This window comes from Roseateles sp. 22389 (assembly GCF_052044995.1).
Lineage (GTDB): Bacteria > Pseudomonadota > Gammaproteobacteria > Burkholderiales > Burkholderiaceae_C > Roseateles.
This window is the reverse complement of record NZ_JBQEOF010000022.1, coordinates 1-54,228: the sequence shown is the minus strand read 5'-3', so window position 1 is coordinate 54,228 and position 54,228 is coordinate 1. Positions and strand designations below refer to the sequence as shown.

Here is a 54,228-nt window from a genome sequence, read left to right as displayed (position 1 = left end):
GTGAGCCGTCCCGCCGTCATCGCGATCGAGAACAGCATGAAGCCGATGCCGCCCTGCGCCGGCGCGACCAGCTTGGCCTCGGTCAGCAGCAGCGCGCTCCAGTCCAGCACCGCGCCTTCCGCGAGGAAGGTCACCGCGGCGAGCAGCGCCATCAGCCACACGAGGCCGCGCGGCATCACGAACAGCGGCCCGCTGGACGAGCGCGCCGTCTCCAGCACGTAGGGCCAGGCGACGACGACCGCCAGCGCCATCAGCGCGGCGCCCAGCAGCGTCGCGTGCAGCGGCTCGAAGTCCATCGACAGCAGCAGCGTCATGAAGGCCGCGCCGATGAAGCCGCCCACGCTGTAGAGCCCATGGAATCCGGACATCAGCGGCTTGCCCGCCGCGCGCTCGACCTCCAGCGCGTTGATGTTCATCGCCACGTCCAGCGATCCCAGGCATGCGCCGAAGGCCGCCAGCGCCAGGCCCAAAGTCCAGGGCGAGCCCGCGAAGGCCAGCAAGGGCAGCAGCGCCGCCATGCCGAAGCCGCTGCAGACCATCACCAACCGCGTGCCGAAGCGCGTGCTCAGCATGCCGGCCACGACCATCGCCACGACCGAGCCCAGGCCCAGGCACAGCAGCAGCACGCCCAGCGCGCCTTCATCGACGCCCAGCCGCTGCCGCGCGAAAGGCACCAGCGGCGCCCAGCACGCGACGCCGAAGCCCGCCACCAGGAAGGCCAGGCGCACGGCGAGGCGATGCTCGGGTTTCTCGACCACGGGCTCGGCGCCCGTGAGGCTCTGCGGCGCGGCGCTCATGCCGCGGTCTCCACGGCGATCACGTCGACCCCGGCTTCGCGCAGGCCGCGCACCACGCCGGCATCGAGGTCCTGCTCGATCACCGCCGTCTTGAGCATCGCGAAGTCGGCGATGTGATGCGGAGCGGAAGCACGTGCCTTGTCGCTGGTCAGCAGCGCCACGACCTGGCGGCTGTTCTGGATCAGCGTGCGCTTGAACGCCGCCTCGCTGAACTGCGTCGTCATGACGCCCTCCGCCACCGACAGCGAACAGACGCCGACGAAGCACCGGTCGATGCGCATCCGCGACAGCGCATCGACCGCGGCCGCGTCCACGCAGCCGCCCAGGTGGCGGTCGACCTCGCCGCCCAGCATCAGCAGCCGCAGGTCCTGCCGGCGCAGCACGGCCGCGGCCACGTCGACCGCGTTGGTGGCGATGGTCAGCCCGGAGTCCTCGGGCAGGAACTCGACCAGCGCGAGGTTGGTGCTGCCGGTGTCGATGAACACCAGTTCGTCCGGCCGGACCGTGGCCGCCCCCGCCCGCGCGAGCGCCGACTTGCGCCCCGGCGCCTCGCGCAGCCGCGCCGCCAGCGGACGGTCGCTGTCCTGCACCGGCACCGCGCCGCCATAAACGCGGCGGCACAGACCATCGGCCGCGAGCGCGCGCAGGTCGCGGCGGATCGCGTCCTCGGACAGCTTGAACTCGGCGGCGAGATCCGCCGCCACCACGGAGTGGCCGGCCGACAGGCGCTCGGCGATGAGCTGCCGGCGGGCTTGGGGAAGGTCGGGTTGCGTCATGTCGCGCCTCGGTTAAAGCGCCGCAGTATGCATGATCAATCTCGTTTATGCACGTTCATGCACGATTTATCGACCGCTGCTCGCACCGGGGCAGGCCGCCGTTTGACCCCTGCCGCCTCCCCCGCTGTGGGGAAACATCCCTGATCCGAGGGGCCTCGCCTTCCCTCCCATGGGGGTCGGCCTCCCTAGTCCATTGGTTTTTTCCTGAGGCGCCGCCGCCGAAAGTCGCCCCGGGCGGTCGATGTTGGCCGTCAGGAGACAGGTATGACTTCGTTGACTGTGATGCGTCGTCGCATGGCCGCCTGGGCGGCCCTGTGCGGCGCGACCGCCGCGCTGCTGGGCATGACGCCCGCCGCGGCACAAACCCTCAAGCCCGAGACCGACGTGGTCCAGGGCGTGACCCTGCGCACCGGCGAGGCGCTGCGCGTGGGCGGCTACTCGGCGCTGCGCGCGAAGGCGCTGCAATCGCCGCGCAAGCTGCGGGTGATCGCGCGGCTGTCGGCCTACGCGACCGGGGCCGGTCCCGCCGGCGAGCCCTTGCGCGCGATCGGCGAGACGCCCGCGATCCGCGGCGCGCGTGACCAGCTGGTGCTGCGCCTGCGAGCCCGCGGCGCCGACGCGGTGGAAGGCCTGCCCGACACCGCGCTGGTGGTGATGGAGGTCGATGCGGCCCAGCTCGATGCGCTGGTCGCCAACGGCGAGATCGCCGAGCTGACCGAGGACGTGCCGGTGCCCGCAACGCTGGCCGAGTCCGGCCCGCTGGTGCGGGCGCCGCAGGCCCATGCACTGGGCGCGCGCGGCGCCGGCACGACGGTGGCCATCCTCGACACCGGCGTGCAGGCCAACCATCCGTTCCTGAACGGGCGCGTCGTCGAGGAGGCCTGCTTCTCGACGACCTCGGCGGCCAACAACTCGACCTCGGTCTGCCCGGGCGGCGCGTCCAGCAGCACGGCGGTCGGCTCCGGCGCGGCCTGCGCGATCAGCGGCTGCGACCATGGCACCCACGTGGCCGGCATCGCCGCCGGCCGCGCCACCGGCGCCACCACCTTCAACGGCATGGCGCCCGACGCCAACCTCATGGCCGTGCAGGTGTTCTCGCGCTTCACCGACTCACCGGGGAACACGCCCTGCGCGAACTCGAACAAGGCCTCGCCCTGCATCCTGAGCTTCACCTCGGACCAGATCCGCGGCTTGCAACGGGTGCTGGAGCGGCGCGCGGCGCGCAACATCGTCTCGGCCAACATGAGCCTGGGCGGCGGCGTCAATGCCGCGGCCTGCGATGCCGATGCCCGCAAGGACGTCATCGACGACCTACTGGCCGTGCGCGTGGCCACGGTGATCGCGTCGGGCAACAACGGCTCGGCCACCGGCGTCAGCGCGCCAGGCTGCATCTCGACCGCGGTGACGGTGGGCTCGACGACCAAGAGCGACCTCGTCTCCAGCTTCTCCAACAGCGCGGCGCTGGTCGACCTGCTGGCGCCGGGATCGGGCATCACCTCGTCGGTGACCGGCAGCGGCTTCGGCGCGAAGAACGGCACCTCGATGGCGACGCCCCATGTGGCGGGCGCCTTCGCGGCGATCCGCTCGGTCGTGCCGGGCGCCAACGTCGGCGACATCCTCGGCGCGCTGCAGGCCACCGGCGTGGCGATCACCGACACGCGCAACAACCTCACGCGCCGGCGCATCAACCTGGAAGCGGCGGTGAACCAGCTCGCGCCGCAGCCCTTCGCGCTGTCCAGCGGCATGCTGTTCCAGATGCATGCCGACGGCCGCATCTGGGCCCACACCGGCGTGGCCTGCAACGGCGCCGGCTGCCCGGGCTGGGTGCTGCTCGACGCCAACCCGGCGACGCGCGCGATCGCGGCCGGCGGCAACGCGCTGTACCAGCTGCACGCGGACGGGAAGGTCTGGCGCTACACCGGCATCCGCTGCGGCGGCAATGCTTGCCCGGGCTGGCAGATGCTGGACAACAACCCGGCGACGAAGCAGATCGCGGCGGGCGGCACCTCGCTCTACCAGCGGCATGCGGACGGGAAGATCTGGCGCTCGACCGGCGCGGCCTGCTCGGGCAACAGCTGCCCGGGCTGGACGATGCTGGACAACAACCCGGCCACGATCGACATCGTCGCGGACGGCACGCGGCTCTACCAGCTGCACAACACCGGCGCGATCTGGCGCTCGACCGGCGCGGCCTGCTCCGGCAACAGCTGCCCCGGCTGGACCCAGCTGGACAACAACCCGCATGCCAAGGCGCTGGCCGCGGCGGGCGGCCAGCTGTACCAGCGGCATGACACCGGCGCGATCTGGCGCTCGACCGGCGTGGCCTGCACCGGCAACAGCTGCCCCGGCTGGACGATGCTGGACAACAACCCGGCGGCGCGCGAGATCGCGGCCAATGTCGGCGGGCTGTTCCAGCGCCATGCGGACGGCAAGATCTGGCGCTTCACCGGCCAGGTGTGTTCCGGCAACAGCTGCCCGGGCTGGACGATGCTCGACAACAACGGCGCGACCGTGCAGATCGAGGCGGCTACCAGCGGGCTCTACCAGCGCCATGGCAATGGCCGCATCTGGCGCTCGACGGGCGCGGCCTGCTCGGGCAACAGCTGCCCGGGCTGGGTGATGCTGGACAACAATCCGGCGACCAGCACCATCGTGACGGCCCAGCCATGAGGTCCCGGTCACCGCGTCTGTCGCGCCTGCGCATGCCGGCGGGCATCGCCGCCGCCCTGATGGGCACGGCCTGCGCGCTGATGGGCGGCGACGGCGCGGTGGCCGGCTCGCCGGGCGCGCCGCTGTTTTCTTCCACCGTGGAGTGCCCTGCCATGGAGGCCATCGAAGGCGCCGCGGCGCTGCTCGCGTCGCTGGACCGAAGCCCGAACCGCACGGTCCGGGTGCTGCTGCGGCTCAAGCCGGGGCCGGCCGCGATGGCCGGCGCACGGCGCGCGCTCGACGCGGCGAAGGCCGCGGTCGAGCCGATCGGCGGCCGGCCGCTGCTGGTCGCCGAACTCACCGCCGCGCAGCTGCGAGCGGTGCTCGCGAGCTGCGAGGTGATCGGCGTCCAGCCGGACGAGGCCGTGCCCCCGAGCTGACCTTCGGCGAGGCGGAAGCGGCGCTGTCATGATGTCGCCCAGCCGAGGCCCATCCCGGGCCGATTGCCAAGGAGCGCCCATGAGCACCGCATCGATGCTGTCGACCCTGTTCCGCTACCAGGCCTGGGCCCACGACGGGTTCCTGCGGGCGATCGAGGACCTCGATGCCGAGCGGTTCGGGGAGGAGCGCCACCTGGCGCTGCGCGTGCTGAACCACGTGTTCGTCGTCAACCAGATCTTCACCGGCCACCTGACCGGGCAGCCGCACGGCTACGAGGCCAACAACACCGTCGACACGCCCACGCCGCAGGCGCTGCGCGCGGCGCATGCGGCGTCAGACCGTTGGCTGCTGGAGTACGTCGCGGCCATCACGCCCGAGCAACTGGCCGAGCGCATCGCGTTCACCTTCACCGACGGCGGCCGCGGCGCGATGACGCGCGAGGAGATGCTGTTCCATGTGGTCACCCATGACGGGTACCACCGCGGCGAGGTGGGACGGATGCTCAAGCAGATCCAGTCACCGCTGCCGTGGGACACCTTCGCGGTGTTCCTGCATCAGGATCAGCCGGAGCGGCGCGGACAGGGTTGAGGGCGGACCTCAGTCCGCGGGCCTGAGGTAGTAGAGATCGAACTCGCCCTCTTCCACCAACTCGAATCCGTGCCGCTGATAGAAGCGGTTGGAGTCGCTCTGCTTCAGCGCACCGACACGCACCGGCAGGCGGAGTGCTCGCGCTTCGCGGAAGACTTCGGCGAGCACGCCGGCGCCGATGCCGCGTCCCTGCCAGGCCGGATCGATATAGAGATGATCGAGCGCCAGCCAGCCGGGCTGCTGCGTCGTGACGACGAAGCCAAGGCGCTGCCCGTCGACGACGATGTGGCGCGTGCGCTCGGGATCGAAGCTGGAGAGGAAGCGCTCGCGCGCCCGCTGCGGATCGAAGCGGCCGATGCGTTCGAGGCTCTCGCGCATCGCGGCGATGCGCAGCGCGACAAGGGCTTCGGCGTCGTCCAGGACGGCGGCGTCGAACCGGAGAACGGCGGGGCTTGGCACGGTCGGCATGGCGCGCATCGTAAGCGCGGTGCCGATCGATTCGGACCCACAAAAAAGGACGCCCGACCAGCGGAGCTGACCGGGCGTTGCAAGTCCTAGAAAGGACGTCGTTGGGATCGGTGCCGTCCATCGGGGCCGAAGGCCGCGCCGTTGGAAGGCGTGAGGTGGACTCTAGGGCGAACCCTGAGGACGCGGCATCCCCTCAAGGTGGGATACCCGGGGAAATTGGTCAGCAGGTGTAAGGAGCACTCCGCATTACGGAAAACCGCGGCGGATCTCACGCCGCGACCCATGACTTCCGTTCGCCGGCGCACACAAGGCATCCCGGTCGACGTGCCCAGGCGCGGATCCTGTCGCCGGTGTCGTGGACAACGCGGTTGCGCCGGGGGTCGCTTCAGGCGGCGTACACGCGCGCCGGATAATCCCGCCCCATGACCGCGCCCAAGCCTCCCAAGAAGTCCGCGCCCCGGCCGCCTGCAAGCAAGACCTCGGGCTCGCCCGCGAGGGCCGGCACGCCGTCGCACGGGCCGCGTCCGCAGCCTCACCGCCCCGCGATCGACACGCCCAGCGCGCCGCCGGAGCCGTGGAGCGACGACGACCTCGACGAGCTGCAGTCGCTGCTCGACGAAGTCCCGGCGCCGCTGGAGCCACTCGATGCCTCGATGCTCGACGGCTTCCTGGTCGCGGTGATCCTGCAGCCCAAGCCGGTGCCGCTGTCCGACTGGTGGCGCTGGGTGCTCGACGCCGAGGAGGGCCGGCCCGCCCCGGCGCGCTACGACGCCCAGCCGCTGCTGCAGCTGGTCCAGCGCCGCGAGCATCAGCTCAAACAGGCCATCGCCGATCGGCAGTGGTTCGACCCCTGGGTCTTCGAGCTCGACGAGGACGCGTCCCCGTCGGAGACCGTGCTGCCCTGGGTCGCCGGTTTCGCGCTGGCCGCCGACCTGTTCCCGGCGCTGATGAACCTGGACGAGTCCGAACTCAACGAGCCGCTCGCCCAGCTCTACATGCATCTGGATCCCGAGGACCTCGAGGACGCGGACGCGCTGCTCGAGGAGATCGAAAGCCTGGAGCCGCCCGAGGAACTGGACGAGGCCGTCGAGAGCCTGGTGCGCGCCAGCCTGCTGCTGGCGGACATCTCGCGGCCGCGCCCCGCGCCGAAGCCGCAGCGGTCGGGCGGTCCCGGCGGACCGAGGGGTCCGGGCGGCCCCGCCGGTCCGCGCCGCGGCGGACCGCCGCCCCGCCGGCCCCGCTGAGGCTCAGCGCGCGGCGGGCGGCTTGGGCTCGGCGTCCTCCGCGGCGGACGGCGTCGCGCTCGGTGCGATGGACGCAATCGGCGCGCCGGGCCCCACCTGGCGCTTCATCCACTCGCTCATCTCCCACAGCGTGTGCCCCACCGACTCGCGCGCCGAGTAGCCGTGCGACTCGAAGGGCAGCGTGACGTAGCGCACCGAGCCGCCGGTGCCCGCGAGCGCCTGGTACAGCCGCGCGCTCTGCATCGGAAAGGTGCCGGGGTTGTTGTCCAGCTCGCCGTGGATCAGCAGCAGCGGCTCCTTGAGCCGGTCGGCGTAGTTGAACGGCGAGAGCTTCTGGTAGACCTCCTGCGCCTCCCAGTAGGTCCGGCGCTCGCTCTGGAAACCGAAGGGCGTGAGGCTGCGGTTGTAGGCGCCGCTGCGCGCGATGCCCGCCTTGAACAGCCGGGTGTGCGCCAGCAGGTTGGCCGTCATGAAGGCGCCGTAGCTGTGGCCGCCCACCACCATGTGGTCGCGGTCGCTGACGCCCAGGTCCACCGCCTTGTCGATGATGGCCTGCGCGTTGGCGGTGATCTGCGCGATGAAGCTGTCGTTCACCGTCTTGGGATCGCCCACCACCGGCATCGTCGCGTCCATCAGCACGACGTAGCCGTCCAGCAGCAGCATCAGCGGGCTGGTGCCCGGGAAGACGTTGAAGCGGTTGCTGGAGCCGCTGACCTGGCCCGCGGTGGAGGCGTCGGTGTACTCCAGCGGATAGGCCCAGACGACGGTCGGCCGGCGCTCGCCGGGCTGGTAGCCGGGCGGCTTGTACAGCCAGAACGACAGCGCCACGCCGTCCTCGCGCTTGAAGCGCACGAACTCGCGCTGGATCTCGCGCAGCTGCGGCGCCGGGTCCTTGACGTCCGTCAGCGGCGTCAGCTCGGCCAGTGACGGACCGCTGCGCAGCACCACGTTGCCTGGCTCGCTGACGCTCTCGCGCACCGTCAGCACGCGGCGGCCCTCGCCATCGAGCACCGCCAGCGGACGCTCATGGTGCGCGGCGTCGCCGCCGTTGACCGGCGCGCCGGACTGGAACACCCGCGACTTCTTGTTGTCGGCGAGCCCCAGGCGGTCGATGAAGGGCTTGTCGCCCTCGGGGCTGGCGCCGGTGCCGAAGTACCAGAGCGCGCCCTCGTCGACCCGCACGACCGCGCGGCCGGTGGACAACATCCGCTGCAGCGGCGTGCCGGGATCGCGATAGCGGTCGCGCACCGAGCGCTCGATCAGCCGCTGCGCGGCCGCGCCGCCGTCCATCGTGACCAGCTCGGTCGAGGTGCGCATCTTCGCCAGGTCGAAGTCCTGCACCAGCGCCTGGCGACCGCCCTCGAGGAAATCGAGCCGGCTCAGCCGCTGCGCGACGCGGTGCACCTCGCGCGCCTCGCCGGTGTAGGGCGGGTCCAGCCGCATCAGGCGGTCGCGATGCGGCGCGGGCACGCGGGTGTCGCCGCCGTCGAGCGCCTCGACCCAGTAGACGGCGCCGTCCGCGCCCGGCGAGGCGAAGAAGTGGCGCGGCCCGGTGATGACGCCCTCGACCGGCACGCCTTCCTTCAGCCGCGTGCGGCCGACGGGCACGACCTTGCCGTCGACACCGCGCACCTCGGCCTGGGCCGCGAAGTCGTCCCAGCCGACCTGGTAGCTGAACGGCTCCAGCAGCCGCATCGTCAGCAGCTGGCCCGGCGTGCCCAGCGCCTCGAGGTGGCTGAACAGGCCCGGCTCCCCGATCGGCCGCACCGCGCCAGTGTTCAGGTCGACGCGCGCCAGCTGCGAGCTCGCGTGATGCGCGAAGACGGCCGCCTCCTGCGCGTTGCCCAGCAGGTCCTGCTGCGTGCGCTCCGGCGAGTTGCGGCCGATGGATTCCTGGATCGACGGCCCCGACGGCGCGTTGAACACCGGCGCCGGCCCGCGCTTGGCGGGCACCGTCAGCGTGACCAGCTCATGGTCGTTGAGCCACACGACGTCGTTCTCCAGCATCGTGTGCAGCTTGAGCCGGGGCACCGCCTTCAGCTTGCCGGTCGCGACCTCGCCCACCCACAGCTCGACCGCGGTGTCGGTGCGGCGGTTCAGCAGGAAGCGCTTGCCGTCGGGCGAGAAGCGCAGCTGATGGAAGGCGCCGCCGGCCGGCAGCGCGACGGGGCGCTCGGTCCCCTCGGCACCGCCTTGCAGCGGGCGCAGCGACAGCGATTCGATCGCGGTGATCAGCTGCGGGCTGTCGGTCGCCGGGTCGTAGCGCAGGCCGGCGTGGCGCAACACCGGCCGGGCCAGCTCGGCGACGGTGCGGAGCTTGCGCGGCACCACGATGGCCAGCGTGCGCTGGTCGGGGGAGACCAGGTAGCTCGGCAGCGCCTTGGCATCGAGCACCGCGCGGATCGCCGGCGACGGCTGCTGGTAGATCTGCGCGAGCGTCGCGGCCGAGGTCAGCGCCGAGGTGGCGGCCGGCTCGTCCGCCGACGCGGCGCGGGCGGCGCTGGCGACGAGTCCGCCGAACACGGCAGCCAGGGACAGGGTGAGCGGGATCAGCGACGGGACGCGCGCTTGGGGCATGGATGGACACCGTGAAGCGAAGGAAGGCGGCAATCTAGCAGCGCCCTCCGCCGCCGACGGGGCATGTCGCTCGGGGTGATCCCGAGGTTTCAGGCCCGCTCGCTCACGTCCGGATCACGCAGCGAACAGACGCGCGGCGTGCAGCCCGAGCCCGGTGGCGACGGAGGCGAAGCGGTCGCCGCGCACGGGCCGCGCCGCGGGGAAATCGGCGGCGATGCGGTCGGCCAGCACCGTCAGGCCGGTCGAGCCGCCGGTGAAGTACAGCGCGTCGACGTCCGAGGGCTGGAGCCCCGCCCGCTCGACGGTCTCGCGGCCCGCCTGCGCGATGCGCTCGATGTCGTCGCGCAGCGCGCCCATCGCGGCCGTCTCGGACAAGGCGACCGACAGGCCCGATTCGATCAGCCCCAGGTCGATCGTGCAGTCGCCGCCGGCCGCGACGGCGATCTTGGCCTCCTCGGCGCGATGGGCGAGCTCATGGCCCAGGCGCTCCTCCAGCACCGTCATCAGGCGCTGGTGATGGCGCGGGTCGCCGTAGAAGCCCTTCATGTTGCGCAGCTCGATCACCCGCTGCGGGCTGTAGCAGGTGTTGATCAGGTGCCAGGTCGCCAGGTCGAAGTAGACGCCGCTGGGCACCTCGCGCGGCGTCTGGTCCGGCTTGGCGGGACCGAGGGCGCGATAGCCGAATTCGCGCAGGATGCCGGTCAGCTCGATGTGACGGTCGAAGTCGGTGCCGGCGATGTGGACGCCGTGGTTGGCGAGGATGTCGTCGCGGCGGTCCAGGCGCCGGATGCGCTCCGGCCCGACGCGCACCAGCGAGAAGTCGGAGGTGCCGCCGCCGATGTCGGCCACCAGGACCAGCTGCTCGCGATCGGCCTGCTGCTCGAAGTCGAAGGCCGCGGCGATCGGCTCGAACTGGAAGTGCACGTCCTCGAAGCCCGCCGCCCGCGCCGCCGCGGCCAGCGAGGCCTGCGCGGCCGCATCGCGCTCGGGCTCGCCGTCGACGAAGTAGACCGGGCGGCCCAGCACCACGCGGCGCGGCTCGTGCCCGTCGCGCGCGGCCTGCCGGCGCAGGCGCTTCAGGTAGCCGGCGAGCATGTCGGCGTACTTCACGCCCCGTCCGCCGCCGACGTCGGTGACCTGATCGATCAGGCTGGAGCCGAGGATGCTCTTCATCGAGCGCATCAGGCGCCCGTCGACGCCTTCCTCGTAGGCGGCCATCGCCGCGCGGCCGAAGGCGCGCGGCGGGCCGTCGGCATCGTGGCGGCCCTCGGCGTAATAGAAGACCGCGGTCGGCATCGTGACCTTGTCGTCCTCCAGCGGCACCAGGCGCATCGCGCCGGGGCGCGCGGCGTCCGGCACGGCGACGGCCGAGTTGGAGGTGCCGAAGTCGATGGCGCAGAAGTCGCGCGGCAGGTCGGTGGACGGGGAGGACATGGCGCGGCGGTCGGAAATGCGAAAAGGGCGCGGATTCTAGCCGCGCCCTTTTTTCGGCGTCCCGGCGTGCCGATGACGCCGGCAGGGGCTCCACCGGTCGGGCGGGCCGGCGCTCAGGCGGCCTGGAGGCTGCGCACCGCGCGCGCCGGCAGCGCGTCGCCGTAGAAACCGAAGTCCAGGTCCGGACGCTTGCCGCTCATCAGCTCGGCCAGCGCGCGGCCGGAGCCCGCGCCGTGCGTCCAGCCCAGCGTGCCGTGACCGGCGTTGATCCACAGGTTCGAGGCCTTCTGGCTGCGCCCGATGTAGGGCACGTTGGTCGGCGTGCTGGGCCGCAGGCCGGTCCAGTAGTTCGGCTCGGACAGGTCGGCGACGCCGGGGAACAGCTCCTCGTAGCGGCGCACCAGCGACTCGCAGCGCACCTTGGAGGTCGGGCTGTCCAGGCTGGTGTCCAGGCCCACCAGCTCGGCCGTGCCGGCGATGCGGACGAAGTCGCCCAGGCGCGAGATCGCGATCTTGCGCGCGTCGTCCAGCAGGCTGACGGTGCTGGCCTGCTCCGGCCGCTTCAGCCGCAGCGTGGCCGAGTAGCCCTTGGCCGGATAGATGTTGAGGTGCTCGCCCAGCGGCTTGGTCAGGCCGGGCGCGTAGGAGGCCAGCGCCACGACGTAGGCGTCGCCCTTGAGCCATTGCGTCTGGCCGGTCTCGCGGGACTGGACCTGCACGCCGGCGACTTCGTTGCCCTGCGGCTGCAGCGTCACGATGTCGTGGTTCCACAGGAACTGCGCGCCGCGGCGTTCGGCCAGCTTGGCCAGCGCCTGGGTGAAGACGCGCGCGTCGCCGGATTCGTCGCTGGGCGTGTAGGTGCCGCCGAAGACCGCGTGCTGGGCCGAGCGCAGCGCCGGCTCGATCGCCAGGACCTCGTCGCGGCTCAGCACCCGGCGGTCGACGCCGTGACGGCGCATGATCTCGGCGCCCTGCGCGCCGGCCTCGAAGTCGGTCTCGCTGCCGAAGAAGTGCAGGATGCCCTTCTGCAGGCGGTTGTACTGGATGCCGGTCTCGGCGACGAGCGCCTGCAGCGACTCGTGGCTGTAGCGGCCCAGGCGCACCAGCTGCTCGACGTTGCGCTCGAACGCGGCCGTCGTGCACTGGCCCAGGAAGGACAGGCCCCAGCGCCATTGCGCCGGATCCAGCCGCGGGCGGAACAGCAGCGGCGCATCGTCCTTCAGCAGCCACTTGGCGACCTTGAACGGCGCGCCGGCATTGGCCCAGGGCTCGCAGAAGCAGACCGAGATCTGCGCGCCGTTGGCGAAGCTGGTTTCCAGCGCCGCATCGGGCTGGCGGTCGACGACGACGACATCGTGACCCTGGTCCAGCAGGTACCAGGCGGTGTGGATGCCGATGATGCCGGCGCCGAGGACGATGACCTTCATGGGAGAGCTCCAGGTGAACTTGTGGTTCCGCTTCGATGCAGCGTGGGGCGGGCTTCAGGCCAGCGGGCGCAGGATCAGCTGCAGTCCCAGGATGGCCATCACGAGGGCGATCAAGGCATCGATGCTGCGCCAGACCGCCGGGCGGCGCAACGGCACCGCCACCGCCGCCGCGCCGAAGCCCAGCAGCGAGAACCACATCCACGACGCCACCGAGGCGCCGGCCGCGAAGGGCAGCTGCATGCCGGCCGGCTGCTGCGCGCCGACGGTGCCCAGCAGCACCACGGTGTCCAGGTAGACGTGGGGATTCAGGTAGGTCATCGCCAGCGTGCTGCCTAGCACCGCGCCCAGCGAGCCACTGCCCGCCTGCGCCTGCAGGCCGGCCTGGGGCGACATCGCCCGCAGCGCCGCCTTGAGGCCGTAAGCCAGCAGGAAGGCCGCGCCGCCCCAGCGGAAGACCTCCATCAGCAGCGGGCTCGCGGCGATCAGCCGTCCCAGCCCGAACACGCCCAGCCAGATCAGCAGCATGTCCGACAGCGCGCACACCAGCACCACCGGCGCCACGTGCTGGCGCATCAGGCCCTGGCGCAGCACCAGCGCGTTCTGCGCGCCGATGGCGACGATCAGGCCGGCTCCGGTGAGCCAGCCTTGCAACAGGGCTGCGCTGGGGGACGACATCGGGGGTGTTTGGGCGGGCGGGTGGAGCAGCGGATTGTGGTTAGGCGCCGTCATTCCATGAAGCAGGATTAATATCTCAGCGCATACATTAGGGCTGCTAATAGAGCCTTGGAGATCTCGATGAAGGATCTGGACGCCGCGGGGCTGGACTGCCTGGCCGCGCTAGCCGACGAGCGCAGCTTCGAGCGCGCCGCGGAGACGCTGGCGATCACGCAGAGCGCCGTCTCGCAGCGCCTGCGCAACCTGGAAGCGCAGGTGGGCCAGTTGCTGGTCGTGCGATCCCGGCCGCTGCGGCTGACCGAGCCCGGCAAGCGCCTGCTGCGCTATGCCCGCCAACTGGCGGCGCTGCGCTCGGACGTGGTGCGGGAACTGGGCGTGCAGTCGGCCCAGGCAGAGCGCCTGCCGATCGCGGTGAACGCCGACAGCCTCGCGACGTGGGTGCTGCCGGCGCTTGACCCGCTGGTGCAGCGCGGCCTGCGGGAGGGCTTCGGGCTGGAGCTGGTCGTCGACGACCAGGACTTCACCCACGACTGGCTGCGGCAGGGCGAGGTGCTGGGCTGCGTCACCACCGTGCCGCAGGCGCTGCGCGGCTGCATCGCGCAGCCGCTGGGCGTGATGCGCTACATCGCCATCGCCAGCCCGGACTTCGCCGCGCGGATGCTGCCCCATGGGCTGGGCGAGGCCAACTTCGCGCAGGTGCCCTTCCTGGTCTTCAACCGCAAGGACGACGCGCAGCAGCAGTGGGTCCGCCAAGCGATGGGCCTGCGCTCGGCGCGGCTGAACGCGCGCTATGTGCCGTCCAGCGAGGGCTACGTGAACGCGGTGCGGATGGGCTGGGGGGTGGGCGTGGCGCCGGAGCTGCAGGTGCGGCCGCTGCTCGCGAGCGGCGAGCTGGTGGCGCTGCGGCCGGAGGTGCAGGTGGCGGTCGCCCTGTACTGGCACCAGTGGAAGCTGGGCGGCGAGACGGCCGTCGGGGGAGAACCCCGGCGCGCGGCCCCTGAAGGAGGGACACCGCCGGCCTTGCTGGATCAGATTGGCGAGGCCTTGGCGCGGGGCGCGCGGGAGGCGTTGATGCCGGCCTGAGGTCGGCGGGTCGATGCGTTGACGCAGCGCGTCAGCGCTTGACCGCGGCCAGCTGGATCTTGGTCTGGGGCTGGAGCTGGGCGGCCGGGACGGCCGATGCCGGCGCGGCGCCTTGCTGGGCCAGGTGCAGGCGGAAACCGCCACGCTCGTGCTTGTCCTGGACGGAGCTCGCCAGCCACGCCGAGGTCAGCACGACGCTGCTGACGATGGCCCAGGTCATCGACTTGTGGATCAGCGGGGACATGAGGGGGGCCAGGCGGCGGAGGTATTAGGGAAGGCCCGGAGCATAGTCACCCCCGATTGAGGGGGGGATCACACCTAAGTGGGGTGCGTGGTTATTCCGCCTCAGCTGTGGCGGGGTCACCCCAATCTGTGTGTATTTGTGAACACGATTCCGGAGCACCCGCGATCTGGGGATTCTCCCGAAGACGAAGGCGCGCAAACTGGGGCTCACCGCGCGGCGCTCCGCATCGGCACCGGGCGGCGGAACCACCCCGTGCTTTTCGACGAGGTCCATCATGCGCATCACCTCCGCCCTGAGCCTTTTCCGTCGCCCCAGTGCCGCGCGAGAGCCGGAACCGGCCGACATGGGGACCGCGTTCGGCATGGAAGCGAGCTTCGGCGACGACAGCGAGTACGAGGACTTCCGGCGCAGCGACTACGGCCTGGAGTCCGAAGCCGCACCGCCGGCGACGGTCAGCTCGCCGCTGTCCTGGATGGCGGCCCGCCGCGGATGAATCGACAAGGCGCCCCGTCGGGCGCCTTTTTCGTTGGGCCGGGCGGTGTCAGCGGATCAGCAGCACCGGCACGTCGCTGTGGGCCATCACCTTGGTGGCGACCGAGCCCAGCACCAGCTTGCCCAGCGCCGTGTGGCCGTGCGAGCCCATCATCAGCAGGTCGAAGCGGCCCTTTTCCGCCACAGCGGTGATCGCATCCGACGCGTGACCGGTCTTGACGACGTACTGGGCCTTGATGCCGCGCTTGTCCATGAAGGCACGGATCGGCTTGAGCACCTTCTCCGCCTCTTCCTGGTAGTAATCGGCCAGCACGGCCTTGTCGAGCACCGCGGCCGCGCGGGGCGGCACGCCGGCCACCACGTGCACCACCGTGTAGTCGTGGGCTCCGCCCAGCCATTCGTCGTGGGCGGAGAGATAAGCCAGCATGCGCTTGGAATAAGTGCTGCCATCGACGGCGACCAGGATCTTCATGGCGGTGTCCCTCTCTGTCGGCCGACGACCGGCCGCGGGGCAGTGTGGCACAGAGCGCTCTCTGGAAAGCCGCACCCTGGGCGCAGGCCGCGGCTGAATTGACGTTGGACAATGCGGGCTCCCCGGCCGGTCGCGAGCCGCCCGGGCCGCGTTCCCGGACCCTTCCTCCGCCATCCGCCCAACCGCCCCTCCGCCGTGCGCCTGCAACTGATCTCCGACCTCCACCTCGAGCGCCAGACCGACTTCCAGACCGTCGCCGCGCCCGATGTCGATCTGCTGGTGCTGGCAGGCGACGTCGGCTCGTACCAGGCGGGCTCGCGGCTGGTGACCGACGACTTCGGCCTGGGCCGCTTCTCGCCGCGGCGCGCGGACGCGCCATGGCGGCGCGTGCTCTACGTCCCGGGCAACCACGAGTACGACGGCCTCGAGTTCGCCACCGCCCAGGCGCGGCTGCGCCAGACCTGTGCCGACCTCGGCATCGAGTGGCTGGACCGCGAGCAGATCGTCATCGGCGACGTGCGCTTCATCGGCACCACGCTGTGGGCCGACTTCGACGCGCTGGCCGCGCGCGAAGCCACCGTGACGAAACAGCTGGCGGCGCGCGAGAAGGCCTTCCGCGCCGCGAATTTCTACCTGCGCCGCTACTCGACGCTGGTCGACAGTCGGCACCTGCTGGCCGAGGGGCAGCGGGAACTCGCGCTGGACTGCCAGGCCTGGCTGCGTGCGGCGCTGGCCGTCCCGTTCGACGGCAAGACGGTGGCCGTCACCCACTACGCGCCGAGCCTGCGCAGCGCCGATCCGCGCTATGGGCTGACGCCGGGCACCGCGGGTTTCTGCAACTCGCTCGACGAGCTGCTCCCCTTCGCCGACCTGTGGCTGCACGGTCACCTGCACTGCGCCCACGACTATGTCGTCGAGTCGCCCTCCGGCCCGCGCGGCGAGCTGCCGCACCGCTGCCGGGTCGTCGCGAACCCGCTGGGTTACGCGAGCAAGGGCGAGCAGGAAGACTACCGGCCCGAGCTCGTCATCGAGGTCTGACGGGCGGCGGGCCGTCGTAGGTCCAGAGGTAGTCGCGCGGCATCGGACCCTTGTTGCGGCCGCCCTGCTGCGTCTGCTCCCACGCGTGAGCCAGGATGCCGACCGAGCGCGACAGGCAGAACAGGCCGCGCGCCAGCGGCGCCGGGAAGCCGAGTTCGGCGTAGATCACGGCTGTCGCGCCGTCGATGTTCATCGGGATGCGCCGGCCGTCCTTGCGCCATTGCAGCTCGGCCTCGACCGCGCGCCCGATCGACGCGAAACGGCCCGACACCACGCCGAGCTGCGCGGCTTCGTCCACCAGCGCCAGCAGCCGCGGCGCGCGCGGATCCACCGGGTGGAAGCGGTGGCCGAAGCCCGAGACGAACTTGCCCCGCAGCGCGATGGCCTCGTCCAGGCCCGCGGCGACGGCGGCCTCCAGCGTCGCGCCGGCGTCCATCCGCGCCGCGATCGACTGCAGCATCTCCACGCATTGCTCGCCCGCGCCGCCATGCACGTCGCCCAGCACATTCATCGCCGACGCCATCGCGTTGTTCAGGCCCACGCCGCAGGTGGCCGCCATGCGCGCGATCGCGATGCTCGGCGCTTGCGGCCCGTGGTCGACCGCCGCCATCAGCGCCATGTCCAGCAACTGGGCCTGCTCCGCGCCGGGCAGCTCGCCGCGCGTCATCAGCCAGATCATCTGCGCGAAGCTGACCTGCCCGATCAGGTCCTCGATCGCATGGCCGCGGTAACGGATCACGCCGGGCGACATCTCGATGATCGACGTCCGCCACCAGTCCGCCACGCGCGGATCGCGAGCGGGCGCCTGCGCGTCGCCATCCGCCGCCGGAAATTCCTGCCCGCTCATACCGCCTTCTCCTCGATCAATGCCGCCCGCTCGGCGGCGCCGTAGCCGAGTTCCTCCAGGATGGCGCCGGTGTGCTCGCCGAGCCGCGGCGGCGGCCGGTCCACCGACGGCGCCTCGCCATTGAGCTTGAAGCCGGTGCGCAGCACGTGGATGTCGCGGCCGACGCCGGGCACGTCCTCGAAGCGCTCGACCAGGCCGCGCTGCGCGATCTGCGGCTGCTCGAGCGCCGCCTTCACCGACAGCACCGGCCCCGCCGGCACGCCGGCCTCGTTGAGGCGCTGCCACCAGTCGCTGGCCGGCCGGGCGGCCAATGCGGCCTCGAGCCGCTGCTTGAGTTCGGCCCGATGCTGCAGCCGCGCCTGGCGATCGACGAAGCGCGGATCGGTCTTCCACTCGGGATGGCCGGCCACGTCGCAGACGGCCTCGAACTGCTCCTGCTTGTTGGCCGCGATGTTCAGCAGCCCGTCGCCGGTGCGGAAGGCGCCGGACGGACTGGCCGTCACGTTGTCGTTGCCCATCGGGCGCGGCTCCTGGCCCGCGACCAGCAGGTTCGACACCGCCCAGCCCATCGTCGCCATCGCGGCCTCGAGCATGGAGACGTCGATGAAGACGGCCTCATCGCGGTCACGGTCCGCCAGCGCCGCGGCGATCGCCATCGCGGCGGTCAGGCCGCCGATCGTGTCGGCGACCGGATGGCCGACGCGCAGCGGCGCCGTCGCCGCGTCGCCGGTGATGCTCATCATCCCGGACATGCCCTGGATGATCTGGTCGTAGGCCGGCAGGTCGCGCAGCGGGCCGTCCTGGCCGAAACCGGAGATCGCGCAGTAGACGAGCCGCGGCTGGATCAGACGAAGCGCCTCGAAACCGACGCCCAGCCGCTGCATCACGCCGGGCCGGAAGTTCTCGACCAGCACGTCGGCAGTCGCGACCAGCTTGCGGAACACCGCCTGGCCGGCCGGGCGCTTGAGGTCGATGGTGATTGAGCGCTTGCCCGGGTTCTGGGCCAGGAAGGACGCGCCCATCCGCGCCCGGTTGAGCGCCGCGTCGGCACCGAGTTGCCTGGCCAGGTCGCCGGTTTCGCGCGCCTCGACCTTGATGACATCGGCGCCCAGGTGGGCCAGTTGGTGGCAGGCGAATGGGCCCGCGAGGACGTTCGTCAGGTCCAGCACGCGCACGCCGCGCAGCGGGGAAAGGCTCATGGTGGGCTCCGTCGCGCATGCCTGCGTTGTGTCCGCATGCGTTGGTGAAAGTTCTATCTGACAGAACGTTGATTTGTCTGATAGAACTTTAGGACGACTTGATCCGCCCGAACAGGGCCTGGGACAAGGGAATTACGAGGGAATACCCATGGCTGACCGCAAGACCGCCCCCGCCCGCCCCCCGGAACCCGCCGATGGAGGGGGCTCGTCAGCGGACGCCGACTCCAGCGGGGTGGCGGTGCTCGACCGCGCCTTCGCTCTTCTGGGGGCCTTCGGTCAGGACGACGACAGCCTGTCGCTGGCAGAGCTGGCGCGCCGGACCGATCTCTACAAGAGCACGGTGCTGCGGCTGCTCGGTGCGCTGGAACACGGCGGCTTCGTGCGCCGGCTGTCGGATGGCCAGTACGCCATCGGCCCGGCGCCCCTGCGGCTGGCGACGATCTACCAGCGCTCGTTCCAGGTCGGGCCGGCGGTGGAGCCGCTGCTCAAGCAGCTGAGCGCCGACACCGGCGAGACGGCGTCCTTCTACGTCCGGCACGGCGACGCCCGCATCGCGCTCTACCGCTGGGAGCCCGCGCGTTCGGTGCGCGCCGCGGTGGCGGTGGGCCAGCAGTACGCCTTGCGCCAAGGCGCCTCGGGCAAGGTGCTGTGCGCGTTCTCGGAGGACCGGAGCGCCGGCTTTGAGGCGATCCGGGCGCGGGCCTGGGCCGATTCCTACGGCGAGCGCGAGCCGGACACCGCCTCGGTCGCCGCACCGGTGCTGGCGGCCGACGGACGGGCACACGGGGCGATCGCGGTTTCCGGACCGCGGATCCGCCTGTCGCCTCCGACGACGATGCTGGCGGCTTGTGAGGCGGTGCTGGGCGCCGCCCGGGAAGCGACACGCCTGCTTGGAGGCGACGTCGCACGGCTCGAGGCCGCGTCGCGCGCGCTCAGCCTCGACCAGTTCAGCGGCGGCGCCTGAGCGCCGCGCGCGTCAGCGACCGCGGCCCCGCGCGAGGCGATCAGGCCGCGCCGTGGCAGTTCTTGAACTTCTTGCCCGAGCCGCAGTGGCAGGGATCATTGCGACCCAGCTTGGGGGCGTCGCGGCGGACCTGCTCGACGTGATACCGCTGCGACTCGGTCGCTTCCTGCAGGTCGACCACGGTCAGGATCAGGTCCTCGATCGCCTCGTCGATGTTCTTCAGCGGATGCTCGCGATCCAGCAGCTCGACGACCTCCCGCTCCTCCGGCGTCTCGGCCGGCAGGTGGCGGTACAGACGGGCCAGCAGCGCGTTGACGTTGTCGTCGGCCTGCTCGTGCAGCTCAGGGAAGGTCACCGCGGCGTATTCGAAGCCACCGACCCACGGCAGCAGCGCGCGGGTGATCGGATCCTCTGGCAACGTCACCGCGTCGGGATCGATGCCTTCGGCGGCCGCGATCTCCGCGGCGGCCTCGACGGCGTCTTGCGCCTGCTCCTCGGCCTGCTCCTCGGCCTCACCGCTCCTCTCGCCGCCCTCGCCTTCGGTCGCCTCCTCGGCGTCCAGATCCAGCACCAGCGGATAGAACCAGCCCTGCTCCAGCATGCTGTGGTTCAGCGAGGCGAAGCGGCGCTCCACCAGCGAGCGGATGCGGGCGAGCCAGGCGGGGTCGACATCGTCAGGTAGCGGGCGGCCTTCGTAGTCGAAGACCGGTGGCAGCCACTCCTCGATCGGGATCAGGCGCGGCTGCACCAGCACGCCGGCCAGGTAGCCGTCCAGCATCGAGGCATCGAGCGGCTCGAGCGGCGCGGGCGTGGCGGCGAGAAGGTCGTCGAGTTCGTCGAACTCGGCGTCGGAAAGGTCGTGGGCAATGCTCATGGGGCGCGATTGTCGCCGGGCGCGACCGATTCGATCAGCCGTTCGCGCATCCAGCGCTGGGCGCTGCGGTCTTCATTGCGCAGGTGCCAGAGCAGGTCCACGTGCACCGGCGAGAGCTGCATCGGCAGCGGCCGGTAGATCAGCGCGTCCTGGTAACCGGTGGCGGTGATGAAGGATTGGGGGAGCACCGTCAGCAGGTCGGAATGCGCGACCACCCGTCCGGCGGTGAAGAACTGGTTGACCGTCAGCGCGATTCGGCGGCTGCGCTTGAGCGCCGCCAGCGCTTCGTCGACGAAACCGTAAGGCCGGCCGGAGAAGCTCACCAGCAGGTGATGCGCCTGGCAGAAGGCGTCCAGCGTCAGTTCCTGGTCCGCCAGCGGATGACCCCGCCGCATCACGCAGACGTAGTACGAGTCATACAGCCGCTGCTGGCGGATGGCCGCCATGTCGCCCTGCCCCTTGAGCGCGGCGACGGCGGTCGGAAAGTAGCCCAGCGCGAAGTCGGCCTCGCCCTGCTCCAGCAGCGAGCGGGGATCGCGGGTCGTCAGCGGCAGCACATGGACATTGGCCAGCGCGCGCAGCCGCTCCAGCTGCTGCATCAGCGGCGGCAGGATCAGCGCCGCGGTGGCGTCGGCCATGGCCAGCCGGAAGGTGTATTCCTCCGAGCCCGGCTGATAGTCGCCCGGATCGAGCGCCACCCGCAGCCGCGTCAGGGCCGACCGGACCTCGGGCCACAGGCCCTCGGCGCGGGACGTGGGCTTCATCCCGAAGGCCTGGCGCACGAACAGGTCCTCGCCCAGCGCCTCGCGCAGGCGCTTGAGCGCATGGCTGACCGCGGGCTGGGTCATCGACAGCCGCTCCGCGGCCCGGGTCATCGAGCGCTCCGCCATCACGGCGTCGAAGACCTTCAGCAGGTTGAGATCCAGGTTGCGGAAGCTCACGGGGGGCCCCTCCAAAGCAGGCACTTCTTCACGGGAAACGCGCGCACATCGCTGCGGCGATGCCCGCCTACGACGGCACTCCAACGGGTGAGCCCCGGCGCGAATTGCGCATTCCTTCGCGCTTGGCGGTGCACACCGTGATGCCGGTCACGGTCGGAACGCGGGCCGCGCAATGATATGCACGGCGTTTATACATTCGATGCCCATCTTTCATTGGCGTCATGTCTAGGGGAAACCCTATAGTTCGTTCCGTCGGTTCTACAGAGCCGCACAACCAAGCCAATCAAAGGAAATCGCCATGAGCGTCGCTACCCAAACCTTCGGTCTGCCGCTGAGCCGCACGGTGCGTCGCGGCGGCACGTTCGCCACCATCGGTGCCCGCGTCTGGGCCCGCACCATCACTAACGTGAAGGCCCGCATCGAGTCCGCCAAGATGGCCCGCGCCGAGCGCGAGTTGCTGGCCCTCGCCGCCCAGTACGAAGAGAGCATGCCCTCCTTCGCCGCTGAACTGCGCGCCGCCAACGCCCGTCGCAACGGCTGACACGCCGTCCCACCGGGCGCCGTACAGGCCCGGTCGCGAAGCCAGGAACCCTCGTAAGGTGAGCGCAGGCTCTCCTCGAAAGGCGCTCCAGGCCGAGCAAAACAAGAGCCCGCTTCGAATCGCTTCGAGCGGGCTTCGCCTTTTGCGGTGCCGATGAAGGCACCGCCCCTTTTGCGGGGCAGCGGGCCGGGTGGCCCGCCGTCGATCAGGCCTGGGCCAGGCGCTGTTCGATTCTGGCCTTGGTGGCCGGCAACTCGGCCGGCAGGCCCTGGGCCAGCTGGGTGAAGAGCTCGTCGTGCAGCTTGAGCTCGGTCGCCCAGTCCTCGTTCGAGATCTGGGTGACGGTCTTGAACTGTTCCGGGGTGAAGGCCAAGCCCTGCCAGTTCAGGTCCTCGTAGCGCGGGCTGGTGCCGAAGGCGTGTTCGACGCCTTGGCCCTGGCCGTCCACGCGTTCGAGCATCCACTTCAGCACGCGCATGTTCTCGCCGTAGCCGGGCCAGACGAACTTGCCGTCGGCGCCCTTGCGGAACCAGTTGACGCAGAAGATCGCCGGCAGCTTCGCGCCGGACTGGGCGAGCTTGGCGCCCAGCGTCAGCCAGTGCTGGAAGTAGTCGGCCATGTTGTAGCCCATGAAGGGCAGCATCGCGAACGGGTCGCGGCGCACGACGCCCTGCTGGCCGGCGGCCGCGGCGGTGGTTTCCGACCCCATGGTGGCGGCCATGTAGACGCCTTCGGTCCAGTCGCGCGCCTGGGTCACCAGCGGCACGGTGGTCGAGCGGCGCCCGCCGAAGATGAAGGCGTCGATCGGCACGCCGGCGGGGTTGTCCCACTCGGCGTCCAGCGCCGGGTTGTTGGTCGCCGCGACGGTGAAGCGCGCGTTCGGATGCGCGGCCTTGGCGCCGGTTTCCTTGGCGATCGCGGGCGTCCAGTCCTTGCCTTGCCAGTCGATCAGGTGCGCGGGCGGCGTGTCGGTCATGCCTTCCCACCAGACGTCGCCATCGTCGGTCAGCGCGACGTTGGTGAAGATGACGTCCTTGTCCAGGCTGGCCATGCAGTTCGGGTTGGTCAGCGAGTTCGTGCCCGGGGCGACGCCGAAGTAGCCCGCTTCCGGGTTGATCGCGTACAGGCGGCCGTCCTTGCCGGGCTTGATCCAGGCGATGTCGTCGCCGATGGTGGTGACCTTCCAGCCCTCGAAGCCGGCCGGCGGGATCAGCATCGCGAAGTTGGTCTTGCCGCAGGCGCTCGGGAAGGCGGCCGCGACGTGATGCTTCTTGCCTTCGGGCGAGGTGACGCCCAGCACCAGCATGTGCTCGGCCAGCCAGCCCTGGTCGCGGCCCATGGTCGAGGCGATGCGCAGCGCGAAGCACTTCTTGCCCAGCAGCGCGTTGCCGCCGTAGCCGGAGCCGTAGGACCAGATCTCGCGCGTCTCGGGGTAATGGACGATGTACTTGGTCTTGTTGCAGGGCCACTTGACGTCGGCCTGTCCTGGTTCGAGCGGCGCGCCGACGGTGTGGACGCAAGGCACGAACTCGCCGTTGTCGCCCAGCGTGTCCAGGACCGCGCGACCCATGCGGGTCATGATGCGCATGTTCGCGGCGACATAGGGGCTGTCAGACAGCTCGACGCCGATGTGGGCGATCGGGGAGCCGATCGGGCCCATCGAGAACGGCACCACGTACAGCGTGCGGCCGCGCATCGCGCCCTTGAACAGCGCCTGGTCACCGGTCTGCAGCAGCGCGCGCATCTCGGCCGGTTCCATCCAGTTGTTGGTCGGGCCGGCGTCGAGCTTGTTCTTCGTGCAGATGAAGGTGCGGTCCTCGACGCGGGCGACGTCGCTGGGGTCGCTCCAGGCGAGGTAGCTGCCCGGGCGCTTGGCCGGGTTCAGCTTCTGGAAGGTGCCGGCGTCGACGAGCTGCTGGCACAGGCGGTCGTACTCGGCCTGGCTGCCGTCGCACCAGTAGACGTCCTTGGCTTCGGTGAGCGCGGCGATCTCGGCGACCCAGGCGATCAGGCGCTGGTGTTTCACGTAAGCCGGCACGTTCAGGCGCAAGCCTTCCATTACAGGTCGGTTCATGGCGATTCCCAATTTGAGGATATGAAAAGCGGAATTGGGTCAGCTCCGATCCGGTGGCTTCCCGCTCTGCCTGACAGAGGAGAAGACCGCGGAGCTGACCCAATGCCGCACGCCATGGCTGGTGCCTCGCCGAACACTGGTTCCAATGTAATCACGCCGTAACTCGCGTGCTCGGCGGGGTTATGCGTTTCTGGAATGGATCGATGCTCGGGCGCCGCTGGCGCGCCAAGCCGCCCGAGGCGGGGCGGATGGTGCCGGGAACTGGCACCATGTTTTCCTACATTGGGCTTCCCCCACCTGACCGGAGCCCACCATGCACCCCGTCCCCGCCGCCGTCCAGGCGGTCCATCAGTCCCCTGTCGAAGCGTCGCCGCGAAGGACCGGCCCGCAATGAAGCGCATCCAATACGACCAGTACGGCGGCTCAGGCGGCATGAGGCTCGCGGACTTCCGGCTTGCTGCGCCCGCCAAGGGCGAAGTCGCCGTCGACGTGAAGTTCGCAGCGATCAACCCCGTTGACTGGAAGATCCGCAATGGCCACTTGAAGCTGGTGACCGGAAAGGCCTTTCCGCGCGCCATGGGCAGTGACTTCTCCGGCGTGGTGACCGCGGTCGGGCCCGGCGTCACCCGATTCAAGCGCGGCGACGCCGTCTTCGGTTCCGCCCGCATCAAGGAAAGCGGCGCGCTCGCGCCAGCCGTCATCACGAGCGACGCCTTCCTGGCAAAGAAGCCTCGCAATGTGACGTTCGAGGAGGCGGCGTGCGTGGGCACACCGGGCGTGACGGCCTGGAACGGCCTGGTCGACAAGGCCCGGCTGAAGCCCGGCATGCACGTGCTCATCAACGGCTGCACCGGCGCCGTGGGCGAGGCCTCCGTGCAGCTCGCACGCCGATGGGGGGCGACGGTGTCCGGCATCTGCGGCGCGGACGCCATGGAGCGCGCCCGCGCCCTGGGCGTGATCGCGGTCCACGACTACCGCACCACCCGGGTCGCCGACCTCGAGGAGCGCTACGACGTCGTCTACGACACGGCGGGCACCATGACGGTGGCCGAAGGCCTGGGCCTGCTGCGCAAGAACGGCGTGTTCCTCGACATCGACCCGACCCCGGCCAAGTTCCTGCGCGCAATCCTGAACCGGCGGCTCAAGCCCATTGTTTGTTCGCCCCGGGCCGAGGTCCTCGATGGCCTGGCCCGGGCCGCCGGAGAAGGCACACTGCGCCTGCCCGTCGCGCAGATCGTGCCCTTGAGCGATGCCATCCGCCTGCTCACCGACCTGGAGGCAGGCAAGAAGCTCAACGGAAAGGGCCTCGTTGCCATGGAGTAGACGTGACCCGCAGCCACCGATTGTTCGATCTCATGCAGGTCTTGCGCCGGCACCGCGGAACGGTGTCAGGCCAGACGCTCGCTCAGGAAACCGGCGTGTCGCTGCGCACGATCCGGCGTGACATCGCGACCCTGCAGACCATGGGCGCGGACATCCAGGGCGAGGCCGGTATCGGCTACATCCTCCGTCCCGGCTTCCTGCTGCCCCCCATGTCGTTCACCACCGAGGAAATCCAGGCCTTGGTGGTCGGCGCGCAATGGGTGAGCCGCCAGACGGACGATGCGCTCGCGCTCGCGGCCCAGAACGCGCTGGCCAAGATCGGCGGCGTGCTGCCGCCCGACGCGCTGCGCGTACTGGACGACGACTCCATGTACGTCGCCCGCGAGCGCGAGGACGAGTCGGGGCTCGATCTGGCAAGAGTGCGGCAGGCCATGCGCGAGCAGCGCAAGATGCGCATCGCCTACATGGACCAGGACGGCAGCCGGACCGAGCGCATCAGCATCATCTGGCCGGTCGTGCTGGGCTTCGTCCAGTCCCAGCGCTTCATCGCCGGCTGGTGCGAGTTGCGGCAGGACTTCCGGTTGTTCAGGGCGGACCGGATCTCCAAGGTCGAGTTCCTGGAAGACACCTATCCGCGCAGCCGTCGGCAGATGGCGAAGGAATGGTGCGCGCAGGTCGACGCCCGGCGCATGGCGGACGCCGCCCTGGCGTCCCGTTCCACCGACGCCGGCTTGCACGAGCCATCCCTCGCCACCTTCCGGCCCGAGCCGCTCGAGGGTGTTGAGGAAGCATCGCCCGAGGCAACTGAGCCGCGGCATAGATGAAAGGCGGCATGGCTGGTGCCTCGCCGAACACTGGTTCCAATGTAATCACGCCGTCACTCCAGCGCTTGTCTGGGTTATGCGTTGGGCCGGCTCAGGCGATATATCTCAAGGTGTCCGTCGCCTCCTTGACGTTGTATTTCTTCTCGATCAGGTTGATCGCAACGATGTATTTGGCGAGTTCCCCAAGCGAATTGTCGTGAAGTCGGAATCCGATATTGATGGAGGTGTAGCTGAGGGTCTTTTTCTTCTTCGGAGATTCTCTCTTCAAAGTAATGGATGAGGGCTTCGAAGGACTCCCTCGTTTCAGATCCATTCTTCCCACGAAATCATTCTCGTCATTCTGGTAGGTCGCGTACTTCGGGTTGTAGATCAATGCGTCGATGGCCTTCCGGTCCACAATGATCTCCAGCAGATTGGCGCGCTTGCCCTTCTCGCCCATGCTCTCGACCACATAAGCCTTGTTCGGGGCGAACATCTTTTCTGCTTTCCCCTTCTTCCCTTCCTTGAAAGTGAAAAGCGGAAGTCCCGTCTTGCCGATGGTTTCCTTCAATTTCGCCAGTTCCCCATCCTCGATCGAGCGGTAGAGCACAAAATGCGCGCCCCGATCGATGACCTCATGGCGCGCGCCAAAGATCACCGTGTCCTCCAGCACGTCGACCGGGTCGCGCGGCTCAGGCTCAGCCTCCTTGCTCTCGATCGGCTCCTTGCTCTCGTAGGGCTCCTCGCCGCTCGAGCTTGACGCGTCATCCTCGTCAAATCCCTGCGAATGGGTCGAGCCATCATCGTCCGATCCTTCCTCAATTCCCGCACGTGTCCTCTCGAGGCGTTCGATCACAAGTTCCTGCCGCAGTATTTCCAACATTTTCTCTATTGAACTGAAGCTCACGCCGCCTCTGTCGTAGCGTTGCAAGGCATCCAGAATGGCGGACTCCGAGGCGCCGGTGTTCTCCATGATTTCCCGCCTGCGGGGATAAACATGGGCCAGATAAGCCTCGCCCCAGGACATCGGACTCCTCGGCTCCGTGGGAATGGTGATCACGCGCTGGACGGTGGCGCCACGCTTCTCCGCGAATTGATCGGCCATCCGCTGAAAGCGCTGGACGGAAGATGCTGCGGGGGCGTGTTGCCCGGACTCGTGGGCGGCGGGCCGTTGCCGCTGGTGCGCCGCCGCGCGACTTTCCGTATTGGCGGGCCGGTCGGTTCTGGATTTCATGTTTCAGTTTCTCCACCAGTTTCAATATCCGGCCCGGCAGCGGCCCGGAAAGGACCAGGACCTGCTCGGGCCGGACGGAGCCGTCGGCACTAGCACCGTGGGCACGATCGGACCCAAGCTAGCGCCCGCCGGTCGTCCCGGAAATCGGATGGCTGCTGAGATTGGCGGGAGAGAACTCCGGACCGACGAGGCGATGGTTCGAGGCGGCACGGAGCCGCGCCCCTGCCGACACCCAGCGCTTCAGGGGTCCGCCGAAGGCGGTGAACCCTCTATGCTCGCCTGCGCTGCCCGACGAACGCGCTGACGCCCATGTCTGCTCCCACCGGTCTCTCGCTCCGCGCCCGCCTGTACCTGGTCCTCGGCCTCGCGCTCGCGCTGGTGGCCGCGTCGGCGCTGCTGGGGTGGTGGCAGTCGAGCCGGCTGGCCGGCATCGCGCAATCCCTCTACGAAGACCGCCTCGTGCCGGTGGACCTGCTGCGGGAGATCGAGCACACGCTCGGCGCGCAGCACCTGGGCGCGCTGCTGATCGCGCAGGCGCAGCAGCCCGACGCCGCGCAGCTGGACAGCGCCGGCCGCCGCCTGGCCGATGCCACCCGCGCGCTCTGGCGCCGCTACCTGGCCACCCGCATGGCGCCGGCCGAGACGGCCCTGATCGCCCGCACCCAGCCGCAGCTGGACCAGCTCTGGGCCGCGCTGACCGCCAACCTGCCGCCGACCCCCGAAGCCCTGCGCGAGCTCAACCAGCGTCGCCTGGCCACGATGCGGATGCTCGACGAGCTGATCGCCTTCCAGCTCAGCCAGGCGCGCGTCGACACCGAACGCGCCCGGCAGGGCGCCACCGACGCCGCCCACCTCGGCCTGCTGCTGGTGCTGCTCACCGCGGGCCTGTGCGGCGTTGTCGTCTGCACCGTCTGGACCCGCTACGACGAGGAGCGCCGCGCCGGCCAGGAGTCGCGCCAACGGCTGCAGCGGCTCTACCAGGCGCTGTCGCAGACCAACCAGCGCATCGTGCGCCGCGAGGCCGAGGCGCTCCACGATCCCCGCGCGGAGCAGCACCTGTTCGAGGACCTGTGCCGCATCTGCGTCGAGACCGGTCATGCGCGCTTCGCCGCGGTGGTGCTGGTCGATGGCGATCATTTCGAGCGCGTCGCCGACCACGGCCCCGCCGACCGGCTGATGCCCGGCGCGCCGCAGCGCTGGCGTGCCGATGCGCCGTTCGCGCGGAGCTCGATGGCGACCCGCGCCATCGTGGAGGGCAGGCATCAGGTCAGCAACCGCGCGCTCGAGGATCCGAGCCTGACGGCGCCCGGGGCGCCGCTGATCCCACCGGGCGTCGAGTCGATGGCGGCCTTTCCGCTGCGCCGCGGCGGCGAGGTGGTGGGCGCGCTCAGCCTGCTCGCGGGCGAGCCGGACTTCTTCGATCCCCAGGTGATGGGACTGCTGGACGAGATGGCCGGCGACCTGTCCTTCGCGCTCGAGCACCTGCGGCGCGAGCGCCATCAGGCGCGCGAGCTCGATGCCCTGCGCGAGGCGCTGCGCCAGCGCGAGCCCGGCCTGGTCGAGACCACGCCTGCGGCAGAATCGCCGGATGCAACTGATCAGTCTGAACACGGCCCGCGCTGAACCGCTGCTCATCGACGGCCGGCCGGTGATGACCGGCATCCGCAAGCAGCCCGTGGCCGAGGCGCGCGAGGTGCGCCCCCTCGGCGTGGAGGGCGACGAGCAAGCCGATCCCAGCGTCCACGGCGGCCTGTCCAAGGCCGTCTACGCGTATCCCGCCGAGCATTACGACTTCTGGCGCACGGTGCGCGCCCAGGCGCAGGTCGCGGGCTGGGAGGCGCCGCTGCCCTGGGGCGCGGTGGGCGAGAACCTGTCGATCACCGGTCTGCTCGAAGGCGACGCGTGGATCGGCGACGTGCTGGTCTTCCCCGACTGCGAGCTCGCGATCAGCGAGCCGCGTTATCCCTGCTTCAAGTTCAACGCGGTCATGGGCTTCAACAAGGCCGCGAAGATGATGACCCAGAGCGGCTGGTGCGGGTTCTACCTCGCGGTGCGGCAGCCCGGCACGATCGCGGCGGGACAGGCGTTCACCGTCCGGCCCGGGCCGCGCGAGGTCTCGATCGCCGAGCTCTTCCGGTCGAAGACGAAGGGCAAGGATTGACCCTCGTCCTGCGGCGGTCGCTGGCCCTCACCCCTGCCCTCTCCCGCAAGCGGGAGAGGGAGTAATACCGGCCGGGCTCACGCTTCTTACTCCCTTCCCTGCAAGCGGGGAGGGAGCAACACTAGCCGCGCTCACCCTTCTTTCCCTTCGCTGCAAGCGGAAGAGGGAGTAACACCGGCCGGGCTCTCGCCTCTTGCTCCCTCTCCCGCTTGCGGGAGAGGGTAGGGGTGAGGGCCTGTGCCCCGCTCAGTCCGCCAGCGCCGGATAGTCGGTGTAGCCCTCGGCGCCGCCGCCGTACATCGTGGCCGAATGGGCCTTCTGCAGCGGCGCATTGAGCCGCAGCCGGCGCACCAGGTCCGGATTGGAGATGAAGCTGCGGCCGAAGGCCACCGCGTCCGCGTGGCCGGTGGACACGGCCTCGATCGCCATCTCGCGGGTGTAGCCGTTGTTGGCGATGTACACGCCCTTGAAGCGCTCGCGCAGCGCGCCGTAGTCGAACGGCGCGACATCGCGCGGACCGCCGGTGTGGCCTTCGATCACATGCAGGAAGGCGAGCTTCATCGGCGACAGCTGCTCGACGACATGGTTGAACAGCGCCTGGGCATCGCTGTCCTGGCCCGCGTCGTTGACCGGCGTGACCGGCGACAGGCGCAGCCCGGTGCGGTCGGCGCCGATCGCCTCGGCGATGGCCTGCATCACCTCGAGCAGCAGCCGCGCGCGGTTCTCGATCGAGCCACCGTAGGCGTCGGCGCGGTCGTTGATGCTGTCGCGCAGGAACTGGTCCAGCAGGTAGCCGTTGGCACCATGCACCTCGACCGCATCGAAGCCCGCGGCCATCGCCGCATGGGCCGCGTGGACGTAGGCCTGCACGATGCCGGGCAATTCTTCGGTCGTCAGCGCCCGCGGCGCGGCCACGTCGACGAAGCCGTCCTTGGTGAAGGTCTTGCTCTTGGCTTGACGGTCGGTCGCCGATTGCGGCTGGGCACCCGCGGGTTGGAAATCCGCATGGGAGATGCGGCCGACGTGCCACAGCTGCACGGCGATCTTGCCGCCGGCTTCATGCACCGCGTCGGTGACCTGCTTCCAGGCGGCGATCTGCTCGGGCAAGTGGATCCCCGGCGTGTCCAGATAACCCTGGCCCTCGGGAACGATCTGGGCGCCCTCGCTGATGATCAGGCCGGCCGAGGCGCGCTGGCGGTAGTACTCGACGGCCAGCGGCCCAGGCACCAGGCCGACGGAGCGGTTGCGCGTCAGCGGCGCCATCACGACGCGGTTGGACAGGGAGACGGCGCCGACTTGCAGGGGGTCGAAGAGACTGGGCATGGTGACTCTGGAATGCGGAAGGGAATGCGAAGGCGCCCACGCGGGGCGCCGGTTCAGGATGGGCCGCAGCTTAGCGAGCGAACCCGGCCGGCGCAGCGCCTTGGCGACAGTCCGGACGCTCGCTGGGGGCTTGGCAGCGGGCCGCGGACGCGCCAGGTCGCTTGGCTACACTCGCCCGTCCGCGCGGGGGCGCCACGTCCATCGCGCGCGGTCCCGCCTGGCGCGCCTGACCGGGCTTTGACGTGTGCATGACGCGCGCCCACGCGCCCTGCCGGCCCGGCGCATGTCCCGCGATGCTGATCCCGCCATCACCTGGGAGGCCCCGATGACATCCGGTTCCCCGTTCGATCCCCGTCGTGCCGTCTTCGGCGTCGACCGTCGCCAGTGGCTGCGCACGGGTGCCCTGCTGGCACTGCCGCCCTGGCTCATCGGGGCGCGAGCCCAGGCCCCGACCGGCGCGACGGCGGTGCTGCGCGTCGGTCCCGACCATCCGGTGAAGACGCTCGCCGCGGCCGCCGCCCAGGCGCGGCCCGGCATGACGGTCGAGGTGCAGGCCGGTGACTACCCCGGCGACGTGGCCGTCTGGCCGCAGGACGACCTGACCCTGCGGGCCGTCGGCGGGCGGGTGCGGCTGCTGGCCAACGGGGCGCATGCGCAGGGCAAGGGCATCTTCGTCACCACCGGCCGACGGATGACGATCGAGGGCCTGGACTTCATCGGCGCCCGCGTGCCGGATCGCAACGGCGCTGGCGTGCGGCTGGAGCGCGGATCGCTGACGCTGCGCGACTGCCGCTTCCAGGACAACGAGAACGGCCTGCTCGCCGGGAACGATCCGACGATGGAGCTGCGCATCGAGTCCTGCGACTTCGGGCCCATCGCGCCCGGCGAGGGCCGCACCCACAACTGCTACGTCGGCGCGATCGGCCGTCTGACGGTGCTGGCGAGCTACTTCCACCACGGCGCCTCGGGCCATCTGCTGAAGTCGCGGGCGGCGGTGAACCACATCTTCTACAACCGGCTGACCGACGAAACCGGCCGCGCAAGCTTCGAGCTCGAATTCCCCAACGGCGGCGTCGCGCTGGTGATGGGCAACCTGATCCAGCAGAGTCCGTCGACCGAGAACTACCACCTGATCGCCTACGGCAGCGAAGGGCTAACGCACCGGCGCCATGAGCTGCACCTGATCAACAACACGCTGGTCGACCGGCGGCAGGCCGGCGGCGTCTACCTGCGGATGGCGCAGCGCGCGCAGCAGCTGCGGCTGATCAACAACCTGCTGTGCGGCAAGCAGGAGCTGCCGGCCGGGCCCGACCGGGAACAGCACCACAACTACTTCGTCGAGCTGGACAGCTTCGTCGATCCGGACCGTTTCGATTTCCGGCTGCGGCCCACCTCGCCGCTGATCGGCCGCGCGGTGGACGCGGGCACGGTCGACGGACAGCGGCTCAAGCCGGTGATGCAGTACCTGCATCCGTGCGCGCTCCAGGAAGTGCCGGCGGGAACGCCGTATTCGCCGGGCGCCTTCCAGCTGTGAGGCCCGGGCCGGCACGCTACAGTCCTGCCCATGCTCGCTTACCGACACGCTTTCCACGCCGGCAACCATGCCGACGTGCTCAAACACCTGGTGCTGGCCGAGGTGCTCCGCTACATGGCGGAGAAGGACAAGGCCTACACCGTGGTGGACACCCATGCCGGCGCCGGCGGCTACGCGCTCGACGGCCGCTACGCCCAGAAGAACGCCGAGCACCTGGGCGGCATCGCCGCCCTCTACGCGCGCAAGGACCTGCCCGGGCCGCTGCAGCAGTACGTGCAGCTGGTGCACGACTTCAACCCCGGCAAGAAGCTCGAGCAATACCCCGGCTCGCCGGCGATCGCGCGCATGCTGATGCGCTTCGACGACCGGCTGCGCTGCTACGAGCTGCATCCCACCGACCACCGCATCCTCGCGAGCTACCTGGAGGACCGGCCCAACACCCAGGTGCTGCAGCAGGACGGCTTCGCGTCGCTGAAGGCCGAGCTGCCGCCGCCGTCGCGCCGCGGCGTCGTGCTGATCGACCCGCCCTACGAGATCAAGGCCGACTACGGCAAGGTCGTCGCCGCGCTGCGCGAGTCGCTGCAGCGCTTCGCCGACGGCACGGTCGCGATCTGGTATCCGCAGCTGCAGACGGTCGAGTCGGTGCAGCTGGTGCAGCGCCTGAAGGCCGCGGCCGAGCCCGTTGCGAAGAAGGGCTGGCTGCATGTGCGCCTGACCGTCGCGCAGGCGGACGAACGCGGCTTCGGGATGATGGGCAGCGGCATGTTCGTCGTGAATCCGCCCTTCGTGCTGCACGACAAGCTGGCCGAATGCCTGCCCACGCTGGTGGACACGCTCGGCCAGTACGACGACGCCAACTACCTGCTCGAGCAGCAGAGCGCCTGAGCGCCCGCGTCCGCGGGCGCGGACGACGCGATCAGTACCCGACGGTGAAGCGCCGGCGGATGTGCTGCGGGCGCTCCAGCTCGTCGACGATGGCGACGGCCAGGTCGGCGGTCGACACGTGGGCCGGCCCCTGGGCATCCATCACCGGCGTGTCCAGGCTGACGCGGTAGCTGCCGCGGCGCTCGCCCGGCTCCAGGTGCACGGCCGGCGACAGGAAGGTCCAGTCCAGCGAGGACTCGTCGCGGATCAGCTTGAGCGCCTCGCGCGCGGCCAGCGCGCCCTGCTTCCACTGGTCCGGGAATTCCGGCGTGTCGACCAGCTGCACGCCCGGCGCCACATACAGGCTGCCCGCGCCGCCGACCACCAGCAGGCGCTTCACGCCGGCGCGCTTCACGCCGGCATAGATGGCGCGGGTGCCTTCCAGGAACTCGGTGTGGATGTCCGGCACCGACCAGCCCGGGTTGAAGGCGTTGACGACCGCGTCCGCGCCCTCGACGGCCGCGGCCACCTGGTCCGCCTGCTTGGCATCGGCCCGGACCACGGTCAGGCCGCTGCGCGCTTCGAGCTTCGACGGATCACGCGCGAGCGCGATCACCTCGTGGCCGCGGGCCAGCAGCTCCTTGAGCACTTCGCTGCCGACAAAGCCGGTGGGTCCGATCAGGGCGACTTTCATGAGGGGGTCCTTTCGAGGGAGATTCCGAGGGTGGTTCCGAGGAATTCGGGGGGATGCGACAGGAGCGTCGCGACGGGATCCACTGTAGGAACTTCACAATCGCCGATGAAGTCCTCAGAATCCGCCTTCATTCTTTAGACCATCTACATAATCCCCCGATGCTGGATCAACTCCGCCGCATGGCCGTGCTGGCCACGGTCGTCGAGCAGGGCAGCCTGGTGGCGGCGGCCCGGCAGCTGCAGACGACCACCTCCGCCGTCAGCCAGCAGCTGCGCGCGCTGGAGCGCGACATGGGCGTCACGCTGCTGCACCGTTCCACGCGCCGCATCAGCCTGACGCCGGCCGGCGAGCGCTTCGTGCAGGGCTGCCAGGCCATGCTGGCGGCCGCGCGGGAAGCGCAGTCGCAGCTGAACCACCTGCGCGACGCACCGGAAGGCGAGCTGCGGATCAGCGCGCCGGTCGGCGCGGCGCGGCAGATCGGACCGGCGCTGGCACCGCTGCTGGCGGCGCATCCGGGCCTGAGCCTGCACCTGGAGGTCGATGACGGCTTCACCGACCTCGTCGCCAAGCGCATCGACCTGGCGGTGCGCTTCGGCCGCTTGCCCGACAGCAGCTGGGCGGCGCAGCGGATCGGACAGAAGACGGTCGGCCTGTACGCGGCGCCGGCCTACCTGGCGCGCCGCGGCGTGCCGGTATCGATGTCGGACCTGACGCGGCACGACTGGCTGCTGCTGCGCTCGGACACGGGGGCGATCCGGAGCTTCTCGCTGGTGGGCCCGGAGGGCCGCGAGGAGATGCTGCGCATCAGCCCGCGCGCCAGCAGCAACAACCAGCTCAGCCTGCAGCAGTTCTGCGAGGCCGGCATGGGCCTGGCCATGCTGGGCGCCGAGGACGTCGACGAGTCGCAGGCGCAGGGTCGCCTGCTGCCGCTGCTGCCGGGCTGGTCGCTGCCGACCCTGCCGGTGTACGTGATGACGCCGCAGCGCGATGCGCAGCCGGCGAAGGTCCGGCACGCGATCGAGGCGCTGCGCCATGCGTTCGCGGGATCCCGAAGCGACATCCAGGCCCCGCCCGCATGATCCCGTCGCCCCGGGCCGCTACATTCGCCGGATGCCATTGAGTCACGCCGCCTGGGCCCGCATCGTCCCGTTCGCCCTGTTCATGGCGCTGCTGGCGCTGCGGGGCGCCCTGCCCGAGGAGAACGCCTGGGGCCTCGATCCGCGCTGGATCTATGCGCTGAACCTCGTCGTCGTCGGTGGCGCGCTGGCCTGGTTCTGGCGCACTTACGGCGAGTTCGCCCGCCAGAACCGCCCCACGGCCGGCGAGGCGGGGCTGAGCGTCGTCGTCGGCCTGATCGTCTTCGGGCTCTGGATCTCGCTGGATGCGCCGTGGATGCGGCTCGGCGATGCGACCGCCCCCTTCGTGCCGACGACCGCGGCGGGCACGCCCGACTGGCCGCTGATCACGGTGCGCTGGATCGGCGCGGCGCTGATCGTGCCGGTGATGGAGGAGCTCTTCTGGCGCAGCTTCCTGATGCGCTGGATCGCCAGCCCGCGGTTCGAGAGCGTCGATCCCAGAGCGGCGGGCCTGCGGGCGCTGGTGCTCTCGACCTTCGTCTTCATGCTCGCGCACACGCTGTGGCTGGCGGCGATCGTCGCCGGCGCGGCCTATGCGTGGCTCTACGTCCGCACCGGCAAGCTGTGGACGGCCGTCATCGCGCACGCGGTGACGAACGGCGTGCTCGGGCTCTGGGTCGTGTACAGCGGGCGCTGGGAATTCTGGTGACAGGCGCGATCAGCGGCTCATCGCCTTCGTGACGCCGGCCGGCCGCTGCAGGTGCCTGAAGCGCTCGAACAGCCAGCAGCGCATGCCCATCATCAGCGTGAACTGGCGCTTTTCGTGGTCGGGCAGCTTCTGGTCGAGCAGATGCTGGCGGGCGAAGTCCTCGGCGACACGCTGCAGCCGGTCGCGCAGTTCGCGCGCCATGCCGGGGCTGAGCTGGCCATGGACCAGCATCAGCAGTTCGGCGTCGTTGTCGAAACCGCCGGCGAAGAAGTCCTGCATGACGTGCTCGCGGAAGAAGCCCATCACCGGCCCCTGCGGTCGCCAGCGGAAGGTCTTGGCGACCTGCAGCCGATAGCGGTTCAGCGGCCGCAGCTCGATGATGCCGAGCCGGTCCAGCTGCACCAGCGCGCGCGTCACGTCGGCCTCGCTCATCCGGTAGGTCGCCACGATCTGCTCGAAGCTCCATTGGCTCAGGCAGCACAGGGCGGTCAGCAGCAGCTTCTCGTCGGCGACGACCTCGCGCTCCTGCTGCAGCGTCAGCTCGCGGCGCAGCGGCTGGGATTGCGCCAGGCGCTGCGACAGCTCGGCGAAGTCGGTCTTGAGGACGCGGCACAGCTCGTCGATCCGCGACAGCGGCATCTCGCCGCCCGCGGCGAACATGCGCTTGACGCTGGACTCGGACAGGTCCAGCGCCGTCGCCAGCTGCGCGTAGCTGATGCCGGCCTGTTTGAGCTCGGTCTTGATGAGGTCGATGAGGGATTGCGTGCTCGCCATGGCGGCGGACGTTAGCGCAGTTCGGTAGCGCCGATCGACCCCGCGGGGGCCGCCTCGCGATACCGCCGCAAGCCGATCGTGTGACGCCGCACGGTCCTGCCGACGATCGCGGCCGTGTTCACTCCTGCGGACGCGACCATGCTCCGACGACGTCATCTCCTGTGCTGCGGCGCCGCCGCCGCTGCCGGCCTCTTCTCCGCGCTCGCGGCCGATGCAGGGCCGTTGCGCAATCCCTGCGGCTCGCCCGAGGCGCCCATCGCCGGCGTCGATCCCGACTGGCTCGCCCGGATCTGGGAGGGCCTGGACCTCGCCCAGCTGTGGGACGTGCATGCCCACCTGATCGGCACCGGCGACTCCGGCTCAGGCTGCTGGATCGCGCCCTCGCTGTCGCAGTGGTGGCATCCGGTCGAGTTCGTCCGCAAGCACGCGATCCTCAACGGCGCCTGCGTGGACGCCCGATCGGTGGCGGACGGCGAGATCGACCGGGCCTACGTTCGCCGCCTCACCGCGCTGGCGGACGCGTTCCCGGTCGGCGCGCGCTGGCTGCTGTTCGCCTTCGACGAGGCGGTCGACGGCGACGGTCAGCGACGGCCGGACTGGACCACCTTCCATGTGCCCGACGCCTACGCCCGCTCGGTCGCCGAGGCGCGACCCGACCGCTTCGGCTGGGTGGCGAGCATCCATCCGCGGCGCGAGGACGCCCTCGCCCGCCTGGACCGTGCGATCGCCGGCGGTGCGCTGGCCCTGAAATGGCTGCCCAGCAGCATGGCGATCGACCTGCGCGACCCGCGGCTGCGGCCGTTCTACGACCGCCTTGCCGCCGCGCGGCTTCCGCTGATCGTCCATTGCGGCGAGGAGCACGCCGTCCCCGGCGCCAACCGGCAGGACCTGGGCAATCCGCTGCTGCTGCGCGAGCCGCTACGTCACGGCGTGCGCGTGATCGCGGCGCACTGCGCCTCGCTGGGGCTGGCGATGGACCTGGACCTGCCGCGACCCCGTCCCGCCCCGGCCTTCGAGCTCTTCGCCCGCCTGATGGACGAACCGGCCTGGCGGGGACAGCTGCTTGGCGATGTCTCGGCGATCTTCCAGTTCAACCGGCGGCCGGAGGTCTGGCGGACCGTGCTGCGCCGCCAGGACTGGCACGACCGGCTGCTGCATGGCTCCGACTACCCGCTGCCGGGCGTGCTGCCGCTGGTGCGCCTGCCGCAACTCGTCCGGGCGGGGGTGCTCGATGAAAACCACGTCGCTCCTTTGGGGGCGTTGCGGGACCACCACCCGCTGATGTTTGATCTCGCCCTCAAGCGGCTGGCTCGCTGGCAAGGGCAAGCGCTGGGGGCGTCGGTCTACGCGACCGCCCGGCATTTCGGCCCGGGGCCCGCCTGACCGCCCCCCCTGAACCGGGTCGTCCCGCGCGGTAGCACGGATCGATACCGGGACGGGCGGCGCGCGATACTCGCCGCCAAACATCAGGGGGACCAGGGCGAGGACAGCGACAGTCGCGCCATCGCCACCGGCAACCCATCGGTCCCGAGGGACCTTTCATCGAGGAGGAACGACGACATGAACACCCCGCACATCCGCGTCCAGCGCGACACCCAGGCCTGGCGCTACCAGGTGTGGATCTCCTTCGGCATCAGCGTGGCGCTGTGCGCCATCGGCCTGGCCTGGCTGCCGGGCGCCGACCTGGACCGGGCCTTCATGGTCATGGGCTATGTGTTCTGCCTGTCCACGGCCTTCGCGCTGTCCAAGTACATCCGCGACAACCAGGCCACCCGCACCGACACCCCGATGTGGGGCCTGGTGGTGTGGAGCGGCTTCGGCCTGGCCATGGCGCTCACCGGCTGGGGCCTGTGGCGCATGGAGATCCAGCCCGTCTGGAAGGCCTACCTGCTGGTGTGCTGGCTCTACCTGATCTCCAACGTGTTCACGCTGGCGAAGATGCTGCGCGATGCACATGAGGCCGACCTCGCCGAGGCCCGCCTGCAAGGCCGCCGCGAGGCCCACCGCGAAGCCGTCGCGGCCGCCGAGTGATGCGCCCGCCCGCCTCGCCGCCCCGTCCCAGCCCCGCTCGCCCGCCTTCCAGGAGCTCCGCCATGCGTGCCCGCCTGTCCCTGATCAGCGTCCTGACCGCCACCACCCTCGCCCTGCTGGGCGCCAGCGGCGCGGCCCGCGCCCACGGCGGACCGAGCGACGCCAGCGCGGCGCTGTCCGCGGTGCCGGTCGCCATCTCGGTGGTCGCGCCGTCGGTGGTGCTGTCCGCCGGCGCGGCTTTCGTGGTCGTCGCCATCGAGAGCACCGCCCGCGGCACCGTCTGGGTGCTGGAGCGCGCGTCCGACGGCGCGCGCCTCAGCGTCGAGTTCTCCGGCAAGGTGGTCGCCGGCGCCGCGACCTCGATCGGCACGGCCGTCGTCGTGACCGCGATCAGCACCGGCTACGTGCTGTCCGCCGCCGGGGAGGCCATCGCCTTCATCCCCAACGAGATCGGCGCCTCGCTGCTCCACAACGAACGCGTCACCCACCGGGACCGCGTCACGCCATGAGCGGCGCGCACCCCAGGGGCTTGCTGGTCGCCGCCGCGCTGGGCGCGCTGCTGGCGGCCGGTCCGGCGCAGGCCGGCCGGCCGTGCGAGGACAAGCCGCCCTCGCCCGACCAGATCCGCCGCGGCATGGACCTCGCCCAGGCCACCGCCGCGGCGCTGGACCGCAGCGGCGCCGAGGTGGTGCTGCTCGCGCGCGCCGGCCAGGACCTGACCGAGTACGGCCTGCGCTGGTCGCATGTGGGTTTCGTCTACCGCGACACGGCGGGCAGCGGCGCGAGCGCCAAGCCGGTCTGGCGCGTGATGCACAAGCTCAACCAGTGCGGCACGGCGCTGGCCGACCTGTACCGGCAGGGCCTGGGCGAGTTCTTCATGGACAACCCGGCCCGCTACGAGGCCGCCTTCTCGGTGCTGCAGCCCGAACTGCAGCAGGCGCTGCTGCCGCTGCTGCGCGAGAACGCGCGGGCCGCGGCCATGCACACGCCGGCCTACAGCATGGTGGCCTACCCCTGGTCGCGCGAGTACCAACAGAGCAACCAGTGGGCGCTGGAGACCCTGGCCGCGGCCGCCGCGCCGCGCGAGGTCTTCAACCGCGCCCAGGCGCAGGACTGGCTCAAGCGCCAGGGCTACACGCCGTCGGACCTGCGCCTGTCGACCGCGAAGCGGCTGGGCGCGCGCATCGGCATGGCCAACGTCGCCTTCGACGACCATCCGTCGGCGCGCCGCTTCTCCGGCCACATCGAGACCACGACGGCCGACACGATCTTCAGCTGGCTGAGCCGCACCGGCCGCGGCCAGGCGACGCAGCGCGTCACGGCCGGCCCCTGACCGGGCCCTCCCCCCGACGCCCCCACCCTCCCCCCTGACTCCCTCAGCGAGCCCTCCCATGAGCGACTCTTCCCACACCAGTCAATTCGCCCTGCTGGGGCAGCGCAGGTTCGGACCGTTCTTCGCCACGCAGCTGGCCGGCGCGTTCAACGACTCGTTCCTGAAGCAGTTGGTCATCCTGCTGGTCACCTTCCACGCCACCGAGTACACGACGCTGTCCGCGGGGCTGGTCGCGAACATGGCAGCGGGTCTCTTCATCCTGCCGTTCGTGCTGTTCTCGGCCTACGCCGGGCAGTTGGCCGACCGGTTCGACAAGGCCCGCGTCATCCGCGCGGTGAAGGCCGCCGAGGTCGCGATCATGGTCGTGGCCAGCGCGGGCTTCTACATGAAGAGCCTGCCGGTGCTGCTCACGTCCATCTTCGCGATGGGCTGCCACTCGGCGTTCTTCGGCCCGGTCAAGTACTCGCTGCTGCCGCGGGTCCTGGCCAAGGAGGAACTCACCGGCGGCAACGGCCTGCTGGAAATGGGCACCTTCCTCAGCATCCTGCTGGGCACGCTGGTGGCCGGCGTCATGGCCGCGATGACGACCAACCCGCTCTGGCTGTCCATCGCGCTGCTGGCCTTCGCCATCCTGGGCCTGGCCTCCAGCCTGTTCATCCCCGCCACCGGCGAGGCGGCGCCCGACCTGAAGCTCCGTTTCAGCGTGGTGTCCGAGACCCTCGCGACGGTGAAGATGGGCAAGCGGGAGGGCGAAGGCGTCTGGAACAGCCTGCTCGCCATCTCTTGGTTCTGGTTCGTGGGCGCCGTGGTCCTCTCGCACATCCCGGGGCTCGGCAAGGAAGTGCTGCAGGGGGACACCACGGTGGTGACGGTCCTGCTGGCCACCTTCTCCATCGGCATCGCGGCGGGCTCGCTGCTGTGCGAGCGCCTGTCGGGCCACAAGGTGGAGATCGGCCTGGTGCCCATCGGCTCCATCGGCCTGTCGCTGTTCACCGCCGACCTGGCCTGGTCCTGCGACAGCTTCGCCGCGGCGCTGCATGCCTCCTCGGCCAAGCTGCCGCTGACCTGGACTCAATTCCTCGCCACCAGCGGCAGCCTCCGCGTCCTCGGCGACGTCGCGCTGCTGGGCCTGTTCGGCGGCCTCTTCATCGTCCCGCTGTACGCCTTCGTCCAGCTGCGCACCGCGCCGGAGCGGCAGTCGCGCATCATCAGCGCGAACAACATCCTGAACGCCGTCGCGATGGTCATCGCCGCCGGCATGTCGGCCGGCCTGCTCGCCTACGGCGTCTCGGTGACGAGCATCATCCTGATCTGCGCCGGCCTGAACGCACTGGTGGCGATCTACATCTACCGGACCGTCCCCGAGTTCCTGTGGCGCTTCCTGAGCTGGTTCGTGGTCCACACGATCTACCGGCTCCGCACCACGGGCGCCCACCACATTCCGGAGGAAGGACCGGCCCTCCTCGCGCCCAACCACGTCTCCTACGTGGACGCGCTGGTCCTGAGCGCGCTCTGCCCGCGGCCGATCCGCTTCGTGATGGACGCGAGCATCTTCCGGGTGCCGGTGCTGTCGTGGTTGTTCCGCCAGGTCAACGCCATTCCCATCGCGTCGGCGAAGAAGGAACCCGAGACGCTCGAGCGGGCGCTGGCCGCGGTGGATGCGGCCCTGCGCAACGGTGAGCTGGTGTGCGTCTTCCCCGAGGGCGCGCTGACCCGCGATGGTCAGCTGGCGGAGTTCAAGCCCGGCATCCGCCGGATGCTCGACGCCAACCCGGTGCCGGTCATCCCGGTGGGCCTGAGCGGCTTGTGGGAGACCGCGTTCGCGAGGAACGGCAAATCGACCGCCGCGCGGCTGGGGAGCTTGCGCCCGGGACGGCGGCTGGAGGTGAAGGTCGGGGCGCCGTTGCCGCACGACGTGAGCGTCGAGGAGCTTCGCGCCAAGGTGCAAGGCCTGCTCGACCCGGTTGCGGCGGCGAGCCGGCCGCAGCCGTCGGAGGCGCGGGGCTGAGTGGTCCCGTCTGAGGAGAGGCTGCAAGGGCTCAAGGACGGGGTGATCAGGTCGGGACGAAGATCCCTTCGCCCCGTTCATCCCTCAGCTTCACTGGCATGTCGCGCTGGACGACGGCCGCGAACTCGTCGCTGAAAGCGGTCGCGTCCAGGACCGTGGGATGGGTCACATGGCGGCAGTCCTTGAATCGCCGCACGCCACGCGGAGACAACAGGAAATCCAGCCTCATGCGCCAACTCGACGTCCGGATGCTTGCGTGGAGCAGCGGGGACAGCGACGCGATGGCCTCGTCATATTGCTTCATCAGACGCTCGAATCGGACCAGGGTCGTTGCCTCGTCCGTCGACGCGGGGAACAGCTGTGTGGCCGGGTTGGGTGCCGTGTCCAGCACGGCAGCGAATTTCCAGAGCGGCTCGTGATGGGCAATGCGGTTCCTGATTTCGCTGAACTCGAGAAACTGCCGGACCGCGCGCTGCCGAGCAGGTGCGTTGAACCAGTTCAGCTTGGCGCCAGGCTGGCTCAGCGGATGCGCTGGAAGGATCTTCGACGCCACCTTTGGCCGCTGCTTGGCGATCCAGGCCAGTAGGTTGGGCCAGAACCCGAAGCTCATGCGGGAGACGATCTCATCCGGACTCAGGAGCACGTGAGGTGACTTGTCACGGACCTTCTGGATCTGGCTTCGCGCCTCGGGCTTCAGTTGGCTCGAGACACCGTCCCACCAATGGACGCTCCGGTCGGCCCCGCCCGAGACGTGAAAACTCATTTCTCGATGAATGCCGTTGCGGAGGCAAATCTCCAGATAGGAGAGCAGCTTCGACATCTCGCCGCACACCTCGCCGTTCCACATGTACAGACCGACAGCCGCATCGCGGCCCACCTTCCAATAGCCTCGATAGCTGTCGAGGCGTGGCTTGGAGACGATCTGCTCGAAGGCGACTGCGGGAGGCAACATGCTGGAGTGGTTGACCAGGCGGTCATCGGCGGCATACAGTCGCCTCCGACGCGCTGGCTAGACAACCCGAAAGGGCGCGACCCAGTGTAAAGAGTGTGAAGGCCTCCGAAAGGAGGCCTTCCGCTTTCCGGGGTCAGGTGTTGCGCCGGCTTCTCACATGTTCCTGCATGGGTGCAGGGGATCAGATGTCGCGCAGGCCACGCTGCGCCGGCCAATGGATCCTGAGTTTGGGCGTCGGCGCCAAGCGCCACACCGCGCTGACTTCGCGCGAAGGTTCAGGCGCGGGCGGAGTGATCCCCGCCCAGCGTCAGCGGCACGTCGCTGATGCCATCTTGAAGTCGCTGTTCCTCGAGCGCTTGTAGACCACTTCGCAGCTGGAATAGCCGTCCAGCGAGCGAGCCAGCTCGACGCGCGTGCGGAAGTAGCTACAGACGGCGAAACCGCCAGACATGCCCTGAAGGTTCCAGCGCTGCGTGCGGGTCGCACCGCCCTTGCCGTCCTTGCGCTCTTCTTCCTTGTCGTAGATCTCGCCATTGGGAGAGCCGACCGGGCCGCCGTTGACGGCGAAGTTGGTGAGGTCGTGCTGGGTGCGCTCGCTGCCCGCGGTGGTCGCCTCCCAGCCCGAAGGCGCTGCCGCCAGCGACTGCTGGGTCAGGGGAATCTGCATCGGGCAGCTGAAGGGCTCGGGGGCGGTGATCGCGGCGACCATCCCGAAAAGCAGCGTGGCCGCCGCGACGACTTGACGGAGCTGAAGCGGGATTCGCATGAGGATCACCATGGGATGGTCACGTGGTCGAGGCCCGGGGGGCCGATGGCCAAACCCGCCACCAGCTTCGGCGTGAGATTCACGTTGCCGACTCCAGGCTCAGGCGCCACTGGCGCCGCGCCGAAACACCCGACGGATCCGCAGCCGGAGCGCCCGCGCCGATCGCCACACCGCGCTCGCCCGGACCCAGGCGAGCAGCGCTTCCTTCCAGACGGTCCAGCGGCCGTAGAGCCGCGCGAACCATGGCAGGGTCATCAGCGCGGGATGCGTGAGCGCGAAGATCCGCGCGACGATCGCGGTGCCGATGACCTTCGCCAGTACGATGACGGCGAGCCCGAGCCCCGGGCGGCCGATGCCGATGAGCCACAGCGCCAGCAGCTTGATCGGCAGCAGCATCAGGCCCGGCAGCAGGAACACGACCAGCGCCAGGTACGGCGGCAGCCGTCGCACCACGGCTTCCAGCTGCCGCAGCACCGGCAGCCGGCCGATGGCTGCCATCACCCGCTGCAGCGGCTCCCAGCCCCATTCCTCGAAGAGGATGACGACGGCAAGGACGACGCGGATCAGCCAGCGCAACGGCGCGAGCAACGACTTGAGCATGGCCGGGATCATGCCAGGGCCGCCGCCTCGACCCGCGTGCCAGAATCGCCGCCCGCCCTCCGACGGCCCTCCATTTCCATGCAAGACCCCGTTTCATCCTTGCGCGACGCTGCTGTCGACCATCTGGCGGCCGGCCGCCCGTCGCAAGCGATCGCCGCCTACGAGGCCTTGTTGCGCGTCACTCCCGGAGAGCCGGACGACTGGTTCAACCTCGCATATCTGCAGCGGCTTCAGCGCAACTTCGAGGCCGCGTTGGTGTCCTACGACCGCGCCCGACTGCTCGGCGCCGTCGGGCCGGAAGAGATCTATCTGAACCGCGCCGTGATCCTGGCCGAGGATTTGCGCCGCCCGGACGAGGCGATGACGGAGCTCGAACGAGCGCTTGCGATCGCTCCGCGCTTCTTGCCTGCACTGGTCAACCTCGGCAACCTGCATGAGCAGCGCGGTGAACGCGCCGCCGCCCATCGCCGCTACGAGGAAGCGCTGACCGTCGAGCCCGGCCACGCGCTCGCGCTGTCCCGTCTGGCCAACCTGCGCCGTATCGACTCGACCGCCGACCCGCTGATCCATCGCCTGCGACATGCGCTCAGCGTTCGGGGCAGGCACCCAGCGGAGCAAGCCGACCTCGCCTACGCGTTGGGCAAAGGCCTCGATGACGCTGGCGCGTACGATGAAGCGTTCGCCGTCTATGGCATCGCCAACCAAGCTGCGCGTTACAGCTATGGCCGAACGCCACTGAGCTATGACCGCGAGGCACATGCGCGGCTTGTCGACGCGCTGATCAGCCAGTCACGCCAGCCGGCCCAAGCAGCCGTGGACGAAGTACCGTCGCCAGCGGTCTTCATCTGCGGCATGTTTCGATCGGGCTCAACGCTGATCGAGCAGATTCTCGGCAGCCATCCCGGTGCCACCGCCGGTGGAGAGATCGACCTGTTGCCGGAGCTCGCCCAGCGCCACTTTCTTCCACGGCTGTCGCAACCGGACCGACCGCTGCCCGCGGAGCTAGCGGAACTGATGCGTCGCGAGTACCGCAACGGCGTCGCACTACGCTTCCCCGGTGCGGCTCTGCTCACCGACAAGCGGCCGGACAATTTCCTGTTCGTCGGGCTGATCAAGCAGTTGTTCCCCAACGCGAAGATCCTGCACACGCGCCGCGCCGCTCTGGACAACTGCTTGTCAGTGTTCTTCCTCCACTTGGGGCCCTCCATGCCATACGCGCTGGACCTTGAGGACATCGCGCATTGGTACGGCCAGTACCGCCGGTTGATGGCGCACTGGCACTCCCTTTACGGCGAAGACATCCACGACGTGGACTACGACGCGCTAGTCACCGATCCCCGTCCTCAGATCGAGGCCGCGCTAGCGCACGCCGGTCTCGGCTGGAACGACTCCTGCCTGGACTTCCACGCGAGCAGGTCGACCGTCGCCACACCGAGCAATTGGCAGGTTCGGCAGCCGCTGTACCAGCGGTCGTCAGGTCGGTGGCGGAACTACGAACGTCACCTCGGCGCATTGCGCACCGCACTGGGAGAATTCGTCGGTGAATGAGAGGCGCTCATACAGCGAAGACGCGCGCCTCGCGCAATAGCTCGAACACGGCGTCCGCAGCCTCGTCCGGCGAAAGCATCTCGGTTTGCAGAAGCAGCTCTGGCGCCACAGGCGGCTCATATGGGGAGTCGATCCCCGTGAAGTCCTTGAGCAGGCCCGCTCGGGCCCTGCGATAGAGGCCCTTCGGGTCGCGCTGTTCTGCCACTGCCAGAGGCACGTCGACATGCACTTCAAAGAATGCGCCCGGTGGGAAGCGCTCCCGCACAGCTTGGCGTTCCATCCGGAACGGCGAGATCAGCGCCACGATCACGACCAGGCCTGCATCGACCATGAGCCGCGCAACTTCGCCGACACGGCGAATGTTCTCGATACGGTCCGCAGTGGCGAAGCCGAGGTCGCGGTTGAGACCGCCACGCATCAAGTCGCCGTCGAGGAGGTAGGTGTGCAGGCCGCGCGCATGCAGGCGTTGCTCGAGCCGGTCCGCAACCGTCGACTTGCCAGCGCCAGATAAGCCGGTGAGCCAGACGACCGCCGGACGGTGCCCCTTGAGCATGCTGCGGGCAGCAAGGTCCACCTGCAGTCGCGGGGCGAGGGGCAACGGCGCTGTCATCGGACCGGTCGTCAGATCCCGCGCGCCCGATCCGCCAGGAAGCGGGTGCGGAAGCCCTCGAAGTCGCCGGCGTCCAGCGACTCGCGCACTTCCTTCATCAGGTTGAGGTAGTAGTGCAGGTTGTGCACGCTGGTCAGCATCGGACCCAGCATCTCGCCGCAGCGGTCCAGGTGATGCAGGTAGGCGCGGCTGAAGTTCTGGCAGCAGTAGCAGCTGCAGGTCTCGTCCACCGGCTTCTCATCGGCCTTGTAGCGCGCATTGCGCAGCCGCAGGTCGCCGAAGCGCGTGAACAGGTGGCCGTTGCGCGCGTTGCGGGTGGGCATGACGCAGTCGAACATGTCCACGCCCTGGCGCACGCCCTCGACCAGGTCTTCCGGCGTGCCCACGCCCATCAGGTAGCGCGGCTTGTTGTCGGGCAGCTGGTACGCGATGTGGTCCAGGATGCGCAGCATGTCCGCCTTGGGCTCGCCGACCGACAGCCCGCCGATCGCGTAGCCCGGCAGGTCCAGGTCCTTGAGCCCCGCCAGCGACACGTCGCGCAGCTGCTCGAACATGCCGCCCTGCACGATGCCGAACAGCGCGTTCGGGTTCTGCAGCCGCGCGAACTCGTCCTGGCAGCGCCTGGCCCAGCGCAGGCTCATCTCCATCGAGAGGCGCGCCTCCTTCTCGGTCGTCAGTTGGCCCTTGGTCTCATACGGCGTGCACTCGTCGAATTGCATGACGATGTCGCTGTTGAGGATCGTCTGGATCTGCATCGAGATCTCGGGCGTCAGGAACAGCTTGTCGCCATTGACCGGGGACGCGAACTTCACGCCCTCCTCGCTGATCTTGCGCATCTCGCCGAGCGACCAGACCTGGAAGCCGCCCGAGTCCGTCAGGATGGGCTTGTTCCAGCTCTCGAACCGATGAAGGCCGCCGAACTGCTTCATGATGTCCAGGCCTGGCCGCATCCACAGGTGAAAGGTGTTGCCCAGGATGATCTGCGCGCCCATCTCCTCGAGCGAACGCGGCATCACCCCCTTGACGGTGCCGTAGGTGCCCACCGGCATGAAGATGGGCGTCTGCACGACGCCGTGGTTGAGCGTCATGACGCCGCGTCGCGCGCGGCCCTCGGTCTTGAGCAGTTCGAACTTCAGCATGATGGCCGCGATTATCGGCCCCCCTTCGATGGGGTTTCGCCCGACCGGCTCCCCCAGGGGCGACGTAGACTCCCGTCCCAATTGGGGGCGCAGACTCCTGGGAGAAGCATCTTGAGGTCCTGGATCGCCGCCCTGGCCGCGACGGCCGCCTGTCTGGTCGCCACGACCGCGCACGCCTGCGGGCCGTACACGGTGGGCCTGTACGAGTACAGCGCCCTCTACTACCGCGACGCCCAGGGCCGCTGGACCGGCATCGACAAGGACGTCATCGACGAACTGGCCCGCCGCAGCGGCTGCAAGCTGGTAGCGCGCACCGAATCCCGCGTGCGCATCTGGGCGCAGATCGGCGCCGGCCAGATGGACATGACGGTCTCCGCGCTGATGACGCCCGAGCGCGAACTGCTCGTCGAGTTCATCCCCTACATCGAGTCCCGGCAGTACGTGGTCCTGCGACCGGCGCTGGCGAGCGCGCTCACGACGCCGGCGGCCTTCCTCGCCGATTCGAAGCGGCGCCTGATCGTCGTGCGCGGTTATGCCTTCACGCCGACGCTGGAGTCCTGGATCGCGACGCTGCGCACCCAGGGCCGCATCGACGACGCCCCCGACCAGCCGACCGCGGTGCGCATCTTCAAGGCCGGCCGGGGCGATGCCGTCGTGCTGGGCGCCCACAGCCTGGCGAGCGCCCGGCGGGCCGACCCCACGTTCGCGTCCTTCGTGGCGATGTCCTACGCGCCCCACGAACGCAGCATCGGCGCGCTGGCGCTTTCCCGCCAGCGCGTGCCGCAGCAGGACCGCGACCGCATGCGCCACGCCATGGACGAGATGCTGCGCGACGGCACGGTGGAGTCGATCAAGCGGCGGCATCTCGGCGATCTCTCCGACATGCCGTGAGCACGACCGCATGACCGGCGCGCCGCGACAATCGCGCCCATGCCCTCGAGCCTTGCCGCGCCGGTCCACGCCGAACTGATCATCAAGAAGAGCCGTTTCCTCGGCTGTGTCGAGGCCGTGCCCGACCGGGCCGCCGCGCTGGCGCGCGTCGCGCAGCTCCGCGCCGAGCACCCCGGCGCCGCGCATGTCTGCTGGGCGCTGATGGCGGGGGGCCAGTCCGCCGCCAACGACGATGGTGAGCCCGGCGGCACCGCCGGCCGGCCGATGCTGGAGGTGCTGCGGCACCAGGACCTGGACGGCGTGCTGGCGACGGTGGTGCGCTACTTCGGCGGCGTGAAGCTGGGCGCGGGTGGCCTCGTGCGGGCCTACACCGACGCGGTGGCCCAGGCGCTGCTGAAGGCGGAGAAGGTGCCGATGGTGCGGCTGCGGACGCTGCGCTGCACGCTGCCCTACGCGCAGGAAGGCCTGCTGCGGCGTGAGGCGGAGAAGGCGGGCGCCGAACTGGTCGAGGTGGCGCATGGCGCGCTCGTCGAGGTCACGCTGCGGCTGCCGGAGTCGGCGGCCGAGGGCTTCATGGCCTCGCTCAGCGAGTCGGGGCAGGGTCGGATCGGGTGGCTCTCAGGCCCGGAAGATCCACTGGCTCCAGCGCGATAACAGCCCTTTTAAGGGCCATTAACCCCTGAATCCTGGGTTAGCGGCCCTTAAAAGGGCTGCTATCGGCGCCACCTCTCCATCGCCCATCCGCGAAGCCTGCTCGCCGGGCGCGCCCTAGAATCGCCGGCTGTTTTCCCACTTCCGCGCGAGACTGCCCGTGGCCGCAACCATCCTCCAAAAGATTCCCGCCGGCGAGCGCGTCGGCATCGCCTTCTCGGGCGGCCTGGACACCAGCGCCGCGGTGCACTGGATGCGCGGCAAGGGCGCGATCCCCTGCGCCTACACCGCCAACCTCGGCCAGCCCGACGAGTCCGACTACGACGAGATTCCCCGCAAGGCCAAGGCCTATGGCGCCGACATCGCCCGCCTGATCGACTGCCGCGCGCAGCTCGTGGCCGAAGGCATCGCCGCCATCCAGTGCGGCGCCTTCCACATCAAGAGCGGCGGCGCCACCTACTTCAACACCACGCCGCTGGGCCGCGCCGTCACCGGCACCGCCCTGGTCGTGGCGATGCGCGAGGACGGCGTCAACATCTGGGGCGACGGCTCGACCTTCAAGGGCAACGACATTGAGCGCTTCTACCGCTACGGCCTGCTGGCCAACCCGGCGCTCAAGATCTACAAGCCCTGGCTGGACCAGACCTTCATCGATGAACTCGGCGGCCGCAAGGAGATGAGCGAATACCTCATCGCCAACGGCTTCGACTACAAGATGAGCGTGGAGAAGGCCTACTCGACCGACTCCAACATGCTGGGCGCCACCCACGAGGCCAAGGACCTGGAGTTCCTGAACAAGGGCATGAACATCGTCAACCCGATCATGGGCGTGGCCTTCTGGAAGGACGACGTCGCGATCAAGGCCGAGACGGTGACCGTGCGCTTCGAGGAAGGCGTGCCCGTCGCGCTCAACGGCCAGCAGTTCGCGAACGCGGTCGAGCTGTTCATGGAAGCCAACCGCATCGGCGGCCGCCACGGCCTGGGCATGTGCGACCAGATCGAGAACCGCATCATCGAAGCCAAGTCGCGCGGCATCTACGAGGCCCCCGGCATGGCGCTGCTGCACATCGCCTACGAGCGCCTGGTCACCGGCATCCACAACGAGGACACGATCGAGCAGTACCGCATGAACGGCATGAAGCTCGGCCGCCTGCTGTACCAGGGCCGTTGGTTCGACCCGCAGTGCCTGATGTTGCGCGAGACCGCCCAGCGCTGGGTCGCCCGCGCGATCACCGGCGAGGTGACGCTGGAGCTGCGCCGCGGCAACGACTACTCGATCATGGACACCGTCAGCCCCAACCTGACCTACGCGCCGGAGCGCCTGTCGATGGAGAAGGTGGAAGACGCGGCGTTCTCGCCGGCCGACCGCATCGGCCAGCTGACGATGCGCAACCTGGACATCGCCGACACGCGCGAGAAGCTCGGCGTGTACAGCCGCGCGGGCCTGCTGGGCAAGAACTCGGAAGGTTCGATCCCGCTGCTGACCGGCGGCGACGAATAAAAGCCCCCCGCGCCTCTGGCTCGAAAGCCGCCGTTCATCGGCGGCTTTTTCGTTGGGGCGACCGGCGGTCAGTGCAATGAAAAAAGCCGCTGATCACTCAGCGGCTTCTGCTCATCGGGCGCGGGGTGTTCAGCCGCGGCGGCGACGCGCCACGAAGCCCAGCGCGCCCAGGCCGGCCAGCATCAGCGCATAGCTGTGCGGTTCCGGCACCGACGGCGCGATCGTCGCGTTGACGTTGGAGCTCAGGAACTCCGCGCGCAGGCCGGTGAAGTTGTAGGTGCGGTCGACGTTGTCGGTGACGACGAACTGCAGCGTGTTCACGCCCGCCAGGAAACCGGTCGACGCGGCGAACGAGGTCCAACCGGCGTAACCGCGCTGGCTGGAGATCGTCGAGATCACGTTGCCATTGAGCAGCAGCACGCCCTTGTTGTCCGCCGCCCACTGGCCGGTGAACGACGCGCTGCTGGCGTCGAAGCCGGTCAGGTCGAAGCTCAGCGACCAGGTGAAGACCGAGTTCGAGGTCGGGCTGTAGTTCGTGTTCTGGTTGGCGCCGGGGATCAGCCACGAGGAGCTGGCCGTGTTGGCCAGCCAGCTCGGGAACGGATCCAGGCTGCCGTTGCTGACGATGCCGTTGCCGGTCAGGCCGGCCGCGTTGCCGATCGCGGAGAACGAGTAGTTGCTGTCCTTGCTGCCGGCAGCCAGGCCGGCGCCGGTGTTCACCAGTCCGCCGATGGTGGTGGCGGCGGCCAGGCCGCTGAACAGCGTGGCGGCCACGGCGATGGAAGTACGAACCAACGGCGTCATGAGAGGTCCCGAGCAGTGAAGAGGTCTTGTGGCGGCGATTGTCCCTAAAGGTAGGGATTCACAACCCCCCGTGGGCGCGGGGGGACACCACAGTCCGCATCGGGGGTCGGGACTTGCGTCACGCCCCGGATGGGCGCATCCCGCGCTTCAGGGGGGCGTATCCGCACCCGGATCGGGCATCGCGGGCCGATCCGGTGCGGGGGTCGCCAAGGGCTCCATGCGGGGCAGGTGGCGCAGCTTGTCCGGATTGCGCTGGACGTAGATCGCGCTGATGCGGCCGGGCGCCGCCGCGGGTCGCAGCGCCACCGTCTGGATCGGCTCGCCGGCGGTGTCGTAGACGATGTAGCCCGGCAGCCCGTTGACCTGCGCCGGCCGCACGCGCCAGTCCCGGCTGGTGCGCATCCGGACGAAGCCGACGAAGGTCCGCGCCACCAGCGCGCCGCCCTCGAGCATCCGCGGCACCGCGGACGCCTTGCCGCCGCCGTCGGCCAGCAGCACCGCGTCGTCGGTCAGCACGCGGGCCAGGCCCTCGACGTCGAAGGACTGCAGCGCCCCCATGAAGGCCTGGAACAGGCGCTGGCGCTCCTCGTCCTCGACCTCGTGGCGCGCGTAGTCCGCCTTGACGTGCTGCCGCGCCCGGCTCGCCAGCTGACGGCAGGCCGCGGCACTGCGACCCAGGCGGCGCGCGATCTCGTCGAAGTCCAGCTCGAAGACCTCATGCAGCAGGAAGGCGGCCCGCTCCAGCGGCGACAGCCGCTCCAGCGTCAGCAGGAAGGCCACCGACACGTCCTGCGCGAACTCGGCCTGCGCCTCGGGACTGGGCGACCAGTCGCCGGCCTCGTCGACCAGCGGCTCCGGCAGCCAGACACCGACGTACTGCTCGCGCCGCGCCGCCGCCGACTGCAGGCGGTCCAGGCAGAGGTTGGTCACCAGGCGCGACAGGAAGGCGCCCACGTGCCGCACCGTGGTCTCGTCGACATCGGCCCAGCGCAGCCAGGCTTCCTGGACCATGTCCTCGGCCTCGGCGCGGGAGCCCAGCATCCGGTAGGCCAGCGCGCGCAGCGGACGTGCGTGCTCGCGGTCGAAGCGCAGCGCGCGGGCCGCCGGGGACTGGTCGGCCGCCGCCGGCGCGGCGTGGCCGCCATCGGAAGCAGCAGAGGAGGAATCGATGTCGGGCATGGCGCGTCGTCCGGTGTCGTCTTGCTCACAAGACGACGCAGCCTACCCGGTTGTGACACCGGCGGGGGCTCAGCCGCGGGCGCGCTCCAGCAGCATCGCGTCGCCGTAGCTGAAGAAGCGGTAGCGCTGGGCGATCGCATGGCGGTACAGCGCCATGACCGGCTCGTAACCGGCGAAGGCCGAGACCAGCATCATCAGCGTGCTCTTGGGTAGATGGAAATTCGTCACCAGCCGGTCCACGACCTGGAAGTCGAAGCCGGGCGTGATGAAGATGTCGGTCTCGCGCGCGCCGGCCTTCAGGCCGCCGCCGAGCGCGGCCGACTCCAGCGCCCGCAGCGTCGTGGTGCCGACCGCGGTGACCTTGCCGCCGGCGGCGCGGCAGCGCGCGATCGCGTCGACGGTCTCGGGCGTGACCTGGAACCACTCGCTGTGCATCTTGTGCTCGGCCAGCGACTCGACGCGCACCGGCTGGAAGGTGCCGGCGCCGACGTGCAGCGTCACATGCGCCGTGCCGATGCCGCGCTCGGCCAGGCGCGCCAACAGCGCCTCGTCGAAGTGCAGCGCGGCGGTCGGCGCGGCGACGGCTCCGGGCTCGCGCGCGAACACGGTCTGGTAGCGCCGCACGTCGTCGGCGGAGTCGTCGTGGGCGATGTACGGCGGCAGCGGCACATGGCCGTGCCGCTCCAGCAGCTCGAACGGATCGCCGGACAGGCGCAGGTGGAACAGGCCGTCGTCCGGCCCGCAGCGGCCCAGCACCTCGGCATCGAAGGCCTCGGCGAAGCGCACCACCGCGCCCGGCTTGGGACTCTTGCTGGCGCGCATGTGGGCCCAGACCTCGCGCGTGCCGGGCAACACGCGCTCCACCAGGGCCTCGACCGCCCCGCCGCTGGCCTTCGCGCCGTACAGGCGCGCCTTGATGACCTTGGTGTCGTTGAACACCAGCAGGTCGCCGGGATGGAGCAGCTCGGGCAGCTCGCGGAACACGCGGTCGACCGGCGGGTCGGCGCGGCCGTCGAGCAGCCGTGAGGCGCTGCGCTCGGCGGCGGGATGCTGGGCGATGAGTTCGGGGGGCAGAGCGAAGTCGAAATCGCTCACCGTGAAGTGACGGGACATGCGCGTTGAGGGCCGGACGGACCCGTGCCAATCGGAGGGGGAATTGGAAGGGAATCGGAGGGGGAACGGAAGCGGCGATTCTCCCATGGGCGCCCGGCGCGGCCGGGCCGCGGGGCCTCACTGCCAGCGCGCGCCCTGGTGCAGCAGCGCCGCCAGCCGGCCAGTGCCCTGCAGCTCGCCGACGCCGCGGGAGAGCGCGGCGGCGAAGCGCTCGCCCTCGGGCCGGACCTTGGAGAACACCGTGTACAGCGGGATCTCCGAAACCGCCGGATCGAGCCAGCTCAGCCTGCCGGCCGCCTCGCGCAGCTGCGTCTCCAACAGGTGGGCGCCGACGCCCTTGTCGATCAGCACCAGGTCGACGCGCCCGGCCAGCAGCTTGCGCAGGTTGGCCAGGTCGTCCACCGCGCCTTCGACGGACAGGTTCGCCGCGTCGAAGCGGGGCGGATTCACGTAGCCGTGGACGACGCCGATGCGCAGCCCGGCCAGAGCGCCCAGGTCATCGATGCGGCGCCTGCGATCAGACCGCGCCATGAAGCCGACCTGGTTCACGATGCCCAGCGGAGCCGGAAAGTGCATGGTGCGCTCGCGCTCCTCGGAGCGCCAGGTGCCGATGACACCGTCGTGGTCGCCGCGCTGGAACTCGAGCAGCGCGCGCGCCCAGGGCCGGAAGCTGAGTTCCATCTCGCGGCCCGCCTGCCGCAGCGCGGCGCGGGTGACCTCGCAGGCCACGCCGCCGCCCGGCAGCGCGCTGCCGGTGTAGGG

Annotated in this window: 52 protein-coding genes and 1 pseudogene (1 of these 53 only partly in view); 26 read left to right on the top strand and 27 right to left on the bottom strand. The window is 70.0% G+C overall.

All coding sequences use genetic code 11. The features are described 5' to 3' along the window. Window positions 1-797, bottom strand: partial view of an MFS transporter gene (locus ACTJKJ_RS23315; protein WP_297379640.1) — the 5' portion only. Its footprint begins 367 nt before the window's first position; the window shows 797 of its 1,164 coding nt (coding positions 1-797); its start codon is at window positions 795-797; its stop codon lies beyond the left edge, outside the window. Further along, window positions 794-1,573 carry a DeoR/GlpR family DNA-binding transcription regulator gene (locus ACTJKJ_RS23310; protein ID WP_440822379.1) on the bottom strand — a complete coding sequence of 260 codons (780 nt, stop codon included), beginning with the start codon at window positions 1,571-1,573 and terminating at the stop codon, window positions 794-796. Before ACTJKJ_RS23310 ends, ACTJKJ_RS23315 begins: the two co-directional genes overlap by 4 nt. A gap of 264 nt (window positions 1,574-1,837) precedes the next feature. On the opposite strand from ACTJKJ_RS23310, the gene ACTJKJ_RS23305 reads away from it, so the two are divergent. From ACTJKJ_RS23305 to ACTJKJ_RS23295, 3 genes are all read left to right on the top strand, one after another. Continuing rightward, a complete protein-coding gene (locus tag ACTJKJ_RS23305) occupies window positions 1,838-4,243 on the top strand; it encodes a S8 family peptidase (RefSeq protein ID WP_440822377.1) in 2,406 nt (801 codons plus the stop codon). Further along, window positions 4,240-4,662 carry a hypothetical protein gene (locus ACTJKJ_RS23300; protein ID WP_440822375.1) on the top strand — a complete coding sequence of 141 codons (423 nt, stop codon included), beginning with the start codon at window positions 4,240-4,242 and terminating at the stop codon, window positions 4,660-4,662. Before ACTJKJ_RS23305 ends, ACTJKJ_RS23300 begins: the two co-directional genes overlap by 4 nt. Before the next feature lie 79 nt (window positions 4,663-4,741). Continuing rightward, on the top strand, window positions 4,742-5,251 hold the full coding sequence (locus tag ACTJKJ_RS23295; RefSeq protein ID WP_440822373.1) for a DinB family protein: 510 nt from the start codon (window positions 4,742-4,744) through the stop codon (window positions 5,249-5,251). Window positions 5,252-5,260: 9 nt separating this feature from the next. On the opposite strand, the gene ACTJKJ_RS23290 is transcribed toward ACTJKJ_RS23295, so the two are convergent. Further along, entirely contained in the window at window positions 5,261-5,719 is a 459-nt protein-coding gene (locus ACTJKJ_RS23290; RefSeq protein WP_440822438.1) for a GNAT family N-acetyltransferase, read from the bottom strand. 422 nt (window positions 5,720-6,141) lie between these two features. Between ACTJKJ_RS23290 and ACTJKJ_RS23285 the strand changes: the two genes are divergently transcribed. Further along, window positions 6,142-6,963, top strand: coding sequence for a YecA/YgfB family protein (locus ACTJKJ_RS23285; protein ID WP_440822371.1), 822 nt, complete (start codon window positions 6,142-6,144; stop codon window positions 6,961-6,963). A gap of 3 nt (window positions 6,964-6,966) precedes the next feature. On the opposite strand, the gene ACTJKJ_RS23280 is transcribed toward ACTJKJ_RS23285, so the two are convergent. The 4 genes from ACTJKJ_RS23280 to ACTJKJ_RS23265 all read right to left on the bottom strand — a co-directional run bounded on the left by ACTJKJ_RS23280 (window position 6,967) and on the right by ACTJKJ_RS23265 (window position 13,076). Further along, window positions 6,967-9,540, bottom strand: a complete 2,574-nt coding sequence (locus tag ACTJKJ_RS23280) for a prolyl oligopeptidase family serine peptidase (protein WP_440822369.1) — start codon at window positions 9,538-9,540, stop codon at window positions 6,967-6,969. A gap of 114 nt (window positions 9,541-9,654) precedes the next feature. Beyond that, on the bottom strand, window positions 9,655-10,974 hold the full coding sequence (locus ACTJKJ_RS23275) for an Hsp70 family protein (protein WP_440822367.1): 1,320 nt from the start codon (window positions 10,972-10,974) through the stop codon (window positions 9,655-9,657). Window positions 10,975-11,087: 113 nt separating this feature from the next. Continuing rightward, window positions 11,088-12,401, bottom strand: coding sequence for a D-amino acid dehydrogenase (locus tag ACTJKJ_RS23270; RefSeq protein WP_440822365.1), 1,314 nt, complete (start codon window positions 12,399-12,401; stop codon window positions 11,088-11,090). A gap of 54 nt (window positions 12,402-12,455) precedes the next feature. After that, entirely contained in the window at window positions 12,456-13,076 is a 621-nt protein-coding gene (locus ACTJKJ_RS23265) for a LysE/ArgO family amino acid transporter (protein WP_183493231.1), read from the bottom strand. 120 nt (window positions 13,077-13,196) lie between these two features. Here ACTJKJ_RS23265 and ACTJKJ_RS23260 point away from each other — a divergent pair, with 120 nt between their 5' ends. Beyond that, window positions 13,197-14,159, top strand: a complete 963-nt coding sequence (locus ACTJKJ_RS23260; RefSeq protein ID WP_147241557.1) for a LysR family transcriptional regulator ArgP — start codon at window positions 13,197-13,199, stop codon at window positions 14,157-14,159. Window positions 14,160-14,190: 31 nt separating this feature from the next. On the opposite strand, the gene ACTJKJ_RS23255 is transcribed toward ACTJKJ_RS23260, so the two are convergent. Then, window positions 14,191-14,403 carry a hypothetical protein gene (locus tag ACTJKJ_RS23255; RefSeq protein ID WP_091729289.1) on the bottom strand — a complete coding sequence of 71 codons (213 nt, stop codon included), beginning with the start codon at window positions 14,401-14,403 and terminating at the stop codon, window positions 14,191-14,193. 274 nt (window positions 14,404-14,677) lie between these two features. Here ACTJKJ_RS23255 and ACTJKJ_RS23250 point away from each other — a divergent pair, with 274 nt between their 5' ends. Continuing rightward, entirely contained in the window at window positions 14,678-14,896 is a 219-nt protein-coding gene (locus ACTJKJ_RS23250) for a hypothetical protein (protein ID WP_297379604.1), read from the top strand. A 48-nt stretch (window positions 14,897-14,944) separates the two neighbouring features. Here ACTJKJ_RS23250 and ACTJKJ_RS23245 read toward each other — a convergent pair whose 3' ends face one another. Then, on the bottom strand, window positions 14,945-15,367 hold the full coding sequence (locus tag ACTJKJ_RS23245) for a universal stress protein (protein ID WP_091729294.1): 423 nt from the start codon (window positions 15,365-15,367) through the stop codon (window positions 14,945-14,947). Window positions 15,368-15,562: 195 nt separating this feature from the next. Here ACTJKJ_RS23245 and ACTJKJ_RS23240 point away from each other — a divergent pair, with 195 nt between their 5' ends. After that, window positions 15,563-16,405, top strand: a complete 843-nt coding sequence (locus ACTJKJ_RS23240; RefSeq protein ID WP_440822361.1) for a metallophosphoesterase — start codon at window positions 15,563-15,565, stop codon at window positions 16,403-16,405. On the opposite strand, the gene ACTJKJ_RS23235 is transcribed toward ACTJKJ_RS23240, so the two are convergent. Further along, complete coding sequence (locus ACTJKJ_RS23235) at window positions 16,392-17,252, bottom strand: citryl-CoA lyase (RefSeq protein WP_440822359.1); 861 nt, start codon at window positions 17,250-17,252, stop codon at window positions 16,392-16,394. The two genes, ACTJKJ_RS23240 and ACTJKJ_RS23235, sit on opposite strands and share 14 nt — an antisense overlap. Beyond that, complete coding sequence (locus tag ACTJKJ_RS23230) at window positions 17,249-18,451, bottom strand: CaiB/BaiF CoA transferase family protein (RefSeq protein WP_297379599.1); 1,203 nt, start codon at window positions 18,449-18,451, stop codon at window positions 17,249-17,251. The genes ACTJKJ_RS23235 and ACTJKJ_RS23230 overlap by 4 nt, the downstream gene beginning before the upstream one ends. 148 nt (window positions 18,452-18,599) lie before the next feature. Here ACTJKJ_RS23230 and ACTJKJ_RS23225 point away from each other — a divergent pair, with 148 nt between their 5' ends. Beyond that, on the top strand, window positions 18,600-19,415 hold the full coding sequence (locus ACTJKJ_RS23225; protein WP_297379596.1) for an IclR family transcriptional regulator: 816 nt from the start codon (window positions 18,600-18,602) through the stop codon (window positions 19,413-19,415). A gap of 40 nt (window positions 19,416-19,455) precedes the next feature. Here the strand turns inward: ACTJKJ_RS23225 and ACTJKJ_RS23220 are convergent, their stop codons facing one another. Together ACTJKJ_RS23220 and ACTJKJ_RS23215 are read right to left on the bottom strand one after the other, a co-directional pair. Beyond that, complete coding sequence (locus tag ACTJKJ_RS23220; protein WP_297379594.1) at window positions 19,456-20,289, bottom strand: UPF0149 family protein; 834 nt, start codon at window positions 20,287-20,289, stop codon at window positions 19,456-19,458. Beyond that, entirely contained in the window at window positions 20,286-21,230 is a 945-nt protein-coding gene (locus tag ACTJKJ_RS23215; RefSeq protein WP_091729316.1) for a LysR family transcriptional regulator, read from the bottom strand. Before ACTJKJ_RS23215 ends, ACTJKJ_RS23220 begins: the two co-directional genes overlap by 4 nt. Before the next feature lie 298 nt (window positions 21,231-21,528). On the opposite strand from ACTJKJ_RS23215, the gene ACTJKJ_RS23210 reads away from it, so the two are divergent. Then, window positions 21,529-21,771, top strand: coding sequence for a hypothetical protein (locus ACTJKJ_RS23210; protein ID WP_091729319.1), 243 nt, complete (start codon window positions 21,529-21,531; stop codon window positions 21,769-21,771). A 205-nt stretch (window positions 21,772-21,976) separates the two neighbouring features. Here the strand turns inward: ACTJKJ_RS23210 and ACTJKJ_RS23205 are convergent, their stop codons facing one another. Continuing rightward, a complete protein-coding gene (locus ACTJKJ_RS23205; protein WP_297379588.1) occupies window positions 21,977-23,845 on the bottom strand; it encodes a phosphoenolpyruvate carboxykinase (GTP) in 1,869 nt (622 codons plus the stop codon). A 390-nt stretch (window positions 23,846-24,235) separates the two neighbouring features. On the opposite strand from ACTJKJ_RS23205, the gene ACTJKJ_RS23200 reads away from it, so the two are divergent. Both ACTJKJ_RS23200 and ACTJKJ_RS23195 read left to right on the top strand, forming a co-directional pair. Further along, a complete protein-coding gene (locus ACTJKJ_RS23200; protein WP_440822355.1) occupies window positions 24,236-25,168 on the top strand; it encodes an NAD(P)-dependent alcohol dehydrogenase in 933 nt (310 codons plus the stop codon). 2 nt (window positions 25,169-25,170) lie between these two features. Further along, the gene (locus tag ACTJKJ_RS23195) at window positions 25,171-25,992 is read left to right on the top strand and encodes a YafY family protein (protein ID WP_321170151.1); all 822 of its coding nucleotides are present in this window, start codon (window positions 25,171-25,173) and stop codon (window positions 25,990-25,992) included. A 91-nt stretch (window positions 25,993-26,083) separates the two neighbouring features. On the opposite strand, the gene ACTJKJ_RS23190 is transcribed toward ACTJKJ_RS23195, so the two are convergent. Next, window positions 26,084-27,205, bottom strand: coding sequence for a hypothetical protein (locus ACTJKJ_RS23190; RefSeq protein WP_297379582.1), 1,122 nt, complete (start codon window positions 27,203-27,205; stop codon window positions 26,084-26,086). Between the two features lie 309 nt (window positions 27,206-27,514). Between ACTJKJ_RS23190 and ACTJKJ_RS23185 the strand changes: the two genes are divergently transcribed. Continuing rightward, a complete protein-coding gene (locus ACTJKJ_RS23185) occupies window positions 27,515-28,828 on the top strand; it encodes a GAF domain-containing protein (RefSeq protein ID WP_297379580.1) in 1,314 nt (437 codons plus the stop codon). Then, window positions 28,794-29,366: an MOSC domain-containing protein gene (locus ACTJKJ_RS23180; protein ID WP_091729337.1), complete on the top strand. Its 573-nt coding sequence runs from the start codon at window positions 28,794-28,796 to the stop codon at window positions 29,364-29,366. The genes ACTJKJ_RS23185 and ACTJKJ_RS23180 overlap by 35 nt, the downstream gene beginning before the upstream one ends. Window positions 29,367-29,612: 246 nt before the next feature. On the opposite strand, the gene ACTJKJ_RS23175 is transcribed toward ACTJKJ_RS23180, so the two are convergent. Further along, window positions 29,613-30,689 carry an alkene reductase gene (locus tag ACTJKJ_RS23175; RefSeq protein ID WP_440822351.1) on the bottom strand — a complete coding sequence of 359 codons (1,077 nt, stop codon included), beginning with the start codon at window positions 30,687-30,689 and terminating at the stop codon, window positions 29,613-29,615. Window positions 30,690-31,014: 325 nt separating this feature from the next. On the opposite strand from ACTJKJ_RS23175, the gene ACTJKJ_RS23170 reads away from it, so the two are divergent. Both ACTJKJ_RS23170 and ACTJKJ_RS23165 read left to right on the top strand, forming a co-directional pair. Continuing rightward, window positions 31,015-32,223 carry a hypothetical protein gene (locus ACTJKJ_RS23170; RefSeq protein WP_440822349.1) on the top strand — a complete coding sequence of 403 codons (1,209 nt, stop codon included), beginning with the start codon at window positions 31,015-31,017 and terminating at the stop codon, window positions 32,221-32,223. A 30-nt stretch (window positions 32,224-32,253) separates the two neighbouring features. Beyond that, the gene (locus ACTJKJ_RS23165) at window positions 32,254-33,108 is read left to right on the top strand and encodes a 23S rRNA (adenine(2030)-N(6))-methyltransferase RlmJ (RefSeq protein ID WP_091729347.1); all 855 of its coding nucleotides are present in this window, start codon (window positions 32,254-32,256) and stop codon (window positions 33,106-33,108) included. Between the two features lie 31 nt (window positions 33,109-33,139). On the opposite strand, the gene ACTJKJ_RS23160 is transcribed toward ACTJKJ_RS23165, so the two are convergent. Continuing rightward, complete coding sequence (locus tag ACTJKJ_RS23160; RefSeq protein WP_091729349.1) at window positions 33,140-33,781, bottom strand: NAD(P)-dependent oxidoreductase; 642 nt, start codon at window positions 33,779-33,781, stop codon at window positions 33,140-33,142. Between the two features lie 158 nt (window positions 33,782-33,939). On the opposite strand from ACTJKJ_RS23160, the gene ACTJKJ_RS23155 reads away from it, so the two are divergent. Beyond that, complete coding sequence (locus ACTJKJ_RS23155) at window positions 33,940-34,860, top strand: LysR family transcriptional regulator (protein WP_310739757.1); 921 nt, start codon at window positions 33,940-33,942, stop codon at window positions 34,858-34,860. Between the two features lie 31 nt (window positions 34,861-34,891). After that, a complete protein-coding gene (locus ACTJKJ_RS23150; protein ID WP_440822346.1) occupies window positions 34,892-35,566 on the top strand; it encodes a CAAX prenyl protease-related protein in 675 nt (224 codons plus the stop codon). Between the two features lie 9 nt (window positions 35,567-35,575). Here ACTJKJ_RS23150 and ACTJKJ_RS23145 read toward each other — a convergent pair whose 3' ends face one another. After that, window positions 35,576-36,340: a helix-turn-helix domain-containing protein gene (locus ACTJKJ_RS23145; RefSeq protein WP_440822344.1), complete on the bottom strand. Its 765-nt coding sequence runs from the start codon at window positions 36,338-36,340 to the stop codon at window positions 35,576-35,578. A gap of 138 nt (window positions 36,341-36,478) precedes the next feature. On the opposite strand from ACTJKJ_RS23145, the gene ACTJKJ_RS23140 reads away from it, so the two are divergent. The 5 genes from ACTJKJ_RS23140 (at window position 36,479) to ACTJKJ_RS23120 (ending at window position 41,712) form a co-directional block, all read left to right on the top strand. Beyond that, window positions 36,479-37,723 (top strand): amidohydrolase family protein, encoded by a 1,245-nt coding sequence (locus ACTJKJ_RS23140; protein ID WP_440822342.1) that lies wholly within the window; start codon window positions 36,479-36,481, stop codon window positions 37,721-37,723. Between the two features lie 177 nt (window positions 37,724-37,900). Next, on the top strand, window positions 37,901-38,371 hold the full coding sequence (locus tag ACTJKJ_RS23135; RefSeq protein ID WP_091729361.1) for a YiaA/YiaB family inner membrane protein: 471 nt from the start codon (window positions 37,901-37,903) through the stop codon (window positions 38,369-38,371). 62 nt (window positions 38,372-38,433) lie between these two features. Beyond that, window positions 38,434-38,880: a hypothetical protein gene (locus ACTJKJ_RS23130; RefSeq protein WP_091729364.1), complete on the top strand. Its 447-nt coding sequence runs from the start codon at window positions 38,434-38,436 to the stop codon at window positions 38,878-38,880. Next, a complete protein-coding gene (locus ACTJKJ_RS23125; protein ID WP_440822340.1) occupies window positions 38,877-39,704 on the top strand; it encodes a DUF2145 domain-containing protein in 828 nt (275 codons plus the stop codon). The genes ACTJKJ_RS23130 and ACTJKJ_RS23125 overlap by 4 nt, the downstream gene beginning before the upstream one ends. A 58-nt stretch (window positions 39,705-39,762) precedes the next feature. Next, complete coding sequence (locus tag ACTJKJ_RS23120; protein ID WP_440822338.1) at window positions 39,763-41,712, top strand: MFS transporter; 1,950 nt, start codon at window positions 39,763-39,765, stop codon at window positions 41,710-41,712. A 46-nt stretch (window positions 41,713-41,758) separates the two neighbouring features. Here ACTJKJ_RS23120 and ACTJKJ_RS23115 read toward each other — a convergent pair whose 3' ends face one another. The 3 genes from ACTJKJ_RS23115 to ACTJKJ_RS23105 form a co-directional block, all read right to left on the bottom strand. Continuing rightward, window positions 41,759-42,664: a hypothetical protein gene (locus tag ACTJKJ_RS23115; protein ID WP_297379539.1), complete on the bottom strand. Its 906-nt coding sequence runs from the start codon at window positions 42,662-42,664 to the stop codon at window positions 41,759-41,761. A gap of 307 nt (window positions 42,665-42,971) precedes the next feature. Continuing rightward, on the bottom strand, window positions 42,972-43,442 hold the full coding sequence (locus ACTJKJ_RS23110; RefSeq protein WP_297379536.1) for an STY0301 family protein: 471 nt from the start codon (window positions 43,440-43,442) through the stop codon (window positions 42,972-42,974). Between the two features lie 87 nt (window positions 43,443-43,529). Next, complete coding sequence (locus ACTJKJ_RS23105) at window positions 43,530-44,030, bottom strand: hypothetical protein (RefSeq protein ID WP_297379535.1); 501 nt, start codon at window positions 44,028-44,030, stop codon at window positions 43,530-43,532. 78 nt (window positions 44,031-44,108) lie between these two features. Between ACTJKJ_RS23105 and ACTJKJ_RS23100 the strand changes: the two genes are divergently transcribed. Further along, window positions 44,109-45,578 (top strand): tetratricopeptide repeat-containing sulfotransferase family protein, encoded by a 1,470-nt coding sequence (locus ACTJKJ_RS23100; RefSeq protein WP_297379532.1) that lies wholly within the window; start codon window positions 44,109-44,111, stop codon window positions 45,576-45,578. Between the two features lie 7 nt (window positions 45,579-45,585). Here the strand turns inward: ACTJKJ_RS23100 and cysC are convergent. Continuing rightward, window positions 45,586-46,158, bottom strand: a pseudogene (gene cysC / locus ACTJKJ_RS23095) (adenylyl-sulfate kinase); the annotation flags it as partial. 41 nt (window positions 46,159-46,199) lie between these two features. Beyond that, window positions 46,200-47,327: a tRNA guanosine(34) transglycosylase Tgt gene (gene tgt / locus ACTJKJ_RS23090; protein ID WP_440822334.1), complete on the bottom strand. Its 1,128-nt coding sequence runs from the start codon at window positions 47,325-47,327 to the stop codon at window positions 46,200-46,202. A gap of 111 nt (window positions 47,328-47,438) precedes the next feature. Here tgt and ACTJKJ_RS23085 point away from each other — a divergent pair, with 111 nt between their 5' ends. From ACTJKJ_RS23085 to argG, 3 genes are all read left to right on the top strand, one after another. After that, window positions 47,439-48,218 (top strand): substrate-binding periplasmic protein, encoded by a 780-nt coding sequence (locus ACTJKJ_RS23085; protein WP_440822332.1) that lies wholly within the window; start codon window positions 47,439-47,441, stop codon window positions 48,216-48,218. Window positions 48,219-48,257: 39 nt separating this feature from the next. Continuing rightward, window positions 48,258-48,872, top strand: a complete 615-nt coding sequence (locus tag ACTJKJ_RS23080) for an IMPACT family protein (protein WP_440822330.1) — start codon at window positions 48,258-48,260, stop codon at window positions 48,870-48,872. A 157-nt stretch (window positions 48,873-49,029) separates the two neighbouring features. Then, window positions 49,030-50,370, top strand: coding sequence for an argininosuccinate synthase (gene argG, locus ACTJKJ_RS23075; protein WP_343635342.1), 1,341 nt, complete (start codon window positions 49,030-49,032; stop codon window positions 50,368-50,370). 129 nt (window positions 50,371-50,499) lie between these two features. Here argG and ACTJKJ_RS23070 read toward each other — a convergent pair whose 3' ends face one another. The 4 genes from ACTJKJ_RS23070 to ACTJKJ_RS23055 form a co-directional block, all read right to left on the bottom strand. Continuing rightward, entirely contained in the window at window positions 50,500-51,174 is a 675-nt protein-coding gene (locus ACTJKJ_RS23070) for a PEP-CTERM sorting domain-containing protein (RefSeq protein WP_183483551.1), read from the bottom strand. Between the two features lie 147 nt (window positions 51,175-51,321). After that, entirely contained in the window at window positions 51,322-52,353 is a 1,032-nt protein-coding gene (sigJ, locus tag ACTJKJ_RS23065) for an RNA polymerase sigma factor SigJ (RefSeq protein ID WP_183493255.1), read from the bottom strand. 69 nt (window positions 52,354-52,422) lie between these two features. Further along, window positions 52,423-53,466, bottom strand: a complete 1,044-nt coding sequence (gene queA / locus ACTJKJ_RS23060; RefSeq protein WP_297379511.1) for a tRNA preQ1(34) S-adenosylmethionine ribosyltransferase-isomerase QueA — start codon at window positions 53,464-53,466, stop codon at window positions 52,423-52,425. Window positions 53,467-53,583: 117 nt separating this feature from the next. After that, the coding region (locus ACTJKJ_RS23055; RefSeq protein ID WP_440822326.1) for a substrate-binding periplasmic protein at window positions 53,584-54,228 on the bottom strand (645 nt) is incomplete at its 5' end.

What these genes read in the sequence shown, in the direction of transcription:
- ACTJKJ_RS23165 (WP_091729347.1), top strand. Translation starts at nt 32,254, where the DNA reads ATGCTCGCTTACCGACACGCTTTCCACGCCGGCAACCATGCCGACGTG.
- ACTJKJ_RS23210 (WP_091729319.1), top strand. Translation starts at nt 21,529, where the DNA reads ATGAGCGTCGCTACCCAAACCTTCGGTCTGCCGCTGAGCCGCACGGTG.
- ACTJKJ_RS23125 (WP_440822340.1), top strand. Translation starts at nt 38,877, where the DNA reads ATGAGCGGCGCGCACCCCAGGGGCTTGCTGGTCGCCGCCGCGCTGGGC.
- ACTJKJ_RS23105 (WP_297379535.1), bottom strand. Translation starts at nt 44,030, where the DNA reads ATGCTCAAGTCGTTGCTCGCGCCGTTGCGCTGGCTGATCCGCGTCGTC.
- ACTJKJ_RS23110 (WP_297379536.1), bottom strand. Translation starts at nt 43,442, where the DNA reads ATGGTGATCCTCATGCGAATCCCGCTTCAGCTCCGTCAAGTCGTCGCG.
- ACTJKJ_RS23295 (WP_440822373.1), top strand. Translation starts at nt 4,742, where the DNA reads ATGAGCACCGCATCGATGCTGTCGACCCTGTTCCGCTACCAGGCCTGG.
- ACTJKJ_RS23070 (WP_183483551.1), bottom strand. Translation starts at nt 51,174, where the DNA reads ATGACGCCGTTGGTTCGTACTTCCATCGCCGTGGCCGCCACGCTGTTC.
- ACTJKJ_RS23205 (WP_297379588.1), bottom strand. Translation starts at nt 23,845, where the DNA reads ATGAACCGACCTGTAATGGAAGGCTTGCGCCTGAACGTGCCGGCTTAC.
- ACTJKJ_RS23245 (WP_091729294.1), bottom strand. Translation starts at nt 15,367, where the DNA reads ATGAAGATCCTGGTCGCCGTCGATGGCAGCACTTATTCCAAGCGCATG.
- ACTJKJ_RS23305 (WP_440822377.1), top strand. Translation starts at nt 1,838, where the DNA reads ATGACTTCGTTGACTGTGATGCGTCGTCGCATGGCCGCCTGGGCGGCC.
- ACTJKJ_RS23130 (WP_091729364.1), top strand. Translation starts at nt 38,434, where the DNA reads ATGCGTGCCCGCCTGTCCCTGATCAGCGTCCTGACCGCCACCACCCTC.
- ACTJKJ_RS23270 (WP_440822365.1), bottom strand. Translation starts at nt 12,401, where the DNA reads ATGAAGGTCATCGTCCTCGGCGCCGGCATCATCGGCATCCACACCGCC.
- ACTJKJ_RS23120 (WP_440822338.1), top strand. Translation starts at nt 39,763, where the DNA reads ATGAGCGACTCTTCCCACACCAGTCAATTCGCCCTGCTGGGGCAGCGC.
- ACTJKJ_RS23300 (WP_440822375.1), top strand. Translation starts at nt 4,240, where the DNA reads ATGAGGTCCCGGTCACCGCGTCTGTCGCGCCTGCGCATGCCGGCGGGC.
- ACTJKJ_RS23160 (WP_091729349.1), bottom strand. Translation starts at nt 33,781, where the DNA reads ATGAAAGTCGCCCTGATCGGACCCACCGGCTTTGTCGGCAGCGAAGTG.
- ACTJKJ_RS23310 (WP_440822379.1), bottom strand. Translation starts at nt 1,573, where the DNA reads ATGACGCAACCCGACCTTCCCCAAGCCCGCCGGCAGCTCATCGCCGAG.
- ACTJKJ_RS23220 (WP_297379594.1), bottom strand. Translation starts at nt 20,289, where the DNA reads ATGAGCATTGCCCACGACCTTTCCGACGCCGAGTTCGACGAACTCGAC.
- ACTJKJ_RS23175 (WP_440822351.1), bottom strand. Translation starts at nt 30,689, where the DNA reads ATGCCCAGTCTCTTCGACCCCCTGCAAGTCGGCGCCGTCTCCCTGTCC.
- ACTJKJ_RS23140 (WP_440822342.1), top strand. Translation starts at nt 36,479, where the DNA reads ATGCTCCGACGACGTCATCTCCTGTGCTGCGGCGCCGCCGCCGCTGCC.
- ACTJKJ_RS23170 (WP_440822349.1), top strand. Translation starts at nt 31,015, where the DNA reads ATGACATCCGGTTCCCCGTTCGATCCCCGTCGTGCCGTCTTCGGCGTC.
- sigJ (WP_183493255.1), bottom strand. Translation starts at nt 52,353, where the DNA reads ATGCCCGACATCGATTCCTCCTCTGCTGCTTCCGATGGCGGCCACGCC.
- ACTJKJ_RS23260 (WP_147241557.1), top strand. Translation starts at nt 13,197, where the DNA reads ATGAAGGATCTGGACGCCGCGGGGCTGGACTGCCTGGCCGCGCTAGCC.
- ACTJKJ_RS23235 (WP_440822359.1), bottom strand. Translation starts at nt 17,252, where the DNA reads ATGAGCGGGCAGGAATTTCCGGCGGCGGATGGCGACGCGCAGGCGCCC.
- ACTJKJ_RS23250 (WP_297379604.1), top strand. Translation starts at nt 14,678, where the DNA reads ATGCGCATCACCTCCGCCCTGAGCCTTTTCCGTCGCCCCAGTGCCGCG.
- ACTJKJ_RS23285 (WP_440822371.1), top strand. Translation starts at nt 6,142, where the DNA reads ATGACCGCGCCCAAGCCTCCCAAGAAGTCCGCGCCCCGGCCGCCTGCA.
- queA (WP_297379511.1), bottom strand. Translation starts at nt 53,466, where the DNA reads ATGTCCCGTCACTTCACGGTGAGCGATTTCGACTTCGCTCTGCCCCCC.
- ACTJKJ_RS23150 (WP_440822346.1), top strand. Translation starts at nt 34,892, where the DNA reads ATGCCATTGAGTCACGCCGCCTGGGCCCGCATCGTCCCGTTCGCCCTG.
- ACTJKJ_RS23135 (WP_091729361.1), top strand. Translation starts at nt 37,901, where the DNA reads ATGAACACCCCGCACATCCGCGTCCAGCGCGACACCCAGGCCTGGCGC.
- ACTJKJ_RS23290 (WP_440822438.1), bottom strand. Translation starts at nt 5,719, where the DNA reads ATGCCGACCGTGCCAAGCCCCGCCGTTCTCCGGTTCGACGCCGCCGTC.
- ACTJKJ_RS23190 (WP_297379582.1), bottom strand. Translation starts at nt 27,205, where the DNA reads ATGAAATCCAGAACCGACCGGCCCGCCAATACGGAAAGTCGCGCGGCG.
- ACTJKJ_RS23185 (WP_297379580.1), top strand. Translation starts at nt 27,515, where the DNA reads ATGTCTGCTCCCACCGGTCTCTCGCTCCGCGCCCGCCTGTACCTGGTC.
- ACTJKJ_RS23275 (WP_440822367.1), bottom strand. Translation starts at nt 10,974, where the DNA reads ATGTCCTCCCCGTCCACCGACCTGCCGCGCGACTTCTGCGCCATCGAC.
- ACTJKJ_RS23145 (WP_440822344.1), bottom strand. Translation starts at nt 36,340, where the DNA reads ATGGCGAGCACGCAATCCCTCATCGACCTCATCAAGACCGAGCTCAAA.
- ACTJKJ_RS23115 (WP_297379539.1), bottom strand. Translation starts at nt 42,664, where the DNA reads ATGTTGCCTCCCGCAGTCGCCTTCGAGCAGATCGTCTCCAAGCCACGC.
- ACTJKJ_RS23225 (WP_297379596.1), top strand. Translation starts at nt 18,600, where the DNA reads ATGGCTGACCGCAAGACCGCCCCCGCCCGCCCCCCGGAACCCGCCGAT.
- ACTJKJ_RS23200 (WP_440822355.1), top strand. Translation starts at nt 24,236, where the DNA reads ATGAAGCGCATCCAATACGACCAGTACGGCGGCTCAGGCGGCATGAGG.
- ACTJKJ_RS23280 (WP_440822369.1), bottom strand. Translation starts at nt 9,540, where the DNA reads ATGCCCCAAGCGCGCGTCCCGTCGCTGATCCCGCTCACCCTGTCCCTG.
- ACTJKJ_RS23080 (WP_440822330.1), top strand. Translation starts at nt 48,258, where the DNA reads ATGCCCTCGAGCCTTGCCGCGCCGGTCCACGCCGAACTGATCATCAAG.
- tgt (WP_440822334.1), bottom strand. Translation starts at nt 47,327, where the DNA reads ATGCTGAAGTTCGAACTGCTCAAGACCGAGGGCCGCGCGCGACGCGGC.
- ACTJKJ_RS23155 (WP_310739757.1), top strand. Translation starts at nt 33,940, where the DNA reads ATGCTGGATCAACTCCGCCGCATGGCCGTGCTGGCCACGGTCGTCGAG.
- ACTJKJ_RS23100 (WP_297379532.1), top strand. Translation starts at nt 44,109, where the DNA reads ATGCAAGACCCCGTTTCATCCTTGCGCGACGCTGCTGTCGACCATCTG.
- ACTJKJ_RS23180 (WP_091729337.1), top strand. Translation starts at nt 28,794, where the DNA reads ATGCAACTGATCAGTCTGAACACGGCCCGCGCTGAACCGCTGCTCATC.
- ACTJKJ_RS23255 (WP_091729289.1), bottom strand. Translation starts at nt 14,403, where the DNA reads ATGTCCCCGCTGATCCACAAGTCGATGACCTGGGCCATCGTCAGCAGC.
- ACTJKJ_RS23230 (WP_297379599.1), bottom strand. Translation starts at nt 18,451, where the DNA reads ATGAGCCTTTCCCCGCTGCGCGGCGTGCGCGTGCTGGACCTGACGAAC.
- ACTJKJ_RS23265 (WP_183493231.1), bottom strand. Translation starts at nt 13,076, where the DNA reads ATGTCGTCCCCCAGCGCAGCCCTGTTGCAAGGCTGGCTCACCGGAGCC.